Here is a 57,671-nt window from a genome sequence, read left to right as displayed (position 1 = left end):
TCCATAGGGCCCGGATCGAGATCGAGCTCGGGCTCCCCGAGCCGGTCGACTACCCCACCGAGGAGCGGGCCGCGATCGCCACCCACGAGGCCGGACATGCGACGGTCGCGTACCTGGTCGGCAAAGGGCGTCGCCTCGAAGTTCTCTCGATCATCAAGCGCAGGGAAGCGCTCGGGTTCCTGGCCCACCGTCTCACCGAGGAGCGGCGTACCCAACGCGAGTCCGAACTGAGGGCACTGTTGCAGATCGCGATGGGTGGCATGGTTGCCGAGGAGATCTTCTTCGGGGATTCGAGCACCGGGCCTGCCGGGGACCTCGCCTCTGCAACCACGCTTGCCGCCGAGATGGTCGGTTCTCTCGGGCTCGGGGGCTCGCTCGTGTCGTACCGGGCGCTCGACGCCGGGCCGCTCGGAGGGAACCTGACGGCCAGGGTTCTGAGTGACCCGCACGGCCGCGAACAGATCGAGCACCTCCTCGACCAGGCGAAACAGTCGGTCACACGGCTCCTGTCGGCCAACCTTCACATCGTCGAGGCGCTCCGAGATGCACTCATCGAGCGCAACGAGCTGATCGACGAGGAGATCCTCGACGTGATCGGCTCTGCGTCCGGCGACACCGTCATCGACCTGCGCGAAACCCCGGTACAGCAGTAGCGGCATCCGGCACGTCGCATCTCACACTCGATGGTGAGGATTCGGTACCGCCATATCCTCTGATCGGACGCCTCGAGGCGCTCATGGAACCGTCGCAAGACCAGTCCCACCGGCGCCACAACCACACGCCACGGACAGGGCGGCGAGTGGCAGAGGTGCGCACCGTTGGCGGCCCGAACGACCGCTCATGAGACAGTACGCACGTCTATGAGGCCACCGGCCCCTAGACACACGGTGCGAGAGTTGGTAGATTTAGGTTATCAGCTGGGAGGTTCGATGGGGGAGGCGTCGTGGCTACGTCCTTCTGTCGCGCCGTCCTGGCTTCTGCATTCCTGCGACTCGGATCCCCCTGAGGAGCGCGCGGGGACTGTGACTTTGGCAAGACAGTCCCCGGCGAACAGGACCGACACACGACTGGAGCGTCGTCACGAATCCCGTGCGGGCATTGTATCGCCGCGTTCTGACTAAGCCAGGACCTTGCGGCAAGGCCGCTGTGTCCTCCATCTGGAGGACGAGCAGTTGAGCAAGCACGCCCGGCCCCGCCTCTCCTCTCCCGCCTGGATCCTGGCCGATCACGCCGCCCTCGCCCCTCGGGGACACCATTGGCGTCGCTTCCGATCCGGCATGCACGAACTGCACCACTCAGCACTCCCCCCAAGACCCCGACGCGGCCGCCACCGCGACTCGCACAAAGCCTCCATGCCCTTCTCGAGACCCCAGCCGGCCGGCCGTACAACGGTCCTGCTCGTCACGATCCTGGTAATCCTGGCGTACGGAGGCGGCATCGGCTACAGCCACTGGATCACCGAGGCCGTTGCGAACACCCGGAGTGGGACGGGTCGCCTTGCAGCCTCGACGAGCGGCCCCTCGGCAACCTTCGAGTTCAACTGCGATACCCACCGTTTTCCTGGGCACTCGATCTCGTTCGTTCGATTCTGGGCTCCAGATCAGGAGCCCGGCGACCTCGAAGCGAAGGGCATCGGAGCAGTGAAGATCGAAACCGGGCGCTCAGAGATCGCCGACGGGTACTCGATCGATCCGAGCAACGCTGCTCAGGGTGACACTGCAACGCTGCACCTCGACGGCACCGAGGTGGCGATCGGGCAGTGGGTCGCGAATCCTGGAGAGAGCGGAGGGTTCCTCGGTTTCGGCTTCACGGTGAACGGCGAGGACATCGTCGTCGACGTCATGGCGGGCGGTGATCTTTGGCGCATGGTGCTCTCGGGGACCGGCCTATGGTCTCTCGACGGTGTCGACGGTGATGGTCACGGTGGACACGGCACGGACACGACTCTGCCCACCTCCTGCAACCCGTTGTCCATTCGTAGCGTGGTGTCGATCACCAATGACGGATCCATTCCGGGGATCCCCTATGTCACGCTCATCGGCTCCGAAGACGCCTGCACGGGCGAAGGTCATTGTGGCCACGGAGGTCATGGTGGTCACGGTGGCCGTTTCAACCTGGTGATCGAGACGACGGAAGGCGTCATCGCCCAGGGTTCGCTCTGCGACCTGTTGAACCGGCGTTTTCGGGTCGCGCACCAGCTCGACCCTGGGGAGTCCGTGTCCGTCTCGCTGACGTCGACCCTGCTCGGAACCTTCCCCCACGACGGATTCACGATACCCCTGACGTTGAGCTCCCTGTTCACGCAGTGGAACAGCGCCCCTCCGGACGAGGGAGGGTTCGGCTGGACGGTCACCGCTGATCGGCCGCTCGACGTGACGGTGAACGTCGCACCTTCGCACGAATCGGGACCGGCCCTCCTGGAGATGTTCGACGCGTCCCCGCCGGAGTCCGATGAGCCGGCCGGTACCGCGCAGGACGACGGTGGGACACCACCCCCAGCAGAGACCGTTTCGCCATGAGAGACCACGGCGAGGAAGGAGCCCGGGAGGTGACGATGAACCGACACCGCAGAGAACCGAGTGTTCTGGCGCGTGCGCGATCACCCGATGCGCACGGCGTACACGGAAGACACCGGTGGGAGAACCCACCACGAGGAAAGGAAAGAGGAACGTGAGAACGAAGAAACGGAGCGTGCTGTTGCGGGCGCCGGGTCTCGTGGTACTGCTGACATTGCTGCTGGCGACCACAGGCCTCGTCTATGCCCACTGGACGGCGACGCTCGATCTCAACGGCAACGTCAATACCGGCAGTGTCGTCATGGCCTGGTCGCAAGCCTGGACCAACGACGACGGCGTCCTCAACGCGAGCGACGGCGAGCCGACCACGAACGAGATCTTCGACGCATGGGGTACCGCCTCGAGCGCCGATCCGTCGGATCATGTTGCACCTGCCCCGGGCAGATACACCAAGGACGTGGCGAAGTGCACCGCGGCTCACACCGATGATCTGGTGACGTGGACCATCGAGAACGCCTACCCGAGCTACAACTGCACGCTGACCGCCACCCTCAAGAACACGGGCAGCGTGCCGGTGCGGGCGACCTCGATCGCGTTCACCGCGACGAGAACGCCGGACGGCGGATCACCTGGCTCCATCCCGATCGTCCCGGGCATCAACGAGGGCAACTTCTACCTGGGAACGACCCACCAGATCGAAGGTGATATCAGCGCCGGGGTTCGCTGCGGCACACAGATCGATCCGGCAGAGTCCGTGACGACATCCGGCTGGTTGCACGTGCTGCAGCCTGCTCTCCAGAATGCGACCTATGCGTTCGCACTCTCGCAGGACTTCGTCAACTGGAACGAGTGGGACGTGACGATGTGCACGGCTGGTGCAGTCGTGGATCAGGACGGTGATCCCACGACCGCCGACCTGTGTTATTGGAACGGACTCGCCTGCGTAACGCCCCTACCCTAGGAAGGCAACGGAAGGGTGGTTCGGAGCGCGGGCTGCGAGCCACCCAAGGAACACACCATGCATGAGGAGGTGCAGCGGCAGGGAGCATCGCCGGCCATCGCGGCCGGTATGGCGTCACTCGCCGCCGCTGCACTCCTCACTCCGTCGACATGACCGATACCGGCGGCCACAATCCTTCGCCGATCGCTGGTGCCTTGGCCAGTAACGTTCGGGGTGTCGATGCCGAGGCGGGGGCGTCTGGTCGCAAGGCCGCACAACGAAGGCGCACCTGCAGGTGCGTTGAGGCGGAGAACGCAGCGAGCGGCGTTCCTGGCCGGCAGAACACCGTAAAGGTCGCCGGTCGAGGCACTAGCCTCGATCCGGTGACCCGCCCACGGCACCGCAAACCTCGCTCCTCACTGCTGCACGCCTTCCGCAACCCCGACCGATCTCACGGGCATCGACGCGCACTCCGCTTCTCCGGAGTGGTCCTGGCCTACGTCGTGGCCGCCTATGCGATCTCCACCAGGGGGTTCCCCATCTGGCTGCGAGCGACGCCGGGACTCGACTACTACCTCGCCCAACCACTTCTCTGGACGGGCCTCGCCGTGCTCGCCTACCACGGATGGCGCCGCCTTCCCCGGCGGCCCGCCTTCCACTGGACGATCGTCCGTGCCGGCTTGTTCGTCGGAGTCTTCCACGTCTCCGTGCTGATCATCGCCGGCGTGCTGAGCGGATTCGGCCGCTCACCCTCTGGCAAGCTGGTCAACTACCCGCTGAACGTCCTCTATCTGGGGACGATGCTGGTTGGACTCGAGATGGCGCGTGCGTACCTCTTCCGTGTCTGGGCGCCGTTCGTCGAGCGTACCCGGCTCATGCGGGGAGGCGTACGATCCCGGTTCCGGATACAGGCACTCGAAAACGGTGCTTTTGTCACGGTCACGGTGATCTTCTTCGTCGCCGCCACCCCGATCGGCCAGTTCACGGGACTGACCGACCCGGCCCGCCTGTTCCAGACCGGTGCAGGGCTGCTGGCCCCCGCGCTCGTCCTGAGCGGAGTTGCCACCTGGATGGCCAGCGTTGGAGGACCAGGACCGTCGATCGCCTACCGCGGCACTCTCGTCGCGTTCGCGTGGTTCTCCCCGATCTTGCCCGACCTCACCTGGGTGTGGCTGCTGCTCATCGGCGCCATCACGCCGATCGTTGCGATGACCCTCTTCCGCGCCTTGGCAGCAGATGCTCTCAAGGAGCCACAACGCCATTTCGAGCAGGCGAGACCAGTCCAGAAGGCCTGGCCCGGTTGGGTGGCGACCGTCGCCGCCGCCGTAGTTGCCGTGGCATTGTTCACCGGCATGTTCGGGGTTCGCCCGCTGATCGTGGCCGGGACCAGCATGGACCCGGCCCTCGTCCGAGGCGACGTCGTCATCATCCGCGAACACGTCGACATCCCCGGCCTCGAGATCGGCGACATCGTGGAGTACCGACAGGGGACGATGCCGGTGACCCACCGCATCGTGCGCATCGAGGACACACCCGATGGCCTGATGATCACGACCCGTGGAGACAACAACCGGTCCGACGACACACCCGTCGGCGCCGACGAGATCGACGGGAAGGTGGTGTTCGCCGTTCCGTGGGTCGGACGCGTCGCCCTCTGGGTCCGGGACCGCTGAGTCACCGAATACCTGCCTCGCGTGCCCGGCGCTCGCGCCACGATCCCGGTACCCGATACCGGGTACTCCTGACCGCTCGTCAAGTCCCCAGACCGACGATCAGGTCCCTTCCTGCCAGGACGCCAGGTATGCGATCTGTTCTTCGGTCAACACCTCGACCGCGCCGCCGAGATGCTCGAGTTTGATCCTCGCAACCTCGCGATCGAGCTCGTCCGGAAGCGTGTACACGCCCGGTTCGAGCTCTTCGTGATTGGCGACGAGCCACTCCGCTGCAAGCGCCTGATCGGAGAATGACATGTCCATCACGTCTGCGGGGTGCCCCTCGGCTGCGCTCAGATTGACCAGGCGTCCTTCTGCCGCAACGAGAATCCGGCGTCCGTCCGCGAGCTCGAATTCCTCGAGATTCTCGCGAACCGGACGGCGTACGACCGCCTTCTCCCTCAAGGCGTCCAGATCGATCTCGACGTCGAAGTGGCCCGCATTGGCGAGAATCACGCCGTCTTTCATCCGGTCGAAATGCCGGGCCCGAAAGACGTGCTTGTCGCCGGTCACGGTGATGAACAGGTCCCCCAGCTCGGACGCATCGTCGGCAGTCATCACCCGGTAGCCGTCCATGGCAGCCGATAGGGCCCTGATCGGGTCCGACTCGACGACGATGACCCGGGCGCCCATCCCGTCGGCCCGGGAGGCGACACCCTGGCCGCAGTCTCCGTAGCCGGCCACGACGATGTTCGACCCGGCGAGCAGGATATTCGATGCCCGCAGGATGCCGTCCAGCGACGACTGCCCGGTCCCGTACCGATTGTCGAACAGGTGCTTGGTTGCCGAATCGTTGACGGCCACCACCGGAAGCCGAAGCATCCCTTCGTTGGCCATCGCCCTCAGGCGGATCACTCCGGTCGTGGTTTCTTCTGTGGAACCGATCGGTGTGACATCGGTGCGGTCCTTGTGGAGCACCGATACCAGGTCGGCGCCGTCGTCCATCGTGATGTGCGGTTTGGTGTCGAGTACGGCATTGATATGGCGGTAGTAACGCTCGTCGTCCTCGCCTCGGACCGCGAACACGGGAATGTCGTCTGCAACGAGGGCTGCGGCCACGTCATCCTGCGTGGACAACGGATTGGAGGCGCACAGCACGACGTCGGCGCCGCCGTCTCGCAGCGCCATCATCAGGTTGGCGGTCTCGGCCGTCACATGCAGGCATGCGGCGATGCGCATCCCCTCCAACGGCTTCGTTTGACGGAACCGCTCCCTGATCGTGCCGAGGACCGGCATTCTCCGGCCCGACCATCCGATTCTGCGTGCTCCTTCAGGAGCAAGGGAAGCGTCCGCTATGTCGTAGTTCATGTCTCTCCCAATTCTTGTTTGAGTATTTCGATGGCCTCGACGGGAACCGGGTCCACGGCGGCGTTTCGCGCCAAGCGCAATGAGACCATATCTCCGATGGCGGATAGACTTGCCATCCGGGCAAGTGGATGTTCCCCCTGTGCCCACACTTCACCGACGATGCCCGCCCCTTCTGCCAGCCTGCCCAGGGTGGGATCGAACCGGGCGGCAACTCGGGAGGGTTCGTGCGGGTCGCGCAGCGCGATGACGCCGACGGTGCGCCGGAGAACGGACCCGAGGGCGGACCATCCAACGATCTCGTTATGGTCGGTCTCGGGAATCGTCGTGGTGAACGCGGGCGCCTTGGCATTCTCATTGATCTGTGTCTTCCATCGGTACGCGGCGACCGCGGCCGGCCCGGAGCCGACGATCAGTGTGATTCGGCCTGCAAGACCTTCCGCGAGGTCGTCGGCGAGGTGGCGTCCTGGACCGTCGAGATCGGCCCCCAGCAGCTCGTCGGTGACGATGGCGGCCTCGGTCAGCCCGGTCCCCTCGACGAGCCCGGCGCCCTCGAGAATCCTCATCACTGCACCGGTGAGGTACCCGAACGCCGCGCGGGGCTGAAGTCCGCCGGGAACCTCGACGAGCGGCCAGTCGTGCTCTCGCGCGAGACGCGAGAGCACTCCCCCACTGCTGACGGCAGCGATCGCAAGACCCGCACGCTCGGCGGCTTCGACACCGGACAGTGTCTCCTCGGTATTCCCCGAATACGAGACCGCTACCACAAGCGGCGAGAGCCGCTCGGCCCATCCGGGGATCCCATAGCTCTTGTGCGCGAACACCGGTGCTTCGCCGGCCACGGCGGCGGCGACGTCGCCGGCAATGCCGGAGCCGCCCATCCCGCAGACCAGCGCTCCCGTTGCGGCAGGAAGCGAGGGAGTGGTGAGGTCTGCCGCCCACCGATACTGCTCCGGCAGGCTTGCCAGCATGGTCTCCATCGTGTTCACGATTCTCGGGTCGCTTCTTCGATGAGCATCACGGGGATACCGTCTCGTACCGGATAGCGCAGACCGCACGCGGTGCAGATGAGGCGTTGCTCTGTTTCATCCTCTCGGAGGTCTCCATGGCACGAAGGGCACACGAGGATCTCGGCGAGTTCGTCTGGAATGAGGCCCATCATGTTCCTTTCACGATCGATCGCACCGTAGCAACAAGTTCCTCGACAGCCGCCTTGTCTCCGGCCTCGGCATTGAGCCGCAGAACGGGCTCGGTATTCGAAGAACGCAGATTGAACCACCGGTCCGCCCATTCCACCGTGAGACCGTCCGTCCGGTCCTGCGACGCGTCACCGAAGGTGGCGGCGACGCGCTCGATGGCGTCCTGCTGGTCGTCGACACGCAGGTTGATCTCTCCGGACGCCACATAGGGTTCGAAATCCTTTCGGATCTCGGAGAGGGAGCGCCCGTCTTCGGAGAGCACCTGGAGCAGGACGAGCATCGCGAGCGTCCCGGAGTCGGCGCGAAAGTTGTCTCTGAAGTAGTAGTGCCCCGAATGCTCACCGCCGAACACCGCGCCCGTCTCGGCCATGATCTGTTTGATGAATGAATGACCGACCCGCGTGCGAACGGGCGTCCCGCCGGCAGCCCGAATCGCCTCGGGAACGGCCCGGCTGACGATCAGATTGTGCACGATCTTGGCTCCGGGTTCTCGGGCCAGAAACCACGTGGCGATCAGCGCGGTGGTCGTGCTTCCCGACAGCGGCCGTGAGAGATCATCGACGAAGAACGCCCGGTCGGCATCGCCGTCGAAGGCGACACCCAGATCGGGATGCTGCGAGCGCATCGTCGCCTCGAGGTCTCGCAGGTTCTCCGGCTGCAACGGATCGGCCGGATGGTTCGGGAATCGGCCGTCCGGTTCGAGGAACAGCGGGATGAGTTCGGCATCCAGCTTTGCGAACACACCCGGCAAGGCCACCCCGGCCATGCCGTTGCCACCGTCTGCGGCGACCCGCAAAGGACCGATCCGCTGGGGGTCGACAATGGAGAGCAGATGGTCGATATAGCCGGGGATCGGATCGAACGGCTCGACAGATCCGCTCGCTCCGATTGCGTCAACGCCCTGTTCTGCGAGATCCCGAATGTCGAAGAGTCCGGACTCGGCTCCGATCGGCGCCGCTCCCCGACGGCAGAACTTGATCCCGTTCCACTCGGGCGGATTGTGGGACGCGGTGATCATCGCACCGGGAATGTCCCGGTCACCCGAGACGAAGTACAGCGTGTCGGTCGCGACCAGCCCGATATCGAGAACGTCCACACCCTGTCCGGTGACACCGTCACTGAAGGCATCCACGAGGCCGGGCGATGATGCACGGCAGTCGTGTCCGAGGGCGACCTGCGGCGCATCGACGGAGCGGGCGAAGCCGGCACCGATGCGACGCGCCGCATCCTCGTCGAGATCTCCCGTGTCGGTGCGGCCGCGCACGTCGTACGCCTTGAAGATGGGGTGCAGGTCGCGCATAGACATCAGTGTAGGAGTCGTCACGTCTCTCCCCACCCCTTCTCGTGACGCTCGAATGGGACTATTCCTCCGAAACGTCACCAGAACGGGTGGCAGTTGGCCCTAGACTCCCCGTGCTTTGTCCACTCCTGTCTCCGTCGTGATGCCTGCCTACCAGTTGGGCTCTTCGATTCACGACAACATCCTCACTGTCGCCTCCGTCCTTGAGACCCTGCCCGGATCGGAGATCATCGTCGTGGACGACGGGAGCACCGATGAGACGTTCGATGAGGCGATGAAGGCCGCCGGCGAAGTCGCTGGAGTCCGGGTGCTCCGCCACGACACCAACCTGGGGAAAGGTGGTGCGCTCAGAACCGGCGGTTTGGCCACGGACCGACCGGTGGTGGTGCTCCTCGATGGTGACCTCGACCTACCCCCGGAACAGATCCCCGATCTGGTCGAGACGCTCTCCGAACGGGACCTCGACGTCCTGGTCGGAACGAAACGGTACGGGATGAGCGGAGGGCGCTACCCGTGGAAGCGACGGATACTCAGCGGTGTCTTCCGCCTCGTCACCCGGATCCTGTTCCGGCTTCAGGTCACTGAGACGCAGACGGGACTGAAACTGTTCCGGCGTGACGTGCTCCAAGCGGTGCTGTCGGACCTTCAAGTGACCCGCTACGCGTTCGACCTCGAACTGCTCGTCCGGGCCGACCGAGCAGGCGCTCGCATCGGTGAAGTTCCCATCGCTCTTCGGGTGGGAGCGTCGTCGGCGCCTCTGTCGCTCTCGACGCTCTGGGAGATGGGCAGGGACACCTTCAAGATCTTCTGGTGGTCTCTTCGCTCTCGTGACGCTTCACGGGAGTAATCCCGCACAGCCGCCATGAGAAGGGATGGGTGTCTACTCGGCGGGAGTGGTGTCGCTGCGCTGATGCCGGAGGGCCTTGCCGAACACCAGGTCGCGGTACGAGGCGAACTTGGGGAGGAGGATGAATCCCGTGGCAACGATGTTGGCGGCGTTGAGCGCGAACGGACCGAGTTCTCCGAACAGCCACTCTGCGGTCTTGACGACGGCGACGGTCACCGCCCACGCTGCAAGGTTCACGATGTAGAACCAGACCGTCTCACGGACCGAACCGCGACCCTCTTTGATCCTGAACGTCCACCGGCGGTTCAGCACATACGACAGCGCGGTCGCCAGAGCGAAGGCAAACGTCACCGACCAGAACGATGACAGGTGGACCCCCCATCGGAAGATGTTCAGAAGAGCGAAGTAGACCAGCGTGTTCAGACCACCGATCAGACTGAGCCGGACGAACTGGCCGGCTGCTTCACGAGTGAGAAAACTGCGCACGTAGTTCTTCACCGTGCAACTCTCCGGTGCTGCTGGATGGCGGCGCCGGCGATGAAGATCAATGCAACGATCGTGAGCACCATGCCCGCCTTTTCGGCCGCCGAAGACCGGAACTGGAGTACGACGTCTTCCTGGGTCGGAACGACGATCATCAGCGAAGGCGCCGCACGATACGGGCCGTCCGCTCCGATCGCCCGCCAGTCGGGGAAGTAGGAGACCTTGACCATGTGCGGAACGCCGACGGCGGTCGTGTGGAACGAGATGCGGTCGTTCTCCAACTCGACGTTGCTGACGACACCGCCATTCGCCTCGGCGATCGAGGGGATCTCCAGATCGTCACCGACCCGTGGCCAGTCCGCGGGACCGTCCGAAACCAGCCAGTGGTCCAGCTGTCCCTTGCGGTCATACCAGTCCAGGGTGGCCTGGGTGAAGTCCGACCCCTCATAGACCGCCGGCACGTAGCCGGCCACGTCGACGAGCGACGACTCTGGCAGCTCAAAGATGGCGAACGGGTCCGATTCGGTGATGAACCTCAGCTCGGGCGTGTCGAGAGCCTTCTCCTTGGCCTCGTCGGTGTAGGAGATGTAGTAGCGGACGTTGTAGAGCGCGAGGTGTTCGAGACCCCGGTCGAAATCGAAGCGGTGGTAGTTCAGCCCGGGCACCGGACTGGAAGGCGCCTGGCTCATCTCGGCCTGGTTGAGGAAGTGAAACGACGTGGTGAGTGACGACTCGAAGAACAGGCCCTCCATCGAAGCGTCTTTCCCCTCGGTCCAGTAGGGAATCAGCATCAGGCTCATCGGCGTCCCGTACTTGTTCTGGTCCTTGTTGTACTCCCACTGGACCCTGCCGCCGGGGAGCCCATCCAGCGTGTCCATCAGCGCGAAGTACTCGGGTGCGGCCGCCTTGCCTTCATACCCGGAGAAGTTCCACTGGACCCACCCGGGGATGAAGGTCATCCCTGCCAGCGAGGCGGAAACGATGATGACCGCTCCGGTGATCGGCAGCACGGAAGCAACCTGAACCCGTTGAGGCAGGGAGAAGGTTCCGGCGAATGCGAGGGCGCCGACACCGATCGCGATCCATCCGGGAACTCCCCCCAACACGACCTGATCGGAGACGAGGAAAGCCACGACGGTTCCGACAACGATGAGTCCCCGAACCCACCAGACGCCGAACCGCTCCGGCAGATGGCGTGACAGCGCTTTCAGCGCCACACCGAGCGCTATGCCGGCAAACACCCACACGCCGAAGAAGAAGAACGGCAGGAAGCGCCCGTTCCACAACTTGCCCTGGATCTGGTGAAAGCGCGCGGGGAGCCATTCGGGGATGTACTGGATCAACCAGTAGTAGACGACAGGAAAGATCGTCAGGGTCACGAACGGTGTCACCTTCGTCGTCCGGCGAGCGGCGATGATCAGGCCGATGACCGCCGGCAGGAGCAGCATCCAGATCTCTTCCGGCAGGATGTTCTTCCATCCCGAAAGGGGAACCCAGGCCATATCCGACGAGTACCTGACCCTGGTCAGCAGTGGAATCGCCCAGAAGGCGGCCACGGAGAAACCAAGGACCCATGTCGCAACCGTCTTCTTGATTCCCCCCTTCCACCGCATCACGGGGAGCGATGCGATGATCACGGCGAGGGTGGTGATGAGGTGGGTCAGCGCCATGAGGCCCAGGACGAGACCGGCAAGCGGGACCTTGCGCTTTCCGTCCCGGACGATCTGAATCAGCAGGCCCAGGTACACCATCACGAGCGCGAACGACCACGAAAACGAGAACTCGCCTGCCAGCGTGGACGGAATGTTGCCGCCGTAGATCGAGAAGCTCTCCATGAACACGAACGCCCCGCCGGCGGCTCCTGCAACCGTCGAGGTGAACCGCGAGAACCCCATCGTTCTCACCAGGAAGTAGGTCGCCGGGGCGAGTGCCAGAAGACCGAGAATCGAGACGATCTTGAACGCGACACCGTACGGGATGAACACGTCGAGCAGCACGGTGGCCAGGGCCGGGATCGGGAAGTAGAAGAAGAGGAACGGATAGCCCGCGAACCAGTCGTTGCTCCAGCCGAGGATTCTGCCTTCCGGCAGCATCACGTCGCGCAGGTACGCGGGGACCGCCACGTGGGCGCCCATGTCCCCACCGGACGGCGTGTTCGGTGACAGCAGCAGCACCGGGTTCATGACGATGAAGACCGCTGCAACCGCGAATCCGATGCCCGCGGCCACTACCCAGAGCGGGGTCGACTCGCGTCTGTGGTCGGGGTTCACGAAGGGACGGTCAGGAGCGACGTTTCCGCGCAAGGTCGAGGACTTCGGCCAAGGGAAGGTGCTCGCCATCCTTGTCCCACCATTTTTCTTCACACTTGTGACACGAGTAGAAGTGAACTTCGGAGCCATCGGGCAACCGATGGTCGATTTCTATCACGTCACGAGCTCGGCACTTCGGACAGTGCACGCCCAACCCCTTCGTCGCGGCACAAAGAGCTTACCTGAGTTTTACGGGTTCTTTGGGCAGTTTGCCCACGTAGCGTGTCCGCCTCCGTCCGTTCTCGGTCCAGTAGGCGTACCAGTACGGTCCATGGGGGCATCGCGAACACGACTGTTTGCCGCATCGGATCCATTGTTCCCGCAGACTGACGTTCACATCCGCCCCCGGGGTGATCGCACCGACCGACTCGAGGCGCGCCCGCGCCAGGATGACAAGCCGTTGGAGTTCGTGCGTATCGAGTTCGCGGACCGCGTCGAGCAGATCCCGATCGATGGCCACCGGCGCTAGGCCACTTCGAGGGGAGCGAACAGCCGCGAGGTGCTTCGGTGGTCGGTGAGCGTCCATCCGAGCGGCGGTGACAGTCGATCCGAGTGTGAAGCGCACAGGTGATAGCCGGTGCCCGGCTCAACTGCGCCGAGGAGGTCATCGAGCCGGACCGACCGGTCGTCGTAGTTGTAGGACATCACGGCTCCCGCAGGAGTACCACATCGAACGCACATAGCAAGCATGCGGTAACGGTACCGGCCCGTCCTCTCAGGACCAAGGATCGGGATGTTTTCCAGGTTCCCGTGTCCAGAATCCCTGAACCCAGGGCTCAGGGGTACCCATAGGGTACCTACGAGCCCTGGGTTCAGGAGTACACCCGCTGCTACTGGCCAGTCATCGGTACCCCGCTCGCATAGGCGATGGCTCCGTCACGTTCCATCGTCCATGCGACGCTGATCGGATGGCTGGCCTCGACCACGAGGCCCGAAGCTCCGATCGGCACGGTGGGGACCGCGAGAATGCGCCCTGGGAGAACAGCAACCTTCTCGACGTCGCCCAGTGCGCCACCTGCGTCGAGGAGGCGATAGGTCACGGTCGTTGTCTCGACTCCGGCGTTCATCACCCATAGTGTCGAGATTCCGGCCATGCCGAAGCCGGGGAGCATCCATCGCGTGGCCGACACGGTCACGCCGGCAGTCGCAGCGACCCGCACCCCATCGTCGGCGATCAGCGTTGCAGCCACCGGACCGCTGGCCCGTAGCCGAAGACCAAACACGCCTTCGGCGATGCCACTCACGTCGAGTTGCACCTGACTACGGCCCTCAAGGGTGCCGCTCAGCAGCGCGATTTCGGTCCCGGTGGTGGAGTAGCCGTCGATCTCATAGTCCACAGGGGTGGTGCCATCGTTGGAGATCGAGAGCCGCGGCATGAGCCCTCCGGCGTCGGCCACCGGGAAGTCCCATTGGTCCGCCTGACCTTCGTTGGTCCAAACCGCCTCGTCATCACCTTCGGAAAGCACCATCGCCGGTGTCACGACACCTTGCTTCATGTCGACGGAAACCGAGAGGCGCTCTCGCAACGGCAGCAATTCGCTCAGATCGATCACCTTCCATGAGCGTCCCGGGACCGAGACCGACTCGAGTGCGGGGACCGGTTCGAACCCGGCCTCGCTCGTGACTGCGACACTCGCCCTCGCATCATCGGAGAACGGGTTGAACAACACCAGGCGCAGTGTCTGACCTTCGAGCGTGGAGCCGCCCGGAAGATGCCAGATCTTCGACGACGCCGAGGGGCAGACGTCTGCCGCGATGACTCCTTCGCCGGTCTCGACGATGCCTGCAGCCGACGGACTCGAGGAGAACTCGACGACGGCAGGGGAAACCCCCTGGTTGAGCACGCCCGCGAGGGAGAGTGCGGCTGCTGCGGGTCCGATCTGAGACTCTTCGACGGTTCTGCGAATCTCTCCTCCGACCGGGAAGGTGAAACGAAGGTCGGCGTCCTCATCGGTTTGCGCCACGAAGAACGTATCGACGGCACCGTCGGAGAACGCCCACGGGCACGTCGAATGGCTCGATGTTGTCGCAACAACGGCAGGAGGAACGGTTGTCGTCGGCGACTCTTCGGGCTCCGGGGCGGGCAGCGCCCACGCCAGGACGCCGAGCGCCGCCACGAGCAGGAGACTCAACATCCGCTTCATGATCTCTTCCTCGCGAACGTGGCGACACCGAGCACCAGCAGCAGATACACGCCTGCCAGTTCCGCCAATAGCCTCAGCGTCGGATCGGCATTGAACTCGACGACACCTTTGGACCCGTCGACCTCATTTGCCCACCCGTTCTGCGTCCAGGCGCTCCCCCAGCGCGGATGCGCGTTCTCTCTGACCACGACACGTGCGGTGGCCGGACCCCAGTAGCCGGGGGGCTTCCAGTGCCACGCTTCACCATCGGTCGTGACTGCACGCGGCGAAGGAACCTCATTCTCGAAGACGGCGTAGTCGAGTCCTGGAAGAGGACGCATGTCGAGCTGGGTTTCGAGTGGCTGATCAAACGGTGTCGGGCCAAGTAGAACCACCCACCGAACCCCGAACTCGGCAAGAGCGGCTCCAGGTCGCAGTTCGTCGCCGGAACTGATCCGTTCCAGTGTTGCGTCGAGAGCCATGTCGCCAACACCGGGGCCGGCAAGCCAGGCTTCGGTGAGTGTCGGCACCGGTCCGCCGATCAAGCGATACGCGAACCCGGCGCCCTCCCTCGTTGAACCGGGAAGATCCGCTGCGTTACCGATCAAGAGCACCCGGTCGACACCGTGCGCCGCTGCACGTGCACTGGTGAACTCGAGCTGGGCTCCGAACTGGTCGGGACCCAAACCCGCCCTGCCACCGGGAATCAGAAGGAAGGCACCCACAGCGATCGCCATGCCGCCGACCGCTCCGACCGAGACGAGCATCCTGCGAAACAGCCTCGAAGTCGACAACCGTCCGCTGAGATCGACCGCTGCCCCCGCGAGAAGTGCCGTGCCCAACGAAGCCGTGACCAGACCGGCAACCGCAACCTCATGACCGGCTCCCAGTCCTGCGGTCCTTGCCGCTGCGGCGCCCATCGCCACGAGCACCGTGCCCCAACCGGCAATTGCCGAGATTTCCTTGTCGCCAAACCCGATCACCAGCAGAGCCGTGACCGCCAGCAGCCCAAGTGTCCACAGGCTCGGGTTCCAGAACAGCGAGGGTCCCGAGAACACCCAATCCGGCGTTGCCGTGTAGAACCATGGGAACAGCAGCGGCACGGCCAGCACCGTGCCGACGAGACCCCTCGGGACCGATCCCCAGCCGCTTCGCAGCAACGAACCGAGGATGAGGGCACTCACCGGCAGAACGAGTGCCACCGGTGAGAAGACGGCGAGGGCTCCTGTCGCCAACGCGAGCGTGCCGACGTCGGCAACCCTGTTCCGCCACCCCTGTGGCCATGGACGGATCGCCACGGCGATCGCCCACGGCGCGACACCCAGAGCGAGCAGGCCCGGCCAGGCATTCGCCCCTTCCAACGCTCTCGCTGCCGGACCGCCGATCAGTGCAAGCGCACCGATCACTCTCCCCCACTGCCCGATGCCCAACCGTCCGAGCATCCTTCCCGCTCCCCACAGCCCGGCCGTGAGCGCCCCAGCGGTCATCACCGCGGAGGCCAGACCGGCTTTGGAGAACAGCACGAGTTGTACGAGCGAAGCGGCACCGACGACGGGCAGCATCGGACTGGCACTTCCGAGACCTGCCGGATTCCATCCGCCGGCGAAGGAGCGCAGAGTCGCCCATGCCGAGTCCGGCAACGGCAACGAGAAGCCGGCCACGGGAAGCCCGTTCTCCCAAATAGATCGGGTGGCGACCGCAACGAAGAGCAGACCGAAGAGCGATGCGATGAATCCGGACTGCTGCCAGAATCCCCGACCGCGATCGACGAGGTTCGTCAGCCGACCGTCGGATGATCGTGCTCGCAGGCGGTCCCCGAGGACCTCGCCGACCTCTCGAAGGGCGACCGAGCCCTGCACCTGGTAGCGGAAGAGCTCCTCGTCGCCGACGAGCCGGGATCTTTGCAGCCGTTTCCGCTCGGTAATCGTCGACGGGAGCCGCCGAAGGTTCCACGCCCATGCCAATGCGAAGCGCCCGAGGGCGGTGCGACGATCGGTGAACGTATGGACGAACGCTGCGACAAGGCCGGTGAGGAACGCTGCCGGAAGGACCCAGAACAGGGTGAGGCCACGATACGCCTTCGCCAAGGCGCGAATCTGACCGGCCTCCTCACGCCAGGGTGCTCCGGTGCGACAGGTGCCCCGATGCAGCACCTCCGCCGATGGGACAACGACGACCCTGCCGCCCGCGACCCTCGCGCGTTGGGAGAAGTCGATGCCGGCCGCATTGGGCGCCATCGTCGGATCGGGTCCGCCGAGGCCGAGGAACAAATCCTTGCGGACCAGCATGCAGGCCCCGGAGATGTAGGCGACGTCTCGCACGACGTCGTACTGTTCCTGGTCGCGTTCGTCCTGCTCGAGGCCCGTGTAGGGAACGCAGAAAACATCGGTAGCCGCTCCGACCAGCTCGAGTGTTTCGGGGCTGTCGGCGTGCAGCAGCTTGGCGCCGACGACTGAAGCGTCGACCCTCTCGAGTTCTCTCACCATGGCGCCGAGCGCGTCGGGTCGAGGTTCGGCGTCGTCGTGCAGAAACCATACGTGGGTGATCTCTGGGCCAAGGAGGTCGGCCAACGCGGTGGGTGTGGGCACCCAGGAGATCTTCCGCTCCTTGGCCAGTGCCTGCGCGACCTCGCCACCGCCCACCGCGGCGATCGTGCTCGGCTCGTAGACTTGTGCCGCGATCGCATCGAGTGCGTCGGTCAATGTTCCGGCGCGCACCATGACGGCCGCGAGTACTGAAGCGGGATCGGGGGATGACATGCCGAAGCCATTGTGGAGGGAGCGAAGCGTCACCGCAATCCGACGGGTCGCGGATCAATGATCCGTGTTGCCCTCCTCTCGGGTGGCGTAGGGGGTGCCCGGCTTGCTCGCGGCCTCGATGCGCTCGACGACATCGACCTCTCGGTGATCGTCAACGTCGGCGACGACGACGTCATTTACGGCCTCAACGTGTCTCCGGACATCGATACGGTCACCTACACCCTTGCCGGTCTGGAAGGGCAGCACGGTTGGGGCATCGACGGTGATGAGTTCGAGGTGATGGACCATCTCTCCTCCTTCGGCATCGACACGAGCTTCCGGATCGGTGATCGGGATCTGGCCACGAATCTGTTCCGTACCAAGCTGCTTCAGGATGGAACACCGCTGTCTGAGGTGACCAGGCTGATCGGATCGGCCTTCTCCCTGAGAGCTTCGGTCATACCCGTCACCGATGACCGGCTCCAGACCATCATTCGCGTCGATGACGAGATGTGGATTCGATTCCAGGAGTACTTCGTTATGCGCTCTCACAAAGACGAGGTTCTCGACGTCCATTTCAATGGCGCCGACCAATCCGAGCCTGCGCCCGGAGTGCTCGACGCTATCGCCGATGCCGATCTTGTTGCGATCGCGCCGTCCAACCCACCGCTCTCCATCTGGCCGATGCTCGCCGTCCCTGGTGTCGCCGACGCGGTCGCCTCCGCGAAGCGGGTGATCTGTGTCAGCCCACTGTTCGGTGGACGTGCTCTGAGGGGACCGGCCCATACGGTGCTCCGATCGCTCGGCATGTCCGCAGGCAACAAGGGGGTGCTGGAGGCGTACCACGGGTTGCTGCACGACTTTGTCATCGACCTCGGCGACGCTCCCGATCGCAGCCGCCTCAACGGTCTCGGCGTGCGAATCCACATTCGGGACACGAGGATCGCCGACCCTCCAGCCGCCCGTGACTTTGCAGCCTGGATGATCGATCTGCTGTGACACTTTCGATCATCCCGGTGCCCGGGATCGGTGAGGTGCAACCGGGCGCCGATCTCGCCGAAGTGCTCCTCGAAGCAATAGACGCTGCCGGTCTTGATCTCCAACACGACGACATCCTCGTCGTGACGCACAAGGTGGTCTCCAAGGCTGAGGGGGCAACGGCACGGTATGCATCCGACGCCGAGTACCGGGCGCTCAAAGAACAGGAGGCGGCGGCGGTGATCAGACGCCGTGGGGATCTGATGATCACAGTGACCCGGCAGGGATTCATCTGCGCCAACGCGGGCGTTGACCGCTCCAACATGGAACCCGGCCAGGTGGCGCTGCATCCTCGCGATCCGGATCGATCGGCACATCGGCTTCGCCTGCGATTCGAGCACGCCTCGCACAAGCGCCTCGCGGTGATCGTCACCGATACCTTCGGCAGGGCCTGGCGACGCGGTCTGACCGACGTGGCGATCGGCGTGTCCGGCATGCCTGCCATCCACGACTACCGGGGCACCACCGACACGTGGGGCAGGGAGCTCGAAGCGACCGAAGTCGCGCTCGTCGATGAGATCGCCGCGGCGGCGGACCTGGTCATGGGCAAGGCCGAAGGGATCCCGGTCGCGATCGTTCGCGGACTCTCGTGGGCCAAGGGAGAAGGCCGCGCCACAGATCTGGTCCGCCCGCCGGATGAGGATCTGTTCCGCTGAGCCCCTTCTCCGCAGGGGACGTGGGTGAGGAGCGTCGGCGGCGAACCGGCTGGAGGTGTCTCGCCTCCCCCTACTCCCGGAACGACTCCACGGTCTTGCAAAGACCCTGTTCCAACGGAGTCCACGCCCGCCAGCCGAGATACTTGAAAGCAGCCGTCGGATCGACCACCGAGCGGGCGATGTCGCCCGGCCTCGGGTCCCCGAAAACAGGGTTCTTGTCGAATCCGATGATGTCGGCAAGCATTCTGAACAGTTCGATGACCGACGTCTCGACACCGGTACCGATGTTGACCAGTCGCCCTCCGCCCACACCGCCGGCACGGACGCACGCATCGACGACATCGGTGACGAACACGTAGTCCCGTGTCTGGTCGCCGTCGCCGAAGATCACCGGACGCCTTCCCTCGAGCATCAGCTTGGAGAAGATCGACACGACGCCGGCTTCCCCCAAAGGGTCCTGCCGGGGCCCATACACGTTGGAGAAAGCAGCGAGCAGATAGTCGACCCCCGTCGTGTTTCGGTAGTAGCGGAAGTAGTCCTCCACCACCTTCTTGGAGATCCCATAGGGCGAGTCCGGATGCTTCGTGTATGACTCCTTCACCGGAAGTCTCACACCGCCTCCGTAGATCGCCCCGCCGGATGACGCTGCGACGACGCGGATCGCTTCGACGAGTCCGGCAGCCTCGAGCACGTTGATGGTGCCAAGGATGTTCACGGAAGCATCGAACAGCGGATCGCGGGCCGACACCGGCACGGACGCCTGTGCCGCGAGGTGGAAGATCACTTCGGGACGAAACCGCTCGGTGACGGTAACGAAGGCATCCTCGCGGATGTCGACCTGGTGGAACTGCACCTTGCCTCGAGCCCGAGCGTCTGCCAGGTTGCTGATGCGACCGACGGAGAGGTCGTCGACGACGAGCACTTCCCAGCCTTCGTCGACGAGACGATCAACCACGTGCGAGCCGATGAACCCTGCCCCTCCGGTGACCATGGCTTTCATCGCGTAATCGAACCCTTCCTCACGAACCGGACGGCGATGAGCCGCCAGAGGGCCGGCAGGCCGTCACGCCAGGTGATCTTCTTGCCCTCTTCGACCTCACGCCCGGTGTAGCGGATGGGGACCTCGTAGATGCGATTCCCGAGCCGGAGAAGTTTGGCCGTGATCTCGGGTTCGATGTCGAACCGGTTGGCCGTGAGCTTCAGGGAACGTGCGAGATCACCTTCGATCAGCTTGGAACAGGTCTCCATGTCGGACAGCGTCGTGTTGTAGAGCACGTTGGTCGTCAAGCTGAGAAAGCGGTTTCCGACCCAATGCCAAAACAGCATGTTGCGACGTTCACCGGTGAAGCGCGACCCGTACACGACCCGGGAATCCCCTTCGAGCGCCGGCCGCAGAAGGGCGGGCCAGTCTCTCGGGTCATACTCCAGGTCTGCGTCGTAGATGATCACCCAGTCGCCGTTCGATGCTTCGATGCCGCGGCGAATCGCCGCGCCTTTGCCCTTGTTCTCCGGCTGATGCACGACACGAACGGTGGAGTCTGCCAGCTGGTCGACGATCTCGGCGGTCCCGTCGGTCGAACCGTCGTCAATGATGATGATCTCCCGCTCGATCGGGAGTTCGACGGTCCGCGCTCGACGGACCGCCTCCCCCACCGTGCCACGTTCGTTGTACACCGGAATGAGGATGGAGAGTTTCACCCTGTGCAGGCTAGCCATCACACAGCAGTGCATTCCCACCACGACGACACTCACGAAGTACGAAGTACGAAGTACCGACTAGCGTCCGATCCCCTGATAGCGCAGTCCGAGGCGCCGCACGGCGTCCGGATCGAGCAGGTTGCGGGCGTCGACCACGCTGTCGCCGCTCATCAGCTGCGCAACCTCGTGCAGATCGACACCTTGGTAGTCAGGCCACTCGGTCGTGATGAGGAGCACATCGGCGCCACGCACCGCGTCGAGCGGCGTGTCGACCTGGGACAGCCCGGGCATGGACACCACGGCCTGGGGATCGTGTGCTCGCAAGGAGCATCCCTCCTCGATGAGTCGTTCGGCAATGGCGAGCGCGGGTGATGACCGTGTGTCGTCGGTGCCTGCCTTGAACGCGAGTCCCCACACTCCGACCGTGCGGCCACGCAACGTCCCCCCGGCGCCCGTCCGCACGTGATCGACGACGTGCTCGCGCTGAATCTCGTTGATCCGAATGACACTCTTGAGCAACGCGAAGTCGTATCCGGCATCTTCCGCGATTGCCACGAGCGCACTCGTGTCCTTTGGAAAACACGACCCTCCGAAACCGGGACCGGGGTTGAAGAAGTGAAAACCAATCCTGCTGTCGTACCCCATGCCGAGAAGCACGTCCTTGACATCCGCTCCGACCGCCTCACAAAGCCTGGCGACGGCGTTGGCGAACGTGATCCTGGTCGCTAGAAAGGCGTTCGCCGCGTACTTGACCATCTCCGATGAGACCGGGTCGGTGACGACGATCGGCGCTTGCAGCCCGCGGTACAGCTCGATCATGACCTCGGCCGCCCGCTGATCGTCAGTGCCGATCACGATCCGGTCAGGATGCAGGAAGTCCGAAATCGCCGAACCTTCGCGTAGGAACTCCGGGTTGCTGACCACGGTTGCGCGAGCTCCCTGCTGATCGAGTCGGGCTTGCACCTTCGACACCGATCCCACGGGCACCGTCGACTTCAGTACGACCAGTGCCCCGTCGATCAGACTTCCCACGATCTCGTCCAGGACCGCATACACAATGGAGGTGTCGGCGGCGCCGTCCTCGCTCTGCGGTGTCGGAACGGCCAAGAACACGACCTCTGCCCCGGCCACGGCATCGACGTTGGAAGTGTGGAACGAGAGCCGGCCTGCCTCGCTCCCCGTCCTGAGCATGGCGGTGAGTTCGGGTTCGAAGATGGGTGACTGGCCGGAACGGAGCATCCCGACTCTCTCGGCGCTCCGCTCGCCCACGGCGACCTCGTGGCCCAGCGACGAAAGTCCGACGGCCGTGGCGAGTCCGACGTATCCCGCTCCAATGACAGCTACTTTCATCCGCCAGAGGCTACTCACCTCGATCGGGGGTCTGTTGAATGAAAGATGCCTGTGCGTAGAGCGGCGCTGTGCGCGTCGCTCGCCTACTCACGTATCTCGTACTTCGTGCTTCGTATCGCGACCTACCCGGCCTCGAGACCGTAGGGCGAGCGTCGCGGCTCCTGCTGGAAGTCGGGGGCTGGAGGCTGGAAGCCGGCTTCCTGACTGAGCTCCTCGGCAATGTCGAGACGCGTGCCATGCATTGCGCGACGGGCCTTCAGGTTCAGGCGGCGGGTGCGTCTTTGCCGACGATGACGACGACATCGATGTCATTTGGGACGGTACCGAAGCTCACGGTTCCGAATCCGAGGGCGTCGGCGACCGCCTCGGCGAGCCGATGGCGATCGGATCGAGCCAGGATCACGGTGGTTGCGAAATCGCTCGAGTCCGCGTCACCGATATCGGCGACCTCGAACGTCGGCGAGTCGAGCAACGCTGCAGCACGGCCCGCTGCCCCGGCGATGCCGTTGCCATTGAGCACTTGAACACGGATCGGCCCTTCGGTTTTCGCTTGGAGAGACTCGCCTGCGGCGAATGCCGCGATCACCTGCGACGCGTCCGGCTCCTTCGGCAGCTGATAGGAGTGTCCGTCGATCATCTTGCCGTAGGTCGGCAGCGTGACGGCCTCGATCGACGAAGCGTCGATCGAGCGCATCGCCCAGGCGAGGTCGAGCAGCGTCTTCTGCGACAGCGTCGCGTCGACGGTGACATACCCTGCGAACGCTTCCAGGATGCCGCTCGCGTCCGCAATGGACGACGGCTGCTTCAACTCCGTCAGGATCGCGAGGATGATTTGCTGTTGCCGTCTCGTGCGGCCGATATCGCCGCCGTCGACCGAGACCCAGGACCCGTTGCGTCGCTCCTGGTAATGGCGGGACCGCGCATACGCGAGTGCGGACGAGCCGTCGAGCGTCTGATGGCCGGCGTCGACGGCGAAACCCGAGTGCGTGTCTCTCGCAGGGTACGGAAAATCGATCGTGATGCCGCCGAGTTGATCCACGATCGCCGCAAAGCCCGAAAAGTCGACCTCCACGTAGTGGTGGATCGGGAGCCCCGTCGCCTGCTTGACGGTCCGGACCACCAACTCACTTCCCCCGAACGCGTATGCGGCGTTGATCTTGTTGGTCCCATAGCCTTCGATGTCGACCTTCAGATCCCTGGGAAGGCTCAGCACCTGTGCCCTGTGTTCGTCCGGGAAGATCTGCATGAGCATGATCACGTCGGCGCGCGCTCCCGCAGCGGTGGTGCCGAAGTTCCCTTCGAGATCCTCGTCGAGATCGGCTCTCGAGTCGGATCCAAGGATCAGGAAAGTGGAGGGCGGCTGGTGAACCGTGTCGCCATCACCGCCGCTCGCCTGAGCCGACGTGGGAGTGAGCGCCTGCACGACATCGGTATCCCGCGTGAGGTTGGCTTCGAAGGTCTGTGAGAGATTACGTGCAGTGAAGATGGCGCCGAACACCACCACGTTCGCGACCACGAGCAACACGATGAGACCGCGGCGGAGCCACTTTCTCGCGCGTGGATGTTTGCTGGTCTGGGCTGAAGATCGAGCCATCGGACATCCAAGCGTAGCGACCCTGATGGCACACGAGACCACCAAAAGTGCTCCACCCCCGAGTCACCGGATCTCTCGCACCTCTCCGGACGCCAGCTCGATCCGGCCCTCGGATGTCTCCACGATGAGCCGCCCGTCGTCGGCGACGTCCACGGCGACACCCTCGCCGCCCGGCTCCCAGCGAATGTGCCTCCCGATCGTCGTACAGGCCACCCGGTATTCATCGATCCCCCATCCCTCCGGTCCCCGATCCGCACGCGACAGCAGGGCGTCCGCCCACCGGCCCGCGTGATCGGCGGCGGCGTCCGGTCCGGGGTCATCGCCGTACAGGGCACCGAAATCGGAGGGAGCATCGGGCCACCAGAGGTTGACGCCGAGGCCCACCACCACCAGATTCTCCCCGCTCTCCGCGAGCAGGCCACCGGTCTTCCGGCCGCCGGCGATGAGATCGTTGGGCCATTTCAGGTCGAAACCGAAGACGTCGCGTGCCGCGAGCCCCGCAGTAAGCGAGAGCCTGGGCCATGTCCGTCGCGGCCAATCCGGTGAGAAAGCAAGTGACGCTGCCACCGCCCGAGGAGCGTTCTCCCAGCGCCTCCCCGACCGGCCACGACCGGCCCTTTGGCGTCCGGCGACGACCAGAAGCGGCTTCCCTCGGTGCCGGGACCGGGCCTCATCCTGGGTGGAAGTCACGTCATCGAGCAGCGTGAGAGCGTATCGTGTAGCCATTCCGTCCATCTCGGAGTCAAAGGGCAATCTACGCATGGGCACAGAAGAACGCATTGAAGATCTCCGCAGGCTGCAAGACGAGGCGATCCACTCGGGGGGTCAGCGGGCGGTCGATCGACAACATGAACTCGGCAAACTGACAGCACGCGAGCGCCTCGAAACACTCCTGGACAAAGGATCCTTTCAGGAGATCGACATGTTCGTTCGCCACCAGGTGAGCGGCTTCGGTATCGAGAACAAGCGCCCGCCAGGTGACGCCGTCGTCACCGGCTGGGGAACGATCGACGGTCGGACCGTCTTCGTCTTCGCCGAGGACTTCACCGTATTCGGCGGGTCGCTCGGTCGTGCAGTGAGCGACAAGATCGTCAAGGTCTTGGACGCGGCCCTGCAAACCGGTGCACCACTGATCGGATTGAAGGACTCCGGTGGCGCCCGCATCCAGGAGGGTGTGGCGTCGCTCGACGGCTACGGTCGCATCTTCGAACGCAACGTCCGGGCTTCGGGCGTCATCCCGCAGATTTCCGTCATCATGGGACCCTGCGCCGGCGGTGCCGTCTACTCACCTGCGATCACCGACTTCGTCTTTCAGGTGCAAGGTTCGAGCCACCTCTTCATCACGGGGCCTGATGTCATCCGGGCGGTCACCGGAGAGGAAGTCACCTTCGAGGAACTCGGCGGCGCGGCCGCCCACGCGGGCACGTCCGGGGTCACACACTTCGTGGCCTCTGACGGCTCCGACGCCCTCGAACAGGTCCGGTATCTGCTGTCGTTCCTGCCACAGAACAACATGGAGGCGCCGCCCCGCTACACGCCGGGTGACCAGGCCGACCGTATCGAATCGGCGCTCGATTCGATCATTCCCGACTCGGCCAACCACCCCTACGACGTCGTCGACATCATCGAGCGCGTCGTCGACGACGGCGAGTTCTATCAGGTGCACGAACACTGGGCGCAGAACATCGTCGTCGGTCTCGCCCGGCTCGACGGCTACAGCGTCGGCATCGTCGCCAACCAGCCCTCCGTACTGGCCGGAACGCTCGACATCACTGCATCGATCAAAGGCGCCCGCTTCGTCCGCTTCTGTGATGCCTTCAACATCCCCCTCATCACATTCGTCGACGTGCCCGGCTTTCTCCCCGGCGTGGATCAGGAACACAACGGCATCATCCGCCACGGAGCCAAGCTGCTGTACGCATACAGCGAGGCGACCGTTCCACGGGTGACCGTGATCACCCGCAAGGCGTACGGCGGAGCGTATGTCGTCATGAACTCACGCGGCATCCGAGCCGACCTCGTCTATGCGTGGCCGTCCGCAGAGATCGCCGTGATGGGCGCCCAGGGTGCGGTGAACATCGTGTTCCGTCGTGAACTCGCCGCCGCAGACGACCCCGATGCGAAGCGAGCGGAACTCATCGCGGATTACGAAAACAAGTTCAACAACCCGTACCGTGCGGCAGAACTCGGACTCGTCGACGAGGTCATCGAGCCGAGTGTGACGCGACCCAAACTGATCAGGGTGATGGAAATGCTGCGCACGAAACGAGAGTCACTCCCTGCCAAGAAGCATGGGAACATCCCCCTGTGAGCCCCAAGAACCAACCCCCGCGATCGATCAAGGCCCTCCTCGTTGCGAACCGCGGCGAGATCGCGGTTCGTGTCCTCCGGTCGGCTCGAGAGATGGGAATACGAACGATCGCCGTCTACTCCGAACTCGACCGGGACGCCCTCCACACACAGGTCGCGGACGAAGCGTGGAACATCGGGCCGGCACCGTCATCCGAGTCGTACCTCGACGCCCATCGCATCATTCGGGTGGCAAAGGAGACGGGAGCCGACGCGATCCATCCGGGCTACGGATTCCTCGCGGAGAACTCCGACTTCGCCCAGGCGGTGATGGACGCCGGCATGATCTGGGTCGGTCCACCGCCGGAGGCGATCATCATGATGGGCTCCAAGATCACCGCCCGGCAGGCGGCTGCCAAGGCGGGTGTACCGCTGGTCCCCGGCACGACCGAGCCGCTCGCCTCCACCGAGGATGCATTCACGGCAGCCGTCGAGTTCGGCTTTCCGGTTGCGGTCAAAGCATCCCATGGCGGCGGTGGGAAAGGATTGCGAATCGTCCACGACGCTTCCGAGCTGCAAGCCGCAGTCGAGGGAGCACGTCGGGAGGCCGAGGCGTACTTCGGTAGCTCCGAGCTGTACGTCGAGAAGTACATCGAGGAGCCTCGGCACATCGAGGCGCAGATCTTCGCCGACGACCATGGGCACACCGTCTTCCTGGGCGAACGGGACTGCTCATTGCAGCGCCGCCACCAGAAACTCATCGAGGAGACCCCCGCGGCAGGCCTCGCCGACCGCCTGCGAAAGGCGATCGGTCGCTCCGCGGTACAAATGGCGAAAGCCTGTGATTACCGGGGAGCCGGAACCGTCGAGTTTCTCGTCGACAAGGAAGACAACTTCTACTTCTTGGAGATGAACACCCGGCTGCAGGTGGAGCACACCGTCACCGAGATGGTGACGGGCATCGATCTCGTCGCGGAGCAGATCAAAGTTGCCCGCGGAGAGCCGCTGTCATTCACTGCCCCGAAGCGTTCTGGCCACGCCATCGAGTTCCGTATCAACGCGGAGGACCCTGCTCACGATTTCCTGCCGAACCCCGGACGCATCGTCGACTACCGCGAACCCGCCGGCTTCGGGGTGCGGGTCGACTCCGGGGTGACGACAGGTTCGGAGATCAGCCGTTACTACGACACGCTGATCGCCAAACTCATCACCTGGGGCCGGACCAGGGAGCAGGCCATCGCGAGGGGAAGGCGGGCACTGCGCGAGTTCCGAATCGTCGGGGTCCCCACCACCATCCCCGCCCATCTCAGGATGCTGGAGAGCGATACGTTTCTCAAAGGCAAGCACCACACGGGCTTCGTCGAGAGCAACCTCGACTTCTCCGATCTGGTGCAGTCGATCGCCCCGCCGCTCGCTGAGGACGAAGCGCTCGCCCGCAGGGACATGACGGTCGAAGTCTCCGGCCGTCGGTACACGGTGACGTTCTGGGCTCCAGAGGCTCCGGCCACGACCGGCGGGCGTCCACGACGCAAACCACCGAAGCTCGCCCGCAGCGCGGCGCTCTCCTCCGACGACGCCGGGATCATCACCGCTCCGATGCAGGGGACGATCGTCAAAGTCCACGTGGAGTCCGGTGATCACGTCAGGAGCGGCGATCCGATCTGTGTGCTCGAAGCGATGAAGATGGAGAACGAGGTGCGAGCCCCCGTCGATGGTGAGGTCATCGAGCTCAAGATCCGCCCCGGGGACACCGTTTCGCCCGGACAGGTCATCGCGATCATCCGATAGCAGTTGGCGCTACGGGCGGTACTCTCCGAAGACGTCCCGGAGCGCGTCCGAGACCTCGCCGAGCGTCGCGAGCAGCCGTAACGCCTCTCTCATCGGGTACAGGATGTTTCCGCCGGAGCGGGCGGTCGCCCGAATCGTCTCCAGAGCCTCCTCTACGGCGGCGCTGTCACGCCGCTCACGCAGCGCAGCAAGGCGAGATGCCTGATTCTCTTGCAGGGCCGGATCGATCCGCAGGACCGGGACTTCCTCCTCTTCTCCCTCCTCGACGAAACGGTTCACACCCACCACGATCTGGTCCTCGGCTTCGATCCGCTTCGCCGTCTCGTACGCAGCGTCCTCGATCGCCCGCTGCGGGAAGCCCATCTCGATGGCGTTGACGGCACCACCGAGCGCCTCGACCTCATCGATCAAGGCACCGGCTCTCTCCTCGATCGCGTCCGTCAGCGCCTCGATGAAGTACGAACCCGCGAGAGGATCGACGGTATCCGCTGCACCGGACTCGAACGCGAGGATCTGCTGGGTGCGCAGGGCGATCTTGGCCGACTTCTCAGTCGGCAGTCCGAGCGCCTCGTCGTACGAGTTGGTGTGCAAGGACTGGGTTCCCCCGAACACCGCGGCGAGCGCCTGAACGGCCGTGCGGACGATGTTCAGTTCCGGCTGCTGGGCCGTGAGGGTGCTGCCGGCCGTCTGGGTGTGAAACCGCATCTGCCACGCCTTCGGGTTGGTCGCCCCCACCTTCTCCCGCATGAGCCTGGCCCACAAACGCCTCGCAGCCCGAAACTTGGCGATCTCTTCGAAGAACTGGTTGTGGGCATTCCAAAAGAACGACAGACGCGGTGCGAACTGGTCCACGTCGAGGCCTGCATCGACCGCCGCCCGAACGTAGGCGAGACCGTCGGCGATCGTGAACGCCAGCTCCTGCGCGGCGGTCGCACCGGCCTCGCGCATGTGATAGCCGCTGATCGAGATGGTGTTCCAGGAGGGAAGCTCCGCGGCACAGTACGAGAAGAGGTCGGTAACGAGGCGCATGGACGCGGCCGGCGGATAGATGTACGTGCCTCGCGCGACGTACTCCTTCAGAATGTCGTTCTGTACGGTGCCTCGGATCCGCCCGGGAGCAACGCCCCGCTCCTCGGCGACGAGCTGGTAGAGCAGCAGCAGAATTGCCGCGGTTGCGTTGATGGTCATCGAAGTGCTGACCTCGCCCAGGGGGATCTCGGCGAACAGGCGCCGCATGTCCTCGATGCTGTCGATGGCGACCCCCACCTTGCCGACCTCACCTTCGGCCATCGGATGGTCGGAGTCGTACCCCATCTGCGTCGGGAGGTCGAAGGCCACCGACAGACCCGTCTGGCCGGCTTCGAGAAGCGACCGGAACCGCCGGTTGGTGGCGTCGGCATCGCCGAACCCGGCGTACTGGCGCATCGTCCACAATCTCCCGCGGTACATGGTGGGGTACGGGCCGCGGGTATACGGGTAGGCACCCGGTTCACCCAGTTCGGCCGGCACGTCATCGGGGCGATAGACGGTCTCGATCTCGATCCCGCTGGTGGTCGCGCGCTCGGGTTGGTCCGTTGTGTGTTTTTCGATCATGGGTATCCTCACGAATGCTAACGGGCAACGTGCCCGACGCCTGAGGCAAAGCATGTCCGCACCAATCCACGAACTCGAACGCCGGGAGGTCAGAAGCCGCTGGTTCGTCGCGCTTGCGACGCTCCTGTCCGTCTCCCTCCTCGCCTCGACATGGCTCGCACTGTTCTCGTTCTTCGGAGCGAGTTCGGCGTTTGGTGTCTTTACGAGCCTCGAACACCGCTTCGTCCCCGACGTGCAGAGCATGGCGCTCGACTTCCCCGACCTGTCCAGGGTGTCACGCATCTACACGCTCAAGAACGAGAAACTGGCCGAACTCGACGATGGCAAGAACAGCCAGCCGATCCGCATCGAGGAGGTTCCGGAGATCGTCATCGACGGGGCGCTGGCCTCCGAGGACGCAGACTTCTTCGAGCACGAGGGTGTCGACTTCGCTGCGATCGGCAGCGCGTTCATCGACAACCTCCGGTACGGCAAAGAGCGCGGCGGTTCGACGATCACCCAGCAGGTCGTCAAGCAGAACTTCGTCGGCGACGAAGTGACCATCACCCGCAAGATTCGTGAGGCAGCCGTCGCCGTCGAACTGGAGCGCCGCTACACGAAAGACCAGATTCTCGAGTTCTACCTGAATTCGGTGTATTTCGGCTGGGGCGCCTATGGGGTAAAGGCCGCCGCACAGGAGTACTTCGGCAAGAGCCTCGACGAACTCACGATCGCAGAGTCCGCAGCCATGTTCGTTCCGATCCGTAACCCGCGAGTCTATGACCCCCGACGCCAGCCGGAGAACGTCCTCAAGAAGCGCAATCAAGTCATCGACACGATGATCGCCCACGGCATGATCACCAAGAGTCAAGGGGAAGCGGCCAAGAAGGAGCCCCTCGACATCAAGCCTCCGTCACGATTCGCCGGCCCGGCCGACCACGTTGTCGCCGAGGTCAAGCGACAGCTCCTCCACGAACCGGAATTCGCCTTCTTGGGGGCCACGACCGAGGAACGCAAAATAGCGATCTTCGGATGCCCGGCGGATGACGTGAACTGCCACGGCGGAGGCGGGCTGAAGGTGTACGTCACGATCAACCTGGACTGGCAGGAGACAGCCAACTCGATCCTCGAAACGTGGCTGCCCTACACGGATCCATCCACGATGACCCAAGAACAGGTGAACGCCTGTATCTCTCGCTACAACGCCACCGAGACCGTCGTCCCGGCCCTCGAGCGGCTTCGCTGTGCACCCACCGGAGCAATCTCCACGGTGGACAGTGCGACCGGTGCGATTCGAGTCATGTCGAGCGGTCTCCCCTTCGACGTCGAGCAGTTCGACCTGGCCCTGCGGAGCGAGCGAAACCCGGGGTCTTCCTTCAAACCGTTTGGCCTGGTCGCCTACCTCGAATCCGGTGGCTCGCTGAACTCGTTCTGGGATGCGCGCTCTCCCATCGAGATCGAATGCCCGTTCGCGTGTGGTCCCGACGGATCGAATATCTGGACGGTGCGGGGAGGTAAGAAGGACACGGGGATACGGTTGAACCAGGCGACCTACCAGTCGGTGAACGTCGTCTACGCGCAGGTCTCCGTTGCGGTCGGTCCCGCCCACATCGTCGATGTCGCTCGCAGGATGGGTGTCAAGAAATCGACGATCCCCGAGGTGTACTCGATCGTCCTCGGAGGCGGAGGAGCCACACCGATCGAGATGGCCTCCGCATACACGAACTTCGCGACCAATGGCCTCTGGGCCGAACCGTATCTCATCGAACGCATCGAAGGTCCCAACGGCACGGTGCTGTACCAGCATGAGAACCAACGCATGCAGGTCGTCGACCCCGCGATCATCGCTGCCGCCCGCCGCCCCCTGACCAGGGTTCCCACCGGCTCCGGAACCGCGCCGGCCGCCAATATCGGCCGGCCTCAGGGAGGCAAGACGGGAACGCATCAGAACTACACCGACGCATGGTTCGTCGGGTTTGTTCCCCAGTACGCCACCGCCGTATGGGTGGGCTACCCCGACTTCCAGTATCCGATGCGCGACATCACGATCAAGAATCAGTTCTACTCCAGGGTCTACGGGGGAACGATCCCCGCTCCGATCTGGGCCGAGTACATGACCGACATCCTCGAGAACGTCCCCGTCGAGAACTTCCCGCCCGATCCTCCAGGAGTGAACAAGTACTTCATCGTTCCGAAGACGGAGGTGCCCTTCGTGATCGGGATGCAGACAGAGGACGCCGAGGACACGGTGTATCAAGCGCACCTCCAACCGATCATGGTCGAGGTGCCGTCGGTCGAGCCTGCCGGAACCGTCGTCGGACAGGACCCGAACCCGGCAGGCGAAAACGGAACGCCGATCGAACCTCTGACGGTCAGTGAAGGAACCGAAGTCACCGTCGAAGTCTCTTCCGGTGTCCCCCCCTCGGCGCCGCTGGTCGACCTCACAGGCATGGATGTGAATCAGGTGGTCACGACCCTTGCCCAATTCAAGGAGGACACCGGGGTCGAGCTCGCCTTCACGACGATATTGGTGGAGACGACCGAGCCGACACTCGTCGATACGGTGATCACCACCAGTCCGATCCCAGGCTCCACCGTGACCTTCGGCGACACGATCACACTCTTCGTCGGCAAGGCGCCACCGTCTCCGCCACCTTCCGACGGTGGCTGAGGCACCTGAAGAGATTCTTTTCGCGTCCTTACACGACGTATCTTGACGTTGGTTGGTGTTTCTTGATATCACTGCACGGTGCAGGTTGCAGTGTCCGGGAATCAACGCGATGCTCGTCCTCCCGTCGCGACTCACGCCGCGCCGACCCCGGGCGCTGCAACCAGGCGCAGTATCAGACGCAGACCGACCGTCACACCGAGCATCTGGGATGATGGAACGGTGGGAGTGCCGCCCGATGCCGCATATGTGCGCCGCTTCTGGACGGCGCTCATAGGGTCGACCGCCGTCGTCGAGCTGCTCCGCCTGGTGACTGCGGCCCGCAAGAACACCTCGGTGCCCTGCCCGATCCGGCTCCCCCAACTCGCCGCCGAGGGACTCGTCTCGCTCGAGCCCGGACGAGTGCATGTGCGTGCGACGATTCCCCCCCTCGGTCCCGGCCAGACCCGACGGCTGTCCCCGGCTCTGCGCGCCGAGCACTGCAGGGCGCTCGATGACGTGATGCGGTCCGAGAACGACTGAGCCTCGGCACATCGAGGCCCCTGCGCCGTAGGGCGGCACCTCCGCCAGCGAGCGAAACGAACCATCTCTCCCCCCAGCGAACGAAGCGGCCTGTCTCTCCCCCCAGCGAGCGAAGCGAGCGTTGGGGGGAGTACGGCGAAGCCGGAAGCGGGGCAGACAGCCGACCCAAGACCCGCTCCGCCCTCGGCCAAAGCGTCGAGGCCACCTCCCCCAGCGTCGGCCCTTCGGGCCTTCTGGGGGAGGAAACGGGGAGGGAACGAACATCTCTCCCCCCAGCGAACGAAGCGGCCTGTCTCTCCCCCCAGCGAGCGAAGCGAGCGTTGGGGGGAGTACGGCGAAGCCGGGAGGGGGGCCGGCGAAGCCGACCGGGGCCGGCGAAGCCGACCGGGGCCGGCGAAGCCGACCGGGGCCGGCGAAGCCGACCGGGGCCGGCGAAGCCGGGAGGGGGGCCATCATGTCAATGCCCCCGGATTCGCTACGCTGCCACTCATGTTCAGTTACGAAGAGTGGGCCGACCGAACACGCAGCCGGATCAATGAGATCTCCGTTGCGGAGCTGGCGGCACGCGGAGACCAGGCGCCGCTGATCATCGACATTCGTGAGGATGCCGAGTACGCCGAAGGAGCCATCCCCGGCGCGGTGCATATCCCCCGGGGCCTTCTCGAGAGCGCAATCGCCGAGCTCGTCGACCGCGACACCGAGTTCGTCCTCTACTGCAGCGTCGGCCAGCGGTCGGCCCTCGCGGCGTACGCTCTTCAGCAGATGGGCTACTCGTCGGTCAGGTCGCTTGCAGAGGGCTCGGACGGTTGGCGGATCGCCGGACATCCGTGGAATGTCCCCCGCACCTTCGATCTCGACCGACGAATCCGGTACGCACGCCACCTCGCACTGTCCGACGTAGGCGAGGAAGGCCAGCGCAAACTCCTCGATTCCAAAGTTGCGATCGTCGGTGCAGGTGGCCTCGGCTCCCCGGTTGCCCTGTATCTTGCCGCTGCAGGGGTCGGCACCATCGGCATCGTCGACTTCGACGTCGTGGAGATCTCGAACCTGCAACGTCAGATCCTCCACAGCACGTCACGGGTCGGCGAACCCAAGGTGGATTCCGCGGCGGAGACGTTGCGGGGTCTCAATCCGGACGTGACGGTGCGCCCGTACAAGGTGACGCTGGATGCCGACAACGTGCTCGACATCCTCGGCGGCTACGACGTCATCGTCGACGGTGCCGACAACTTCCCAACCCGTTACCTGATCAACGATGCCTCACTGCACCTGCGGGTCCCGGTCGTGCACGGATCGGTCTTCCGGTTCGAGGGCCAGGCGAGTGTCTTCTGGCCGTACAAGGGGCCGTGCTACCGATGTTTGTTCCCTGAGCCGCCACCCCCCGAGATGGCGCCGTCGTGTTCGGAAGCCGGAGTGCTGGGAGTACTCCCTGGGGTCATCGGCACCATCCAGGCGACCGAAACGATCAAGGTTCTGCTCGATATCGGCGAGACGCTCGCCGGCAAACTCCTCACCTACGACGCACTCGAGCAGGAGTTCCGCACGCTGCGGCTGCACCGCGACCCGTCCTGCCCGGCCTGTGCCGATGAGAACCGCCCACCGAAGATCGTCCAGTACGACCAGTACTGCGTGTCTGCCGGTACGGTCGCTCGGTGAAGTGCTCAAGTTTCTCGCATTCTGCGCCGATGACTCTCTAGTGAGGAAAGCGCTGTACCTCGTCGCCATTTGCGCATTCGCGTTCGTCCTCCTGCCCTCCCCACCTGCCTCGGCGGCCGCAGACATCTATCAGATGACATTTCCGGTCGCGGGGCCCAACCACTACTCAGACACCTTCGGGGCTCCACGATCCGGCGGCCGCACCCACCAGGGCAACGACATCATGGCCGACAAGATGACACCGATCGTTGCCGTGGCCGACGGGACGATCGGCTGGATGCACAACGAGCTGGGCGGGGACTGCTGCGCCATGGCCCTCAACCACGACGACGGCTGGGCATCGTGGTACATCCACATGAACAACGACACTCCCGGCACCGACGATGGGCAAGGTTGGGGTTTCGCTCCGGGCATCGAACAGGGCGTTCACGTCACCGAAGGACAACTCATCGGATGGGTCGGCGACAGCGGCAACGCCGAATGGACGGCGTCCCATCTCCACTTCGAACTCCACGACCCGAGCGGCACGGCCATCGATCCCTATCCGAGTCTCCAGGCAGCCGAGATGTCCATCCTGCCTCGCCTGGCGGGGGCAACTCGATATGGCACGGCCGTTGCGATATCCGAAGAAGCCTTCCCCTCAGGAGCCGACCATGTCTATGTGGCCACCGGGTCCGGATTCGCGGACGCGCTCGTCGTCGGACCCATCGCGGGCCTTGCGGGCAGCCCGATACTGCTCGTGGCCGAGACATTCGTTCCGTCGGAAACGGCAGCCGAGCTGCAAAGGCTCCAGCCCCTGACGGTCACCGTGTTGGGAGGACCCGCCACGGTCTCGGACGCTGTCATCGATCGTATCCGCGTCCTGACCTCCGCATCTGTGAACCGTATCTCCGGGATGAGCCGATACTCCACCGCGGCGGCAGTCTCAGCTTTTGGATTCCCATCGGGGGCCGATACGGTGTTCGTGGCGAACGGTTTCACATTCCCCGATGCTCTCACCGGTGCCGCGGCGGCAGCCCGTGTCGGCGGCCCGCTCCTGCTCATCGGACAGGATGTGATTCCTGAGCCGACGGCCACCGAATTGGAGCGGCTCGATCCTTCACGCATCGTCATCCTTGGTGGCGAGGGCGTCGTGTCCGCTCAGCTCGAAGAGCTCCTCCGTGCCTATTCCCCCGAGGTCGATCGGGTCTGGGGTTCCGACCGGTATGCCACCGCGGCGGCCATTTCGAGAATGTTCTTCGCCGATGGCGCGTCCACCGTGTACATCGCAACAGGGATGAACTTCCCGGACGCATTGGCGGGCACTTCGATCGCAGCCCGCGACGGAGGGCCGATTCTTCTCGTCGCCGGCGGGACGATACCCGCAGCGACGATCGATGAACTCGCCAGGTTGCAGCCTGTGAACATCGTGATCCTCGGCGGAAACGGCGTCGTACCGTTCTCGATCGAGTACCTGCTCTTGGCGGCCGTGAACTGACAAAGGCTCACATCGGCAAACCCGCTACTTACACTCCGCTGTGAGGAGGAGGGACCGCATCAAGAAAACCTTGATCGTCGGAGCCGTGGCCGGGCTGGTCCTGGCTCTGCTGCCTGCCCCTGCCCCGGTGGAACCCTCGGCCTGGGCGAGATCCACCGACCACGCGTTGTCGCTGCGAGTTCGCGGCGACATCACCGAATCTCAGATCGTTGAAGACCCCTTCACCATCGTCGGCGTTACGTGGGAGGGGCCCTCACCCACGGAGATCTCGGTTCGGACACGCACACAGGGTCGCTGGAGTCCTTGGCGCACGATCCAGACAGAAGACGACCATGGTCCCGACACCGGAACCGCCGAGTTCCGCCACCAGCGGCACGGCACACAACCGGTGTGGGCGGGAGAATCCGATGCGGTGCAGTTTCGTCTCAGAGGTGGAGCACCGCGACAGGCAACCGTGACGCTCGTCGACACGACCAACCGAACGAAGCCGCTGTTCATGCGTCTCGCCGAGCGCTTCTCCCCCAAGCCGGCCGACGCCGCCGTTCCGCAGCCGCAGATTCATCCTCGTTCCGATTGGGATCCGTCGGGTTCCTGCGTGCCGAAAGTGCCTCCGAGCTACGTGCAGGTGACGGTCGCGTTCGTGCACCACACGGCAGGCTGGAACACCTACACGCAGGCCGAGGTGCCCTCCTACATCCTGGGCATCTGCCTCTACCACGTGAACACGAGAGGCTGGAACGACATCGCCTACAACGCCCTCGTGGATCGGTTCGGCGGGGTATGGGAAGGCAGGGCCGGCGGCATCGACAAGGGCGTGCAGGGCGCCCACACACAAGGCTTCAACTCCTATTCGACCGGCATCGCGCTGCTCGGCTCGTTCCAGGGCACCGGCGTGTCACCGTCCACCGCGATGCAGGATTCGCTCGTGGATCTGCTCGCGTGGAAGTTCTCGATCCACAACATCGACCCGAAGGGAACGACCACCGTAGTGTCCAAAGGTTCGTCGAAGTACGCACAGGGCACCAGCGTGACACTCAACACGATCTCCGGACACAGAGACGCGCAGGCGACGTCGTGCCCGGGCGATTCGTGCTACGTGCTCCTGCCTTCGTTCAGAGATCGGGTTGCCGTCCTCTGGCAACCGATCCCGCTCGACGCGTACACCAACCCGCTCGTCGGTGACTTCAACGGCGACGGTACCGAAGACGGTGCCGTGTTCCATCCTGCAGACGGAACCTGGTGGGTCACCGACGGTTCCTCGGGCAACGTTGGCTCCTGGGGCTCCCTGTCACCCACCACCGGCTGGGACACCCACCTCGTCGGCGACTTCAACGGCGACGGCAAAGACGACCTCGCCTCCTACCAAAACGGAACCTGGACCACCTCACTGTCCACCGGCACCTCCTTCACCCCCACCACCTGGGGCTCCCTGTCACCCACCACCGGCTGGGACACCCACCTCGTCGGCGACTTCAACGGCGACGGCAGAGACGACCTCGCCTCCTACCGGTCGGACAACGGGACATGGATGACGCTGCTGGCCACCGGCACCACGGCCACCACGGGACCCTCCGCCGTGACGTCCTCGGCCGACCACTTCAGTCTCGCCCTTTCCTTCGATGCAAACGGTGACGGTTCGGATGACATCATCCAGCTGGACGCCTACGACGGATCCTGGCACGCGGGCTTCATCGACGCCGACCGGCTCGAGTTCTCTGTACTCGAAGACGCTCCATACCGTACGACCCTTGCTCGCAGCCCCAGGCGCAGCCGAGGAGACGGCCAGTTCCTCACCTACTTCGGGCAGGAGTTCCGCTGGATACGGACCGAGACCGGGTACGGACTCTCCAGTGTCGGCAGCGTCACCCGTCTGTGGGGCGAAGATCGCTACGCCACCGCGGCCGCGGTGAGCGCGTCAGGTTTCCCCGCCGGCGCTTCACAGGTGTATGTCGCCACCGGTGAGAACTTTCCGGACGCCCTCGCCGCCGTGCCGGCCGCCTTTCACGAAGGAGCCCCGATCGTGTTGACACGAACCGGTTCGCTCCCGTCCGCCACGAGGACCGAACTGCAGCGACTTGCTCCCGATCGGATCATTGTCCTGGGCGGACCAGGCGCCGTCTCCGATTTGGTCATGGACGAACTCGATTCCCTGGCTCCGAACGGGGCCGTCCGAAGAGCCGGACCGACCCGATACGAGACCGCCGTCGAGACATCCAGGGCGGTGTTCGATCCCGGAGTCCCGGTCGTCTACATCACTTCCGGCTTCGAGTGGCCCGAGGCCGTCGCGGCAGGCCCTCCGGCCGGATTCCTTGGCGGACCCCTGCTTCTCGTCCTACCCGACGGGATCCCCAAGGCGGTACGAGACGAGCTGTCCCGGCTCCGCCCGACACGTATCGTGATCGTGGGACCTCAGACTCATGTGTCGACCACGGTGGAATCGCAACTGGCCGTATATACATCGGCCGGTGTCACCCGTATCACCGCCTCGGACCGATACGCGATGGCAGCCGCCGTCTCCGCAGACGCCTTCTCGGCCGGTATCTCGCGCGCCTTCGTGGCAACGGGGCTCGTCTATCCGGATGGCCTCACCGGTGGGGCCCTGGCCGCTCTTCACGGTGCTCCGCTGCTGCTCACGGACCCGGAGACGCTGCCTGCACCAACCGAGCAGGAGCTGCTGCGCCTGCGACCCTCTTCGGTGACGATCTTCGGCGGCGAAGGAGCGGTGAGCCCAGGTGTCGCCTCGGACCTTGCGAGGTTCCAGGCTCTCAGTGCCCTGACATCCGATCTGGACCCTTTGCCGCATCCATGACTCCGGTCAACACTCCGAGCAGCTGCTCGCGTTGCACCGGCCAGGAGATCGCCTCGACCGCTGCACGTGACGCTTCCCCCCGTTTCTCGATGTCGGCCGTCGACGCGGCATCGAGACGCACCAGCGCCGCCGCGATCTCGCCGGGATCGCCCGGCTGAACGTAGATCAGAGTCCCCTCGGGGAAATACCTGAGCAATGTCGATGACCTCCCCGCGATCACCGGAATGCCAAGCAGCACCCACTCCACGATCTTGTTCGAAAACGACAGGCCTCCGAGAGCGTCCGGCTTCGGCACGTTGACACCCACCCAGGCATCGGCCAGCACGGAAGGAATGTCCCGGTACGCCACCCTTCCGAGGAACTCGATCTGATCGGCAACGCCCAGTTCGGCGGCCAAGTCGGCGAGCCGTTTCTCATCCTCACCCTCTCCGACGATCCGGAAACGGATTCCCGGTATCGCGTCTCGAACCTCCGCCAAGGCTCGAATGACGTCGTCGATCCCATACCGCACCGCAACGCTTCCCGTGAACACCATGACTCTGCCGGCCGGCCGCTCACTGGCCGGCTCCCAGCCTTCAAGGTCGGGAACGTTCATGACAACGTCGATGGGGACACGGTGCGTCCGGGACGAGAGGAGTTCCCTCAGCGGCTCATGGACCGTAATGACCCGATCCGCAAAACGGAGCGACCAGCGTTCTTGTGTCTCCAGCAACCGGATGACCGCTCTCGAGGTCCGCTCCTTGGAGACGAAGAGTTCCGGCATCGGGTCATGGATATCCAGAACGACCGGGACGCCGAGCAGCTTCGGCACGATCGCAGCGAACACGAAGAAGTCCGGGGGTGAGTTCACATAGACCAGCGCAGGCCTGCGCACGAGAGTTCGAAGGCTGAGCCAGACGAAGCTCCAGACGAAGAACGAGGTGTACTCGAAGACATACCGCAATGCGCCGCCCCGTTTCCGGTCGATCGGAAACCGCCAGGTGCGCAAGTGGCCTTCGCTCACCGGATCGTCGAGGAAGAGGCCCTCAACGTCCCATCCCTCCCGGAGCATCACCCGAACCGTACGTCGCACCCGAGGATCACGCGCAAGGTGGGATTGGGAAATGGTAAGAACACGAGTCATGACAATCAGACGCCCCGGCGTCTGGCAACGGCCGGGATCGTTCGCAGCAGGATGCCCACGTCCATGCGGAGTGACCGGCGATCGATGTAGTCGAGGTCGTAGCCGATCACCTCATCGAACGTCAGCGCCCCACGTCCGCTGACTTGGGCCAGTCCGGTCATGCCTGGCTTCACCAACAGCTTGCGCAGAGCGTGTTCATCGTAGAACTCGACTTCGTAGGAGATCGGCGGCCTGGGACCAACAAGCGACATCTCACCGCGCAGCACGTTGAGCAGGTTCGGGAGTTCATCGAGGGAGGTGCGCCGCAGTATCCGTCCCACACGGGTCACGCGCGCATCATCGAGGAGGAATACCTCGTCTCCTTCTTCGTTTCTTCGGGACTCGGCTCTGCCCTCCACGAACCGCCGGTAGTACTCACGATGAACGCTCTCGTCATTGTCGTGAACCATGGAGCGGAACTTGACCATCGTGAACTCCGCTCCCCCTCTGCCCACACGAGTCTGTTTGAAGAACACAGGACCGGGGCTGTCCAGCTTGATGGCTGCGGCGACCACCAGAAAGACAGGGGAAGTCACCACGAGAAGCAGCGCCGACCCCACGATATCCATGAGGCGCTTGAGCAGCTCGTATCGGTGCCCCCGTGAGTCTCTGCTCTGCAACGCCATGACTTCAGTCGAGAATCGTGGCCGCTGTGGCTACATCGATGTCTCGAACCGCACGCTGAAGCCTCGCCGACTCGCGCACGGCTTCCGCAAGAGTCACTGCAGCCAAGCCGTCGGCAAGGGGGACCACGACGCCCTCCTCTCCCCTGATGGCGCGCACGAAGGCCTCGAGCTCCACTCTGAGCGGCTCCGCGCGATCGATGCGGTACTTGACCATGTTGCCTTCGCTGACGCCGTTGCGGCCACCGAACTCCGCCCAGTAGCCGACATAACTGTTCTCATAGAAGTAGAGATCTTGTGCGACATAGTCGAGTCGGTACATGCCGCCCTCGCCGATCACGGTGAGTTCGCGCACCTTCACCGGTGTGAGCCAGTTGACGTCGAGCAGGGCGATCGTGCCGTCGGCGAAACGCATCAGGGTCACCGAGAGGTCCTCATGATCCGAGTGCATGCGCCTTGCCGTCTCGGCGAATAGGCGGTCGATCGGCTTGCCGACGAGGTAGCGGATGACATCGAGCTCGTGCGTCGCAAGGTCGACGATCACTCCGACATCGCGAATCCGGTCCGGCAGGGGGCCCGTTCGGACTGCGCGAAGCTGAAATACGCGCCCGATCTCACCGGCGACGACCCCGCGTCGGAGCGCAGCGAGCGCAGGGTTGTACCGTTCGATGTGACCGACCGTGCCCACGAGTCCTCTTCCGTCGGCTGCATCCACGATGCGCCGGGCTGCTTCCACGGTGGGAGCCAACGGCTTCTCGACGAGGAAGTGGAGGTTGCGGGAGAGAGCCGCCTGCACGACCTCCTCGTGAGCAGACGTCGGTACGGCGACCACGACCGCCTCGAGGTCTTCGCGGTCGAACATGTCCAAGTAGTCGAGGTAGGTGCGGGCACGCCTCGAACGTCGCATGACCTCGAGTGCGCCGTCGGAGGGATCGGCGACTGCCACGAGTTCGACTTGAGGCAGCTCGGACAGAACCCGAACGTGGTTGCGACCCATGTTGCCGAGCCCGATCACGCCAACCCTGACAGGTGGTTGTTCCAAGGAATCGGGAAGCAGTATGGGTGACATGACGGGACTCACCTTCCAAGTGCTACGTAGCGGTGCCCGGCGTCTTCAACGATAGAGCGCTCCAGTGCGTTTCGACCGTCGACAACGACCGCCTGATCATACTCACTCCAACCGAACGCGCGGTATGCGCTGTGGCCGGTGACGACGATAAACGCGTCGGCCCGCTCGCCTTGCCACGGTGTGAAGCCGAGAGAACGCAACTGGTCCGCTTCGAACAGCGGGTCGTCCGCCAGCACGCGACTCCCCAGGCGCTCCAACGCTGCGGCCAGCGGGTAGGCCGGCGAGCTGGTCGTCTCGGGGACACCGGGACGGTAGGCAACACCGAGCAGGACGACCGTCTTGCCCTCGAGGCTTCCCAGGCCGTTCTCCACCAGGCCTGCCACCAGGTCGGGCATCGATTCGTTGACTTTGCGGGCGGCTGCAACCAGGTCGGAACCCGAGGTCGATTCCTGCAGCAGATAGGGGTAATGGGGGATGCAGTGGCCTCCGACTCCCACACCCGGATAGTGGATGTGCGAAAACGGCTGCGAGTTGGCGGATTCGATGACCTCGATGACGTCGATATCCCACTCCGACGAGAAACGTGCAAGTTCATTGGCGAACGCGATGTTGAGATCCCGATAGGTCGTCTCGGCGAGCTTGGTCATCTCGGCCGTCTCGCTCGACCCGACGACCCGAACCTCGGCAGGCAGGTAGGTCCGATAGAAGAGCGCTGCCGCGGCTGTCGAATCCGCGTCGACACCACCGACGATCTTGGGATACGTGTCGAGATCCTGCCACACGCGGCCCGATGAGACTCGCTCCGGACTGAACACGACCAGGACATCCGGCGCCTTTTCACGCAGCAGGGGCAAGTACCGGTTCCGCGTCGTTCCGATCGGCAGCGTTGTCTCGAAAATGACGGTGGTCTCCGGTCGAAGATGGGGAGCAATCCCTTCCACCGCTGCATCCAGGCTGGAGAAGTCGGGTTTCCCGTTGCGGGTGATCAGGGGTACCAGCACGATGACCACGCGTGCGCCGGACACCGCTGCGTACGAGGTGTCTGCACGTACCGCGCCCGCCGTCACCAGAGCTGCCAGGTGATCGTCGACCCCCGGTTCCCCGCCGATCGGATTCGACCCCTGATTGACCAAGTCCACCCTGCGCGGATCGATATCGATACCGACGACCGATGCTCCCCGATGCGCGTAGTACGCCGCGACCGGCAGACCCATCTTTCCGAGGCCAATGACCGCCAGGTTCACGACATCTCCGCCGATATCGCTATTGCGGCCTCGATCACCCGATCCAGAGACTCCGCGTCGACCTTCGGATGAACCGGCAGGCTGATGACCTCGCCGGATGCAGCGTCCGCCGACGGACATTCCGAAGACCACTTCTTCAGGGACGGTTGCCGGGTCAGGGGCAACGGATAGTAGATGTCAACGCCGATCTGTCTGCGCTTGAACTCTTCGACCACGCGATCCCGGTAGGGAGCGGGAACGCGAACCGTGAACTGGTGGAACACGTGGTAGGCATCCGCCGGCACGCGCGGCGTGGTGAACAGCGAGGGAAGGCCGTCGGTCAATGCCGCGGCATTCTCGATCCTGCGCCTCGTCGCCTCCGGCAGCTTGTCGAGCTGAACCCTCCCCATCGCCGCCTGGAGATCGGTCATACGCAAGTTCATGCCCCAGGTTTCGTGGTGGTAGCGATCGGACATGCCGTGGTTGCGGAAGAGTCTGACTCTCTCGGCGATCTCGGAGCTGCTGGTGGTCACAAGCCCCCCTTCACCGCTCATCATATTCTTCGTCGCGTACAGCGAGTAGGCAGCAACCCCCATTTGGCCGGGAGTGACTCCGGCACGGCGAGCCAGATGCGCTTGCGCGGCATCCTCCACGATTGCCAATCCATGGAGCGACGCGAAGGTATGCACCGCGTGCATGTCGGCCATCAGCCCATAGAGGTGGACCGGCATCATCGCAGCAGTGTTCGGTGTGATTTTCGCAGCCGCGTCGGACAGATCCATCAGGAAGTCGGCGTCGATATCGATGAAGATCGGCACGGCACCTGTGGCCAGCACGGCGTTGGCGGTGGCAGCGAACGTGAACGCCGGCACGAGGACCTCGTCACCCGGGCCGATGCCGAGTGCCTGCAAGGCAGCGTGCAGCGCCGCGGTGCCGTTCGCAACCGCGACGGCGTACCGGGCACCGGACACCAGAGCGAACGCTTCCTCGAGGGCTCGCACTTCCGGCCCCTGAGCAAGCCTTCCGCTTCGTAGCACCCGAAGGACCGCGGCTTCCTCTTCAGAACCGATGTCCGGAGCGGCTATCGGGATGAAAGTTCCAGGACCGTCTGACATTGAGGACACTCTCCTCGCCCATCTTCGATGTTGATCCGAGTTCCGCAGGAGCACACCCATCCAATCTGACGAGCCGGCACACCGGCCACCAGGGCGTGGGCGGGAACGTCCCGGGTGACGACGGCTCCGGCGGCAATCAGGGCCCAGTCGCCCACCGACACCCCGGCAACCAGAATCGACCCTGCACCAAGCGATGCTCCACGCCCAACGTTCGTACGTGTCACGTCCCAGTCGGCCTCCTGCTTCCGTGACCCGTCTGGGTTGACGGCACGGGGAATTCTGTCGTTGGTGACGATGGCTCCAGGACCGACGAACACCCCGTCGGCGAGTTGTGTTCCCTCGAACAGCAGCACACCCGACTGGATCTTGCAGTCCGCTCCGATGGTCACCGCCGGGTCGATGCATGTGTGACTTCCCACCGATGTGCGATCACCGATGACGGCATCCTCTCGCACCTGTGTGAACGCCCAGATGGTCACGTCGGCGCCGAGCTGCGCGTTCGGGGAGACATGAGCCTTGGGATCTACACCGGTCACTACTGCGCTCCTCGTCTTCTGATGACCTGCGGCGTGGCAAGGCAGTCTAGGGTTTCAAGGAGTGCACATGGAATCTCGACCGCCAGATCCCGCAAGGCTCACGCGGGCTGTAACCGTACCGGCGCGACTGGAACGCATTCTCCTTTTCGGGGTGCTTCCACTCTTCGTGGTGTCGCAGTGGCTTGCCGTCAAGTGGCAACTTCCGACACGACAGATGTTCAACGCTCTCATCCTCGTCGGAGTCGGTGCTGTGGCGGCGAGTCGTCTCGAGGACGTGAAGAGGTTCAGACGCGAAGTCGTCTTGGGACTGCTGCTCGCCGTGTTCGTGGCGGTTTCGGCGCTGGTGAACGCAGTACCTCTGGAAGTGGCGCTTCGAGGTTCGGTGCCCTATCTGGGCCTCGCGGCGCTCGCAGTCGGATCGCTCGCTCTGTTCCCGTCACCCAGGGACCTGCGGCGGGCCGGTACGGTCGCGACCGGCACTGCGGCGCTCATGGGCGTGCTGGCAGTCGCCGAGCTCATCGGAGGTGCGCCGGTATACCGTTCCCTGGGACAGAATCTGGACTATCCGCTCTGGTGGGAACGGGGACGAGCGACAGGTCTGGTCGCCAATCCCGGCCGCCTCGGACAAGTGGGTGCCATCGGCATCGCCCTTGCTCCGCTGACATCCCGGTACGGAATCATCTTGGCAGTCTTGGCGGGCGCCGCCGTCGGAACGAGCGGCAGCAGGCTCGCCATCGCGGCCACCGTCGTGATGGGGCTTCTTTCGCTCGTGGTGCGCAAGTGGAAGGGATCACGACTGCTGTGGGTCGGTGCGCTGGCGGCACTGTCGGCGTTCGCGATCGTTCAAGTGGCCGTACCCGCGGCAAGACAGGATCTTGCCTCCCGGAACCAAGCCGTCACCTCGCAACTCACGCATGCGGACGACATCACCGACGTTCGCGTCGCCAACCTCAAGGCGAGCTCTGCCGTATGGAAAGACCATCCGGTATTCGGTGCCGGTCCCGGACGTTTCGGTAGCACGACGGCCTGGCGTACCCACTCGCCGCTGCATGAACAGTACGGCCTCCCCGACGTACGTTCTCCCGAGTTCGTGGAACGGCTGCGCTCGAGTGGCGACACGAGGCAGATCGACGTCGGAATAGCGCAACTCGATATCGGGTGGTTGCAGATCGGAACCGAACTGGGTGCAGGCGGCCTCCTGCTGGTCGGCGCGCTGCTGATCTCGCTCGTCGTTCGTGCAATGTCCCGGCGATCTCTCGTGTCGGTCGCCCTTCTTGCCGTGTTGGCCGTGGTCACACTCGGAAGTCCGGGGATTGTGGACCTTTCGCTCACTGCGACCGTGTTCGTCTGGTTCGGCTCCGCACTGGGGAACAGACGTTGAGCGTCGATCCCGGTCATGACGGCAGCACGAGGCAGGTAGCTCGTAACGCTGCGCTGAGCGTCGCCGGGCTGGTCATCATCGGTCTGGTCCGCTTTGTAGAGCAGGTTGGAGCCAACGCTCTCTTCGGCGTCGAGGCACTCGCATGGGTGACGGTGTCGATCTCTGTGGCGACGCTGGCAACCGTCATAGGGCCGACCGGACTCTCGGCCGGCATCACAAAACTGATCAGCGAGCTGAGAGGATCGCGACCGCAGGACGCATCGAGTTTCGCCGCACTGTCGGCGCGTATCGCCCTGGGCCTGACGGTCCTCGGAGCTGCCGGCGGGTTCGCGTATGCCTTCTTCGATCCTTCCCTATCGGCCGGCGGGATTCGGCTCGCAGTTGGCGTCGCCCTCCTCACGTTGACCTTCGGCGTGTATCAGACAGGCAAGTCGATCCTGTACGGCGAGGAGCGCATCGGACGCTACGTTCAGGCCGAGATGATCGGTGGAGGGCTGTTCATCGCCGCCGCTCTTCTCGTCATCTTCACCGATGCTTCCTGGGCGGTGGTGCTGCCACTCGCGGTCGCATACGTGCCTGTGGGCTGGTTCGCCGCCACCCGTCTGCACGACCCGATCGTTGAGAGGGACCGCCTTCCGATACGCTCTCTCTTCGGCTACGGAGGCGTCGGGTCGGTCGGGGCTCTCTCCGGCGTCGGCTTCACCAGAGCGACCCCTCTGGTCGCCAGTTTCCTGGCCGGAGTGCCGGGGACGGCTCTCGTCGGTGCCTCCTTGGCGGTACTGGAACCTCTCTATCTGGCGCCGCGCGCGATCGGCTTGGCACTGCTCCCCCGTCTGTCTTTCGAGAAGGCGGCGGAGACGACGAAATCCACGCGGCTCGTCGAAGCGGCCACCGGAATCGTGGCGCTCGTCGCCGGGCCGTTCTGTGCGTTGCTGATACTCGAGCAGGACCGCATTCTCCAGGTCGTGTTCTCCGACCGGATCGTCGGCGGAGTGACGCTCGCCTGGTTCGCTGCCGCGTTCTTCGTCAGCGTGGTCGGCGCCCCTGCCGTGACGTCGCTGGCCGCGATCAGGGTCAAGGACGCCGCGATCCCGATGTGGTCGAGCATCGTCGGATTCACGACGGCCGGGATCATCTGGGCGGTGTTCGGCACTCGCTTTGGGACCGAGGCCGTGGCGGCGGGCTACTTCGTCGGCAGCGTGCTGCAGGTGCTCGCACCACTGATCGTGGCGTCGCGTCGCTACGAGATCAGATGGGGAAGCCTGTGGGCGAGGCTCGCCGTGGCCGGCGCAGCCGTGGTTGGCCCGGCAGTGCTGTTCCCTCCTGCCGTCTGGTTGGACGCAGTCGTTCTCTCACTGTTCGTTGCGATGCTGGCCCCCGAGCTCCGCACCCTCACGAGGATTCTGGTGCGGTCCTAGGAGGTCGGCCGGCTCGGACGACCGCCGCGGAAGCCGCCAGCCAGTAGAAGACTGCAACGCTCGGAATGTGGAAGAGGTTGTTGGACATCGTCTGGAATCCGTAGGCGGCCAGGCCGGCGACGATCGCCACCAGCAGGATGTCGGACTTCCGGCGTCGTATCGCCCCCCAGGCTGCGATGGCTCCGGGCAGCCCGACGGCGGTGACCAGCAGGATTCCTCCCGGGAGGCCTGTCTCGGTCGCAGCGAGAAGGAACGAATTGTGCGGGGTCCCGATGAGGAGGGGATGAGCCGGATCGAACTGTTTGTCGACGAAACCCCCGGCGCCCAAACCGGAAACGGGGTCCTTCTTCACCGTATCGATCGCCTTTTCGGCCAGGGCCCGCCGGTCGTTGCCCTCCTGGGTGAAGCGGCTTGCCGCCGGGGTCAGGACGATGGCCAGCGCCACCACCACGGCCACCAGACCGGCGAGGCGGGGACGCCACGCCAGCGCGAGCACGATGGCGAACCCGGCCAGAACCGCAATCTGGCTGGCTCTGGTGTAGGACAGCACGAGAGCGAAGAACAGGGCTGTGGTCGACAGGGCGAAGGTCACGCGAAGCCATCGGTCTTTGGCCGCGGCGAACAGACCGCCGGAAATCAGCGTCGGGATCAGCATGAGCGCGCCGAAGAAGTTGGAGGAAACTCCGAGTGTCCCGACGATCCGGCCGGGTGTGGTCTTGAACAGTGGCTGGTAGGGCCGCCAGAATTCGAGGCCGATGAGGCGTGCCACGATCTCGGATTCGACTTTCCAGTCGACGAAGTACGCCCACAGTCCGAACAAGGCCTCGAACAGCCCGACGACCACCAAAGATCCGATGATCAGTCGGAACATCCCGGGTCGCGCGGCGATACGGAGCAGCAGTGAGAATGCGAGGGCGACGAGGCCCCATCGGCCGACACCCCGAGTCAGCTCGCCGAGGTCGACGTGTCCGGCGAGAACCGCTGCTACACCGTTCCACAGGGCGAACAGCCACAGAGGCACGGAGATCGGGTGCACGACCTTCCGCCACCCTTCGGTGCGCACCACGCTCCACAGCGCAAGCATCGCGCCGAACACGAGTGGAAGATCGTCGAGCGATATCCCCGCGTACGTCGGCCCGAGCCGCGCCGGCACCAGCGGCGAGGCGGCGATGACGAGAATGGCCCAGGTTGCCGCATCTCTGACCACCAGCTCGGATGCGAGGGAACGAAACACGCCTCGGCGGTGAAGAACGCCGGCGGCGATCGACGCGGCACCGATCGCGACCAGGGCGCCGCCCACGTGTGACCACAAGCCCACCACGGTGGCGGTTGCCCACACGGCGATCATGGCCAGGAGAAGCGCGGCAAAGGTCGAAAGCTCTCTCGTGTCGTACTGGCTGGTTCGCGTCACGGTCATTTCGGTCCCATCATGCCATCAATCAGCGGGCACGTGTCCCCGCGATTTCGGTCAAGATACCGATCGCCTTCGAGGCAAGTACGTGCGCGTCGAAGTCGGCGGCCCGCCGTCGTGCGGCAGCGATCACTTGGGGATCGCCGCGCGTGTCGAGCCAGGCACGCAGCGATGTGCGCAGCGCTTCGGGATCGTCCGGTGGGACCGCGACCCCGCAGTCCGGCGTCGGAACCCCGGCGAGACCTCCGACTCGCGACACGACCACCGGGACGCCGGCGGCCAGCGCCTCCACAGCCACCACACCGAGCGCGTCCCGCCGCGACGGGACGGCGGCCACGTCGATGTGCGAGAAGAACGACGGCACCTGATCGGGACGGACGGCTCCGAGCCACTGTGCATCGACGCCCCGCTCGGCTGCACGCCGATGGAGAGCGGCACGTTCGGGACCGTCCCCTCCGACGAGCAGTCGCGGCTGCGGCGACATGGCGGCTACCGCGTCGAGGAGAACATCCACACCTTTGTGCTGGACGAGATCCCCCAGAAACCCGACGGTCGGATACTCGCTTTCGGCGCGTTGAACCTGCGCGAATCGGCTGAGATCCACGCCGGGCGGCACGACGCGGATTCCCGGCAGGGAGGAGAAACGCTCCTCCAGCTTTCGGGCCGTCGCGTCGGCGTTCGTCAAAATGAGCGCAGCTCGGTCCACCACGAAGTCGAGTGCCGGGAGCCGACCATCGACATCGCTGCCGTGGGCGTAGAGCGCATAGGGCCGATGGGTGAGCTTCCCGGCGATCCACCCGAAGAGCGCGGTGGGAACGAGATAGTGCGCCTCGATGACGTCGGGACGCCGTCGAGCTGCCGTCGCCAGAACACGTCCCAGCAGGACCGTGTACTTCCACAGCGCCCAAAGCCCGTGTCGGGGATCCGAGTTCGCGACGACGACCACGTCGGCGCCGCCGGCCCGGTACGCGTCGACGCGCTGCCTCACGAAGATGCCGAAGTGGGGCTTGCGGGCCCCGGGCCACATGTTGGAGATCAGCAGGATCCTCATGAGACGAGGATTTCGGCGATCCGTTCGGCTGCCTGACCGTCACCGAACCCGGTGACCGTCCCGAGTGGAGCCGGCTTCGAGAGGGCTTCCAAGACGAGCGCTGCGTCCAGACCGACGACGCTGTTCCATCCTCCTTCGAGCGTCTCCGGCCATTCCGTTTCGCCTCGCAGCGTGATGCATCGTGTGCCGAGCAGCACCGTCTCTTTCTGAAGCCCTCCGGAGTCGGTGAGGACCGCCTCCGCGCGTGCGACCAGAGACAGCATGTCGACATAGCCGACCGGTTCGATGGCCTGTACGTTCCCGGGCAACTGAAGTCGGAACCGTCGAATCGATGCGGCGGTGCGGGGGTGGACCGGCAGCACCACCGGGCCCGGCACGGCTCCGAGGACCTCGAGAGCGGCGCGCAGATGATCCTCACGGTCGACGTTGTCGGCACGGTGCAAGGTGGCCACGTAGTACCTCCCGTCCACACCGATGCGAGCCGCCGCGTCGGACCGCAATCGGGGACGGATCATCTCCAGAGAGTCGACCATCACATCCCCTACGAGATGCACACCGTCGTGAATCCCCTCTCGGGCAAGGTGGTCGACCGCCGTGACGGTGGGGCAGAACAGGAAATCGGAGACGTGGTCGGTGAGGACCCGGTTGATCTCCTCGGGCATGTCACGTCTGCCGGAACGAAGCCCGGCTTCGACGTGGGCTACCGGAATGTGGAGCTTCGCTGCGGCCAGCGCGCCGGCAAGTGTCGAGTTCGTGTCACCGTAGACCAGCAGGACGTCGGGATGTTCGGCATCCAGAGTCTGCTCGACTCCTTCGAGCATCCTCGCCGTCTGCGCACCGTGGGATCCGGAGCCGACACCCAGGTCGACATCAGGCCGGCGAAGGTCGAGTTCCTCGAAGAACACCCGCGACATCCTGTCGTCGTAGTGCTGCCCGGTGTGCACGAGGATTTCCTCGGCTCCCGCGGCTGTGAGCGCCCTGGAAACCGGGCCGGCCTTGATGAATTGGGGTCGCGCACCCACAACGGAAACGATCTTCAAGGAATCCCTCTCGGTCGGTCGTCTTCACTCCGACTCGTGCGAGTGTACCGGCGAAGTGCCGGACGGTTTCATGATCCGAGGAGGAGCGCAAGCTCCGTCCTGACCGCTTCGGAGACCGCTCCCGTGCCACCGAGCACCACGACGCGACCGGGCGCCAGACGAACGATCTCCGTCGCCGTGGCCGAGGGCACACTGGTGGGCGAGACGAGCAGCACCGGCGATCCGTCGAAGGCGGCCGCCGCTCCCCCGGCGAGAGCGTCCGGGAACGACGCCGCGGTCGCCACGTAGACCACGGACACACCAGGGTCGAAGAACGATGCCGAGATCGCCGCGCCGGTCGCGTAGCGGTCCCCGCCGGCGAGTCGCTGGACCGAACCCGACGTGTATGAGGCCAGCGCAGCCTCGACGTCCGGCGAGACGACACCGGTGCCGCCGAGGACGACGATCTTCGCCGGCTGCAATCGTGCCAGTTCGGCGGCGGTGGCTGCAGGGACACTGTTCCCAACGAGCAGGATCGGTCCGCCACCCAACGCCGCGACGGGCCCGCCGGCGAGCGCGTCGGGGAAGTTGGCGCCCGTCGCCACATAGGCAACGGTCACATTCGGTGCGAACGACGCCGCGGAGATCGCTGCGGCGGTCGCGTAACGGTCGGCGCCTGCGAGACGCGTGACCGAGCCGGACGTGTAGCCGCCGAGCGAGGCTTCGACTCCCGCGGATACCGCCCCGATTCCGCCGAGTACGACGATCCGCTGGGGTTGCAGTCGTTGGAGTTCACCCGCGGTCGCCGCCGGAATGCCCGTGGGAGCAACGAGGAGGACCGGTCCTTGCCCTCGAGCCGCGGCGGTGCCGGCGAGCGCGTCGGGGAAGTTGGCGCCCGTCGCCACATAGGCAACGGTCACGTTCGGAGCGAACGCCGCCGCGGAGATCGCAGCGGCGGTCGCGTAACGGTCGGAACCGGCGATGCGGTCCGGGAGCGGACCGAGGGGAACCGGTTGCGTCTGGATCCCTTTGCCTTGGTTCTTGACGACGTCGACGGCCTCGAGATGTATGTCGTCGAGTCCTGGATAAGAGAACGTGTAGTCGACCTCGACCCGGTAGGTGCCCGACGACGACAGACCACCTGCCGGCGTGTACCCGGGGAGGCTGTAGCGCAGGTCGGGGCCACCCGGATAGACGCCGATCTTGCTACGCGTGTTGGAGTAGACGAGGTTCCCCGCGGGGTCATAGATGCGAACATGAAGATCGCCGACGAGGCCGACGTTGCCGGTGGCGTTGACATACTGGCGGAGGTAGATGCCGCTGTTGTACACGTCGACCTCGGCCCAGGTCCGGGCGCGACGGTCGAGGGGCGCCGACGTTCCGCCCGTGGCGGCGGCCCAGTCGATGGACTGGACGAGAAGCTCACGAGCGATGCTCCCCTGGGTGACTCCCTCGTGCGTCTGCGCTGCGTTTGTGGCGTTGAGCTCCGGAAGGAAATCGAGGAGGTCGAAGTCGAAGAAGACGAGCCGCCCGGCGCCGTAGCCTGTCGCCTGTGCTGCGGTGTAGCCGTCGTACTGGGACGCGTCGACACCTTCGGCAGAACCGGTGCCCGGTGGAATCGAGAACCGCAGCATCGAGGTGGCGTTGGTGTTGAAGATGCGCCCGAACTCGGCTCCGGCTCCGGTGGGTCGGTCGAGACGAACCGACGAGATCCCGAGGCTGTCGAGTGTGCCCTGCACGATCGGGTGGGTCGGCGCCTCGTCCAGGATCGAGAAGGTCTTCGGTGTGGGATCGTTGATGAAGATCGTCTGATATGCCTCCGACAGCGGCCCGTACTCGTAGACGGCGCTGTTCATCTCCAGCACCCAGAACTGAAAGCCGCCGTCCGAGTTGGCGGGTGTCGGGCACGTCCAGTCCGACTGGGGATTCGTGACGTATCGAGGATGCACCGTTCCGGTCCACCGGCACCCGTCTCGAGCCAGCATCCGCGGCGAGATGAACACCCCGACCAGTGAACCGCCCTGCTCCACCCAGTCCCGTACGGTGATCGAGGCGCTCGCCGACATGACCCTGGTGAGGGGCAGCATGAGCACGTCGATCGAATCGAGGAACGCCCGGCTCTCGAGGTCGGCATCAACGGCGGTGACGACGTCGTAGCCGGCATCGGTCAGCACCTGGGCGACGCGAGGCGGACGCTCCGTCCACCATCCGAGTTGGGCGAAGTTCACATAGGTCGATTCCGAGTCGACCACGGCGACGCGCAACGGCGCGGCTGCCAGGGCCGATACGGACGGTAAGAAGGCGACCGCGATCAGGAATGCCACCAGAAGTGTGACGGATCGCTTCACACTTGCGTCATCGGCCCGCGGGGCGCCAACCTTGAATGGGTCACGGATGGAGCTCTGTTTCGAGCGGCTCGCCGAGCACTTCCAAGATCATGTTCTCGTACTCATGGTTGTCCATGACGATCTGGTCTGGTGCCAGGCTCGGCACAGGAGCATCGACTGCCATATGCACGAGCGGTGGCGTGGCATCCGCCTCGAGGGGACCGTCGATCTCGTAGATGACCACCCACTGAGGAAGGTTCTCCAGTGACGACTGGTAGACCCTGTGGGCGTTCGGCTGGGCTTCCAGGTACGGAAGGATGACGCCGCCATCAAGGGCGGAGGCGATCGAGGCGAAGTTGCCGGTCACGACGAGGAGCGTGCCCTCGTTGGCGGCGGCGTTGAGCGACTGTCCGTAGAAGGCGCTCACCGTCCGGCGAGCGACAGAGATCGCGACGGGACGGTCCTCCTCATCCGGGTGTGCCGGCACACTCCCGGCCCACCAGGCTCTCTTGTTGAAGCGAAGGGTGATATGGGTGCTCGCCGATCGATCCTGCGTGAACACCGGCGCGAGTTCCATCTGCAACGATCTGGCCGCAAGGACCGACATGAATGAGGAGAAAGCCGGCGTCGAGACCACGTCGTCCGATTGGCTGCCGAGCCAAGCTGCGGAGGCACTGACCGCCGGGGCGTCCCAGGTCAGCCCGCGCGCGTCGAGACGGTCATTGGTCTTGAAACCGGCCACCACGTTCACAGAGATGAACACGAGCGAGACCACCACGACCAAGGGTCTCCACAGCCAACGCATGGTTTGCAGATTCCATGTGTCGTGAGCCCACAGTGCCACCAGCAGCGCCACCCCGTAGGCCAGCAACACTCCGTTGCGGGGGCCGAGACCGGCGAGGGACGAGTGGACAATGAGCGCGAGTCCAAGGGAGACCATGGACAGCACGATGAAGACGTCCCTTCTCTTCCGGCGCCACAGCCCCCACGCAAGGGTGGGTACGACGGCTGCGAGCAGTGCCGTGCGAGCCGTCCCCCGATACAGCCAACGGTCCAGATCGTTGCGTAGCGCTATTCCGACCTCGCCGAGAGGTCGTATCAGTGGAACGGCGACTGCCAGCAGCCAGATCGTCCCGACGAGCAGGAGCCCCAGCCATGGCAGCTGTACGGACCGCGTCGACGTAACCTCGACGTCGTGCCTTCGACCGACGATCGTCCCCACCGTGGAACCGATAACGATCCCTGCAAGCAACCCGTACGCCGACCATCCTGCGAAACCTCCAAGTCCGGTGGGCAACACTCCTGCATATCGCAGAGAGACCATGGACCACAATCCGACGGGCACCACCCAGCCAAGGATGATCTCAGGGGTCACACGTGCTGCGTGACGAATCCCTCGTGTCCCGGCCACGATGAGAACCGGGAGGAGGAGCGCAAGACCCATTGTCTCCTTCGAGAGAAACGCGAGGCCCAACAGCATCCCGACCAGCAACCATCGTGCGCCGCGTCCGTGACCGTCGGTGGGAAGCACCAGTATGGCTGCGAGCACGAAACTCACTGCAAGAACGTCTGGGACGAAGAACAAGCCGCCAGAGACGAGCGGAAGCGGCTGGACGATCACAAAGATCCCGGCTGCTGCAGCAGGCAGCCATCGCCGCGTGAACCGGCAGGCGAGGCCACATGTCAAGAGTGCGTTCAAGATGAGCAGAGATCGAGTCACCCACATGGCCATCTTGGCGGTGACTGGCAGAACCAGCCAACCCCCGGCGATCACGAGAGGGTATAACGGCCCCCGGAACGTGGCGAACGAGCCGTCGGGGAATCGGTACCCGTGACCTGTGCGGAGTGACTTCGCAAGAGCCAGATAGGCGCCCCCGTCGTAGTTGACGAACCAGTTGTCCCACAGGAAGAGCAAGATGTAGCCGCCACAAGCGACGGCTACGAAAAGGACACCCCACCGGATCGACTCACGGGTGCCTCGCATCATGTCTCAGACCTTTCGTAAATGCCCGAGATACCCCGTCACACCTGAGCCTCAGGGCGTGCAACGCCAACGACCACACGCCAGACGCGCCCGTGAGGGAGTACCACGACTCCCCCACGGTACCAACAGAGATCAGTAGCTCATGTAGCCGAGGCGATCACCGATCGCGCTCGGATCACGGCGCCGAGACAGTCACCGTCGGCACGTAGATGCCTGCACAGATGCCGTAATCCACCGTGCCAGGGTTCCCGCTTTCATCAACCGTCGTTCCGGTCACGAAACGGATGCCGACGGTTTGGGCGGTCGATCCGGCCACCAACTGAACTCGAACCCGCTGGATCTCGGTGGTTCCTGACGGCAACAAGTCGCCGTCCGTGACCCGAAGTGCCTTCCACACGTATCCGGTAGGTGCCGGTCCTCCCACATCAAAACCGTCTTGTACACAGTTACCTGCCGTCTCGACCCACAGCTTGGCCGAGAAGTTCGTCCCAAGGGGATGATGACCCATGGTGTCCGAGTCGAAGTCCTTGAGTGCTCCAATCGACCAATCGTCCGGCATGAGCACCCACACCGTCGGACGCCCCTGAAGATCTGAAACGCTTCGCAGCTGGATTACCGCCGTCATGCTCTCCCCGTATACGAGTTGAGTCTTGTTGATATAGGCGTTCTTGATCGTGTAGCAGCCCGACGCCACCATCGCGAACACAAGCAACACGGCAACCAATAGAAACTGTTTCTTCCGATGTGACACGTCATCCTCCCTTCGCCAGCGCGCTGGCATTGACCCTGACTGCGACACTACACGCTACGGTCGCGCCATGTCCTGCAACACAGTAAAATCATTGCAGATATGCGACGCTCTTGGGCCGGCACGATCGGCATGATCTTCATTGTCATAGCTTCAAGTTGTTCGACATCAGGAACAACTCCAAACGTCAGCCCCTCTTCTTCGGCGTTTACCGAGGAGAACGCCGACGCGATGGAAAACACGGTGCTCGATGCGCTCATGGACATCGTCTCCGGAGATCGAGATGGGCTGTTGTCTCTTACACTGAACGAGGATCGCCAGTTTCTGGCGGCTGTGAATCGTCAAGACAACGCGGGCGATTTGATGGTTGACCGCTTGAGCGCCAGTCTCGTCGGAGCCTTCGGACCAACGGGTATCTCGAAACTCAGAGTCAGCTACGTCGGCACCGACCACGACTACTACCGTGTCGATGTGAGCCCCTCCGCATCCGGGCCCGGCCTTCCGATTCTCCTGAATATCGAGAAGTCGAAAATCGACCTGCTGGCATCATTTGCCGGTTATGTCGCTTCCGACCTGTTTGCCGCTGCACAAGCAGATCCCGAAGTGCACGCCATGCTGAGATCGCGCCTCCATGCTCTGAAAACCGCCGATATGCTTGCTCTTCCACAACTCCGGAGTCAGCCGGGACAGTTGCGTGCGCTGATTCGATCGCTCGAGAGCGGATAGCAGACACCCCCTTCAAGAACTGCGATCTCGGGAACAACACCTATACTCCTGCCTCACTTGAGATCAGGAAATCGTGATTCGCCGCCGCCATCCCATCATCATCGTCTCCGGCCTTCCCCGCTCCGGGACATCCATGATGATGCGCGCACTCGAGGCTGGAGGCATCCCTCCACTCACCGACAGGGTGCGCGCCCCCGATGACGACAATCCTCGGGGTTACTACGAGTTCGAACGAGTGAAGCGCCTCCCCGACGGAGATACGGGCTGGCTCGATGATGCGAGAGGCAAGGCAGTGAAGGTCATCGCTGCGCTCCTCGAGTACTTGCCATCAGGCTACTCGTACCAGGTGATCTTCATGCACCGGCGGATGCCGGAGATCCTCGCCTCCCAACGCAAGATGCTCCTTCGGCGAGGAGAAGATCCCGACCAAATCAGCGATGAAACCTTGGAACGCGCCTTCGGCAAGCATGTAGCCAGGGCCACGTCCTGGCTCGCCCGGCACCCGGATTTCAAATCTCTCGACATCGACTACCACGCCATGCTGGACCGCCCCAAGACCCACGTTGCTCGCGTCAACACTTTTCTGGGAGGCCATCTCGACGAACTCGCGATGGCCGGCGTCGTGGACCCGACTCTCTATCGCAATCGGGCTGAGCACTCCTGACGGAAGGCATCGACCACCTGAGAGTCGCGAGTGTCTCGACCGGCGACCTCGGCGGTGTTCTGCCGGCCAGAAATGCCGCTCGCTGCGTTCTCCGCCTCGACGCACCTGCCTCGGCATCGACACCCCGAACGTTGCCGGCCAAGGTACTGATATGGGGTGGTCGGTCAAGTTGGGGCGGTTTGGGTGGGGGTCGGGGTGGTGGGGAGCGGGACGGACGGGAGTGTGGCAGCGGCGGTTGACCATACTGATATCCGCGGATCGGAACCGCACATCTTGGTTTCGCCGGAACCTGCCTCTGACTAGCTTCGCGTGTCTTGGACGCATAGTGCCTTACGAGGGTTGTTCCGCTGTTTTCCCCGTCCGTCTCGCTGTTGGGTGGCTTCTGTGAGTGTCCGCCAGAGACTGCGTGCCGACTGAAGCGAGGCGGAGTGTTGCAGGTGACGAGCCGTCTCGATCCTGGGGGAGGCGTCTGGTAGGCGGGGGTGCCCAAAGCGTGTTTCTCTTATTCGTTGAGGTTGCCGGTCATGAGTCCCCACACGAACCCGGCGAGTTCTCGGGCTACGCCTACGACCGCAACGTTGGGGTTCTTGCGGGCTGTGAGTCTCTGGAACCGGTCGTGGAGGCG

General features: G+C 64.4%; 46 protein-coding genes and 1 pseudogene (1 of these 47 running past the window's edge). 18 read left to right on the top strand and 29 right to left on the bottom strand.

Annotated features, from left to right (window positions below):
- The 4 genes from GWP04_01040 to GWP04_01025 form a co-directional block, all read left to right on the top strand.
- On the top strand, window positions 1-653 hold the 3' portion of the coding sequence (locus tag GWP04_01040) for an AAA family ATPase (GenBank protein ID NIA24133.1). The gene continues 1,132 nt to the left of window position 1, outside the view; the window shows 653 of its 1,785 coding nt (coding positions 1,133-1,785); the start codon falls outside the window, past its left edge; the stop codon is at window positions 651-653.
- Between the two features lie 699 nt (window positions 654-1,352).
- Window positions 1,353-2,519, top strand: a complete 1,167-nt coding sequence (locus GWP04_01035; GenBank protein ID NIA24132.1) for a hypothetical protein — start codon at window positions 1,353-1,355, stop codon at window positions 2,517-2,519.
- A 151-nt stretch (window positions 2,520-2,670) separates the two neighbouring features.
- Window positions 2,671-3,477 carry a hypothetical protein gene (locus GWP04_01030; protein NIA24131.1) on the top strand — a complete coding sequence of 269 codons (807 nt, stop codon included), beginning with the start codon at window positions 2,671-2,673 and terminating at the stop codon, window positions 3,475-3,477.
- Between the two features lie 362 nt (window positions 3,478-3,839).
- Window positions 3,840-5,129 (top strand): signal peptidase I, encoded by a 1,290-nt coding sequence (locus GWP04_01025; GenBank protein ID NIA24130.1) that lies wholly within the window; start codon window positions 3,840-3,842, stop codon window positions 5,127-5,129.
- Between the two features lie 99 nt (window positions 5,130-5,228).
- Here GWP04_01025 and GWP04_01020 read toward each other — a convergent pair whose 3' ends face one another.
- The 4 genes from GWP04_01020 to manB are packed head-to-tail and all read right to left on the bottom strand — an operon-like array spanning window position 5,229 to window position 8,972.
- Window positions 5,229-6,476, bottom strand: coding sequence for an adenosylhomocysteinase (locus GWP04_01020; GenBank protein ID NIA24129.1), 1,248 nt, complete (start codon window positions 6,474-6,476; stop codon window positions 5,229-5,231).
- Entirely contained in the window at window positions 6,473-7,453 is a 981-nt protein-coding gene (locus tag GWP04_01015; protein ID NIA24128.1) for a bifunctional phosphoglucose/phosphomannose isomerase, read from the bottom strand. The genes GWP04_01020 and GWP04_01015 overlap by 4 nt, the downstream gene beginning before the upstream one ends.
- Window positions 7,454-7,458: 5 nt before the next feature.
- Window positions 7,459-7,632, bottom strand: a complete 174-nt coding sequence (locus GWP04_01010) for a Trm112 family protein (protein NIA24127.1) — start codon at window positions 7,630-7,632, stop codon at window positions 7,459-7,461.
- Entirely contained in the window at window positions 7,632-8,972 is a 1,341-nt protein-coding gene (manB, locus tag GWP04_01005) for a phosphomannomutase/phosphoglucomutase (GenBank protein ID NIA24126.1), read from the bottom strand. The genes GWP04_01010 and manB overlap by 1 nt, the downstream gene beginning before the upstream one ends.
- A 118-nt stretch (window positions 8,973-9,090) precedes the next feature.
- On the opposite strand from manB, the gene GWP04_01000 reads away from it, so the two are divergent.
- Window positions 9,091-9,819 carry a glycosyltransferase gene (locus GWP04_01000; protein NIA24125.1) on the top strand — a complete coding sequence of 243 codons (729 nt, stop codon included), beginning with the start codon at window positions 9,091-9,093 and terminating at the stop codon, window positions 9,817-9,819.
- A 33-nt stretch (window positions 9,820-9,852) separates the two neighbouring features.
- Here GWP04_01000 and GWP04_00995 read toward each other — a convergent pair whose 3' ends face one another.
- The 7 genes from GWP04_00995 to GWP04_00965 form a co-directional block, all read right to left on the bottom strand.
- Window positions 9,853-10,317 (bottom strand): hypothetical protein, encoded by a 465-nt coding sequence (locus tag GWP04_00995; GenBank protein ID NIA24124.1) that lies wholly within the window; start codon window positions 10,315-10,317, stop codon window positions 9,853-9,855.
- Window positions 10,314-12,572, bottom strand: a complete 2,259-nt coding sequence (locus GWP04_00990) for a hypothetical protein (protein ID NIA24123.1) — start codon at window positions 12,570-12,572, stop codon at window positions 10,314-10,316. Before GWP04_00990 ends, GWP04_00995 begins: the two co-directional genes overlap by 4 nt.
- A 10-nt stretch (window positions 12,573-12,582) precedes the next feature.
- Window positions 12,583-12,729, bottom strand: coding sequence for a hypothetical protein (locus tag GWP04_00985; protein NIA24122.1), 147 nt, complete (start codon window positions 12,727-12,729; stop codon window positions 12,583-12,585).
- A 60-nt stretch (window positions 12,730-12,789) separates the two neighbouring features.
- Complete coding sequence (locus GWP04_00980; GenBank protein NIA24121.1) at window positions 12,790-13,071, bottom strand: hypothetical protein; 282 nt, start codon at window positions 13,069-13,071, stop codon at window positions 12,790-12,792.
- A gap of 5 nt (window positions 13,072-13,076) precedes the next feature.
- Window positions 13,077-13,256 (bottom strand): DUF3499 family protein, encoded by a 180-nt coding sequence (locus tag GWP04_00975; GenBank protein ID NIA24120.1) that lies wholly within the window; start codon window positions 13,254-13,256, stop codon window positions 13,077-13,079.
- A gap of 185 nt (window positions 13,257-13,441) precedes the next feature.
- Entirely contained in the window at window positions 13,442-14,755 is a 1,314-nt protein-coding gene (locus tag GWP04_00970) for a hypothetical protein (protein NIA24119.1), read from the bottom strand.
- Complete coding sequence (locus tag GWP04_00965; GenBank protein ID NIA24118.1) at window positions 14,752-17,493, bottom strand: glycosyltransferase; 2,742 nt, start codon at window positions 17,491-17,493, stop codon at window positions 14,752-14,754. The genes GWP04_00970 and GWP04_00965 overlap by 4 nt, the downstream gene beginning before the upstream one ends.
- A gap of 57 nt (window positions 17,494-17,550) precedes the next feature.
- Between GWP04_00965 and cofD the strand changes: the two genes are divergently transcribed.
- Window positions 17,551-18,471, top strand: a complete 921-nt coding sequence (gene cofD, locus GWP04_00960; GenBank protein NIA24117.1) for a 2-phospho-L-lactate transferase — start codon at window positions 17,551-17,553, stop codon at window positions 18,469-18,471.
- Complete coding sequence (cofE, locus tag GWP04_00955; GenBank protein NIA24116.1) at window positions 18,468-19,166, top strand: coenzyme F420-0:L-glutamate ligase; 699 nt, start codon at window positions 18,468-18,470, stop codon at window positions 19,164-19,166. The genes cofD and cofE overlap by 4 nt, the downstream gene beginning before the upstream one ends.
- Window positions 19,167-19,236: 70 nt before the next feature.
- Here cofE and GWP04_00950 read toward each other — a convergent pair whose 3' ends face one another.
- The 5 genes from GWP04_00950 to GWP04_00930 all read right to left on the bottom strand — a co-directional run bounded on the left by GWP04_00950 (window position 19,237) and on the right by GWP04_00930 (window position 24,534).
- Window positions 19,237-20,166: an NAD-dependent epimerase/dehydratase family protein gene (locus GWP04_00950; GenBank protein NIA24115.1), complete on the bottom strand. Its 930-nt coding sequence runs from the start codon at window positions 20,164-20,166 to the stop codon at window positions 19,237-19,239.
- Window positions 20,163-20,882, bottom strand: coding sequence for a glycosyltransferase (locus GWP04_00945; GenBank protein ID NIA24114.1), 720 nt, complete (start codon window positions 20,880-20,882; stop codon window positions 20,163-20,165). The genes GWP04_00950 and GWP04_00945 overlap by 4 nt, the downstream gene beginning before the upstream one ends.
- A gap of 60 nt (window positions 20,883-20,942) precedes the next feature.
- Window positions 20,943-22,214: a nucleotide sugar dehydrogenase gene (locus tag GWP04_00940; protein ID NIA24113.1), complete on the bottom strand. Its 1,272-nt coding sequence runs from the start codon at window positions 22,212-22,214 to the stop codon at window positions 20,943-20,945.
- A 262-nt stretch (window positions 22,215-22,476) separates the two neighbouring features.
- Complete coding sequence (locus GWP04_00935) at window positions 22,477-23,808, bottom strand: hypothetical protein (protein ID NIA24112.1); 1,332 nt, start codon at window positions 23,806-23,808, stop codon at window positions 22,477-22,479.
- Between the two features lie 63 nt (window positions 23,809-23,871).
- A complete protein-coding gene (locus tag GWP04_00930; GenBank protein ID NIA24111.1) occupies window positions 23,872-24,534 on the bottom strand; it encodes a biotin--[acetyl-CoA-carboxylase] ligase in 663 nt (220 codons plus the stop codon).
- 34 nt (window positions 24,535-24,568) lie between these two features.
- On the opposite strand from GWP04_00930, the gene GWP04_00925 reads away from it, so the two are divergent.
- Both GWP04_00925 and GWP04_00920 read left to right on the top strand, forming a co-directional pair.
- Entirely contained in the window at window positions 24,569-26,119 is a 1,551-nt protein-coding gene (locus GWP04_00925; GenBank protein NIA24110.1) for a methylmalonyl-CoA carboxyltransferase, read from the top strand.
- A gap of 35 nt (window positions 26,120-26,154) precedes the next feature.
- Window positions 26,155-27,885 (top strand): annotated as a pseudogene (locus GWP04_00920) (acetyl-CoA carboxylase biotin carboxylase subunit).
- Between the two features lie 9 nt (window positions 27,886-27,894).
- Here GWP04_00920 and GWP04_00915 read toward each other — a convergent pair.
- Entirely contained in the window at window positions 27,895-29,478 is a 1,584-nt protein-coding gene (locus GWP04_00915; protein ID NIA24109.1) for a methylmalonyl-CoA mutase, read from the bottom strand.
- A gap of 52 nt (window positions 29,479-29,530) precedes the next feature.
- Between GWP04_00915 and GWP04_00910 the strand changes: the two genes are divergently transcribed.
- The 5 genes from GWP04_00910 (at window position 29,531) to GWP04_00890 (ending at window position 38,589) form a co-directional block, all read left to right on the top strand.
- Window positions 29,531-32,128 (top strand): PASTA domain-containing protein, encoded by a 2,598-nt coding sequence (locus GWP04_00910; GenBank protein NIA24108.1) that lies wholly within the window; start codon window positions 29,531-29,533, stop codon window positions 32,126-32,128.
- 219 nt (window positions 32,129-32,347) lie between these two features.
- Window positions 32,348-32,647, top strand: a complete 300-nt coding sequence (locus tag GWP04_00905) for a hypothetical protein (GenBank protein ID NIA24107.1) — start codon at window positions 32,348-32,350, stop codon at window positions 32,645-32,647.
- Between the two features lie 489 nt (window positions 32,648-33,136).
- The gene (moeB, locus tag GWP04_00900) at window positions 33,137-34,303 is read left to right on the top strand and encodes a molybdopterin-synthase adenylyltransferase MoeB (GenBank protein ID NIA24106.1); all 1,167 of its coding nucleotides are present in this window, start codon (window positions 33,137-33,139) and stop codon (window positions 34,301-34,303) included.
- A gap of 1 nt (window position 34,304) precedes the next feature.
- Entirely contained in the window at window positions 34,305-35,780 is a 1,476-nt protein-coding gene (locus GWP04_00895) for a peptidoglycan DD-metalloendopeptidase family protein (protein ID NIA24105.1), read from the top strand.
- Window positions 35,781-35,820: 40 nt separating this feature from the next.
- Window positions 35,821-38,589, top strand: coding sequence for a hypothetical protein (locus tag GWP04_00890; GenBank protein ID NIA24104.1), 2,769 nt, complete (start codon window positions 35,821-35,823; stop codon window positions 38,587-38,589).
- Here GWP04_00890 and GWP04_00885 read toward each other — a convergent pair.
- The 6 genes from GWP04_00885 to GWP04_00860 form a co-directional block, all read right to left on the bottom strand.
- The gene (locus GWP04_00885) at window positions 38,546-39,640 is read right to left on the bottom strand and encodes a glycosyltransferase (GenBank protein NIA24103.1); all 1,095 of its coding nucleotides are present in this window, start codon (window positions 39,638-39,640) and stop codon (window positions 38,546-38,548) included. The genes GWP04_00890 and GWP04_00885 overlap by 44 nt on opposite strands.
- Window positions 39,641-39,717: 77 nt before the next feature.
- Complete coding sequence (locus GWP04_00880; GenBank protein ID NIA24102.1) at window positions 39,718-40,320, bottom strand: sugar transferase; 603 nt, start codon at window positions 40,318-40,320, stop codon at window positions 39,718-39,720.
- 61 nt (window positions 40,321-40,381) lie between these two features.
- Window positions 40,382-41,443, bottom strand: a complete 1,062-nt coding sequence (locus GWP04_00875; protein NIA24101.1) for a Gfo/Idh/MocA family oxidoreductase — start codon at window positions 41,441-41,443, stop codon at window positions 40,382-40,384.
- 8 nt (window positions 41,444-41,451) lie between these two features.
- Entirely contained in the window at window positions 41,452-42,687 is a 1,236-nt protein-coding gene (locus GWP04_00870; GenBank protein ID NIA24100.1) for a nucleotide sugar dehydrogenase, read from the bottom strand.
- Complete coding sequence (locus GWP04_00865; GenBank protein NIA24099.1) at window positions 42,684-43,781, bottom strand: aminotransferase class I/II-fold pyridoxal phosphate-dependent enzyme; 1,098 nt, start codon at window positions 43,779-43,781, stop codon at window positions 42,684-42,686. Before GWP04_00865 ends, GWP04_00870 begins: the two co-directional genes overlap by 4 nt.
- Window positions 43,748-44,362 (bottom strand): N-acetyltransferase, encoded by a 615-nt coding sequence (locus GWP04_00860; protein NIA24098.1) that lies wholly within the window; start codon window positions 44,360-44,362, stop codon window positions 43,748-43,750. Before GWP04_00860 ends, GWP04_00865 begins: the two co-directional genes overlap by 34 nt.
- A 22-nt stretch (window positions 44,363-44,384) precedes the next feature.
- Here GWP04_00860 and GWP04_00855 point away from each other — a divergent pair, with 22 nt between their 5' ends.
- A complete protein-coding gene (locus GWP04_00855) occupies window positions 44,385-45,698 on the top strand; it encodes a hypothetical protein (GenBank protein NIA24097.1) in 1,314 nt (437 codons plus the stop codon).
- Window positions 45,695-47,116, top strand: coding sequence for a hypothetical protein (locus GWP04_00850; protein NIA24096.1), 1,422 nt, complete (start codon window positions 45,695-45,697; stop codon window positions 47,114-47,116). Before GWP04_00855 ends, GWP04_00850 begins: the two co-directional genes overlap by 4 nt.
- Here the strand turns inward: GWP04_00850 and GWP04_00845 are convergent.
- The 6 genes from GWP04_00845 to GWP04_00820 form a co-directional block, all read right to left on the bottom strand.
- Window positions 47,091-48,533: a hypothetical protein gene (locus tag GWP04_00845; protein NIA24095.1), complete on the bottom strand. Its 1,443-nt coding sequence runs from the start codon at window positions 48,531-48,533 to the stop codon at window positions 47,091-47,093. The genes GWP04_00850 and GWP04_00845 overlap by 26 nt on opposite strands.
- 22 nt (window positions 48,534-48,555) lie before the next feature.
- Complete coding sequence (locus GWP04_00840; protein ID NIA24094.1) at window positions 48,556-49,578, bottom strand: glycosyltransferase; 1,023 nt, start codon at window positions 49,576-49,578, stop codon at window positions 48,556-48,558.
- Window positions 49,575-50,618 carry a UDP-N-acetylglucosamine 2-epimerase (non-hydrolyzing) gene (locus GWP04_00835; GenBank protein NIA24093.1) on the bottom strand — a complete coding sequence of 348 codons (1,044 nt, stop codon included), beginning with the start codon at window positions 50,616-50,618 and terminating at the stop codon, window positions 49,575-49,577. The genes GWP04_00840 and GWP04_00835 overlap by 4 nt, the downstream gene beginning before the upstream one ends.
- Window positions 50,619-50,686: 68 nt before the next feature.
- Window positions 50,687-52,945 carry a hypothetical protein gene (locus GWP04_00830; protein ID NIA24092.1) on the bottom strand — a complete coding sequence of 753 codons (2,259 nt, stop codon included), beginning with the start codon at window positions 52,943-52,945 and terminating at the stop codon, window positions 50,687-50,689.
- 40 nt (window positions 52,946-52,985) lie between these two features.
- Window positions 52,986-54,911, bottom strand: coding sequence for a hypothetical protein (locus tag GWP04_00825; GenBank protein ID NIA24091.1), 1,926 nt, complete (start codon window positions 54,909-54,911; stop codon window positions 52,986-52,988).
- A gap of 172 nt (window positions 54,912-55,083) precedes the next feature.
- Window positions 55,084-55,659: a hypothetical protein gene (locus GWP04_00820; GenBank protein NIA24090.1), complete on the bottom strand. Its 576-nt coding sequence runs from the start codon at window positions 55,657-55,659 to the stop codon at window positions 55,084-55,086.
- Window positions 55,660-55,758: 99 nt separating this feature from the next.
- Here GWP04_00820 and GWP04_00815 point away from each other — a divergent pair, with 99 nt between their 5' ends.
- Complete coding sequence (locus GWP04_00815; protein NIA24089.1) at window positions 55,759-56,382, top strand: hypothetical protein; 624 nt, start codon at window positions 55,759-55,761, stop codon at window positions 56,380-56,382.
- Between the two features lie 70 nt (window positions 56,383-56,452).
- Window positions 56,453-57,046 carry a sulfotransferase family protein gene (locus GWP04_00810; protein NIA24088.1) on the top strand — a complete coding sequence of 198 codons (594 nt, stop codon included), beginning with the start codon at window positions 56,453-56,455 and terminating at the stop codon, window positions 57,044-57,046.
- Window positions 57,047-57,671: the final 625 nt, after the last annotated feature.

This window comes from Gammaproteobacteria bacterium, assembly GCA_011682695.1.
Taxonomy (GTDB): domain Bacteria; phylum Actinomycetota; class Acidimicrobiia; order Spongiisociales; family UBA4744; genus BMS3Bbin01.
This window is presented reverse-complemented; position numbering and strand designations above follow the sequence as displayed.

Excerpts from the sequence above, each read along its gene's own strand:
- GWP04_01035 (NIA24132.1), top strand. The coding sequence starts at position 1,353 with ATGCCCTTCTCGAGACCCCAGCCGGCCGGCCGTACAACGGTCCTGCTC.
- GWP04_01020 (NIA24129.1), bottom strand. The coding sequence starts at position 6,476 with ATGAACTACGACATAGCGGACGCTTCCCTTGCTCCTGAAGGAGCACGC.
- GWP04_01015 (NIA24128.1), bottom strand. The coding sequence starts at position 7,453 with ATGGAGACCATGCTGGCAAGCCTGCCGGAGCAGTATCGGTGGGCGGCA.
- GWP04_01010 (NIA24127.1), bottom strand. The coding sequence starts at position 7,632 with ATGGGCCTCATTCCAGACGAACTCGCCGAGATCCTCGTGTGCCCTTCG.
- manB (NIA24126.1), bottom strand. The coding sequence starts at position 8,972 with ATGCGCGACCTGCACCCCATCTTCAAGGCGTACGACGTGCGCGGCCGC.
- GWP04_00975 (NIA24120.1), bottom strand. The coding sequence starts at position 13,256 with ATGTCCTACAACTACGACGACCGGTCGGTCCGGCTCGATGACCTCCTC.
- GWP04_00970 (NIA24119.1), bottom strand. The coding sequence starts at position 14,755 with ATGAAGCGGATGTTGAGTCTCCTGCTCGTGGCGGCGCTCGGCGTCCTG.
- GWP04_00965 (NIA24118.1), bottom strand. The coding sequence starts at position 17,493 with ATGTCATCCCCCGATCCCGCTTCAGTACTCGCGGCCGTCATGGTGCGC.
- cofD (NIA24117.1), top strand. The coding sequence starts at position 17,551 with ATGATCCGTGTTGCCCTCCTCTCGGGTGGCGTAGGGGGTGCCCGGCTT.
- GWP04_00950 (NIA24115.1), bottom strand. The coding sequence starts at position 20,166 with ATGAAAGCCATGGTCACCGGAGGGGCAGGGTTCATCGGCTCGCACGTG.
- GWP04_00945 (NIA24114.1), bottom strand. The coding sequence starts at position 20,882 with ATGGCTAGCCTGCACAGGGTGAAACTCTCCATCCTCATTCCGGTGTAC.
- GWP04_00940 (NIA24113.1), bottom strand. The coding sequence starts at position 22,214 with ATGAAAGTAGCTGTCATTGGAGCGGGATACGTCGGACTCGCCACGGCC.
- GWP04_00935 (NIA24112.1), bottom strand. The coding sequence starts at position 23,808 with ATGGCTCGATCTTCAGCCCAGACCAGCAAACATCCACGCGCGAGAAAG.
- GWP04_00930 (NIA24111.1), bottom strand. The coding sequence starts at position 24,534 with ATGGCTACACGATACGCTCTCACGCTGCTCGATGACGTGACTTCCACC.
- GWP04_00925 (NIA24110.1), top strand. The coding sequence starts at position 24,569 with ATGGGCACAGAAGAACGCATTGAAGATCTCCGCAGGCTGCAAGACGAG.
- GWP04_00915 (NIA24109.1), bottom strand. The coding sequence starts at position 29,478 with ATGATCGAAAAACACACAACGGACCAACCCGAGCGCGCGACCACCAGC.
- GWP04_00910 (NIA24108.1), top strand. The coding sequence starts at position 29,531 with ATGTCCGCACCAATCCACGAACTCGAACGCCGGGAGGTCAGAAGCCGC.
- moeB (NIA24106.1), top strand. The coding sequence starts at position 33,137 with ATGTTCAGTTACGAAGAGTGGGCCGACCGAACACGCAGCCGGATCAAT.
- GWP04_00885 (NIA24103.1), bottom strand. The coding sequence starts at position 39,640 with ATGCTCCGGGAGGGATGGGACGTTGAGGGCCTCTTCCTCGACGATCCG.
- GWP04_00880 (NIA24102.1), bottom strand. The coding sequence starts at position 40,320 with ATGGATATCGTGGGGTCGGCGCTGCTTCTCGTGGTGACTTCCCCTGTC.
- GWP04_00875 (NIA24101.1), bottom strand. The coding sequence starts at position 41,443 with ATGTCACCCATACTGCTTCCCGATTCCTTGGAACAACCACCTGTCAGG.
- GWP04_00865 (NIA24099.1), bottom strand. The coding sequence starts at position 43,781 with ATGTCAGACGGTCCTGGAACTTTCATCCCGATAGCCGCTCCGGACATC.
- GWP04_00855 (NIA24097.1), top strand. The coding sequence starts at position 44,385 with ATGGAATCTCGACCGCCAGATCCCGCAAGGCTCACGCGGGCTGTAACC.
- GWP04_00845 (NIA24095.1), bottom strand. The coding sequence starts at position 48,533 with ATGACCGTGACGCGAACCAGCCAGTACGACACGAGAGAGCTTTCGACC.
- GWP04_00840 (NIA24094.1), bottom strand. The coding sequence starts at position 49,578 with ATGAGGATCCTGCTGATCTCCAACATGTGGCCCGGGGCCCGCAAGCCC.
- GWP04_00825 (NIA24091.1), bottom strand. The coding sequence starts at position 54,911 with ATGATGCGAGGCACCCGTGAGTCGATCCGGTGGGGTGTCCTTTTCGTA.
- GWP04_00815 (NIA24089.1), top strand. The coding sequence starts at position 55,759 with ATGCGACGCTCTTGGGCCGGCACGATCGGCATGATCTTCATTGTCATA.